The organism is Dietzia sp. CH92 (genome assembly GCF_032248695.1).
GTDB lineage: Bacteria > Actinomycetota > Actinomycetes > Mycobacteriales > Mycobacteriaceae > Dietzia.
Genome location: NZ_JAVHXC010000002.1, coordinates 454,707 through 509,749 on the forward strand (window position 1 = coordinate 454,707; position 55,043 = coordinate 509,749).

The 55,043-nt window shown below is 72.0% G+C and carries 57 protein-coding genes and 1 tRNA gene (1 of these 58 only partly in view); 29 read left to right on the forward strand and 29 right to left on the reverse strand.

Annotated features, from left to right (window positions below):
* From RWK90_RS05520 to RWK90_RS05555, 8 genes are all read right to left on the reverse strand, one after another.
* Positions 1 to 77: the start of a transcriptional regulator gene (locus RWK90_RS05520; RefSeq protein ID WP_314035577.1), read on the reverse strand. The gene continues 277 nt to the left of window position 1, outside the view; the window shows 77 of its 354 coding nt (coding positions 1–77); it begins with the start codon at positions 75 to 77; its stop codon lies beyond the left edge, outside the window.
* Complete coding sequence (locus RWK90_RS05525) at positions 67 to 591, reverse strand: hypothetical protein (RefSeq protein ID WP_314035579.1); 525 nt, start codon at positions 589 to 591, stop codon at positions 67 to 69. The genes RWK90_RS05520 and RWK90_RS05525 overlap by 11 nt, the downstream gene beginning before the upstream one ends.
* Positions 582 to 1,154: an RNA polymerase sigma factor gene (locus tag RWK90_RS05530; RefSeq protein ID WP_314035581.1), complete on the reverse strand. Its 573-nt coding sequence runs from the start codon at positions 1,152 to 1,154 to the stop codon at positions 582 to 584. Before RWK90_RS05530 ends, RWK90_RS05525 begins: the two co-directional genes overlap by 10 nt.
* Positions 1,151 to 1,846 carry a hypothetical protein gene (locus RWK90_RS05535; RefSeq protein WP_314035583.1) on the reverse strand — a complete coding sequence of 232 codons (696 nt, stop codon included), beginning with the start codon at positions 1,844 to 1,846 and terminating at the stop codon, positions 1,151 to 1,153. Before RWK90_RS05535 ends, RWK90_RS05530 begins: the two co-directional genes overlap by 4 nt.
* A gap of 12 nt (positions 1,847 to 1,858) precedes the next feature.
* Positions 1,859 to 2,413, reverse strand: a complete 555-nt coding sequence (locus RWK90_RS05540; protein WP_314035585.1) for a DUF6286 domain-containing protein — start codon at positions 2,411 to 2,413, stop codon at positions 1,859 to 1,861.
* A complete protein-coding gene (locus RWK90_RS05545; protein ID WP_314035587.1) occupies positions 2,410 to 2,856 on the reverse strand; it encodes an Asp23/Gls24 family envelope stress response protein in 447 nt (148 codons plus the stop codon). The genes RWK90_RS05540 and RWK90_RS05545 overlap by 4 nt, the downstream gene beginning before the upstream one ends.
* 2 nt (positions 2,857 to 2,858) lie before the next feature.
* The gene (locus RWK90_RS05550; protein WP_314035589.1) at positions 2,859 to 3,035 is read right to left on the reverse strand and encodes a hypothetical protein; all 177 of its coding nucleotides are present in this window, start codon (positions 3,033 to 3,035) and stop codon (positions 2,859 to 2,861) included.
* 80 nt (positions 3,036 to 3,115) lie between these two features.
* Positions 3,116 to 3,631, reverse strand: a complete 516-nt coding sequence (locus RWK90_RS05555) for an Asp23/Gls24 family envelope stress response protein (protein ID WP_314035591.1) — start codon at positions 3,629 to 3,631, stop codon at positions 3,116 to 3,118.
* A gap of 213 nt (positions 3,632 to 3,844) precedes the next feature.
* Between RWK90_RS05555 and RWK90_RS05560 the strand changes: the two genes are divergently transcribed.
* The 5 genes from RWK90_RS05560 (at position 3,845) to RWK90_RS05580 (ending at position 9,219) form a co-directional block, all read left to right on the forward strand.
* Entirely contained in the window at positions 3,845 to 4,960 is a 1,116-nt protein-coding gene (locus RWK90_RS05560) for a hypothetical protein (protein WP_314035593.1), read from the forward strand.
* A gap of 31 nt (positions 4,961 to 4,991) precedes the next feature.
* Complete coding sequence (locus RWK90_RS05565) at positions 4,992 to 6,014, forward strand: TIGR03617 family F420-dependent LLM class oxidoreductase (RefSeq protein ID WP_314035594.1); 1,023 nt, start codon at positions 4,992 to 4,994, stop codon at positions 6,012 to 6,014.
* Positions 6,011 to 8,524, forward strand: coding sequence for a PEP/pyruvate-binding domain-containing protein (locus RWK90_RS05570; protein WP_314035596.1), 2,514 nt, complete (start codon positions 6,011 to 6,013; stop codon positions 8,522 to 8,524). Before RWK90_RS05565 ends, RWK90_RS05570 begins: the two co-directional genes overlap by 4 nt.
* Before the next feature lie 117 nt (positions 8,525 to 8,641).
* Positions 8,642 to 8,932 (forward strand): DUF4287 domain-containing protein, encoded by a 291-nt coding sequence (locus RWK90_RS05575; RefSeq protein ID WP_314035598.1) that lies wholly within the window; start codon positions 8,642 to 8,644, stop codon positions 8,930 to 8,932.
* Between the two features lie 86 nt (positions 8,933 to 9,018).
* Positions 9,019 to 9,219: a hypothetical protein gene (locus RWK90_RS05580; RefSeq protein WP_314035600.1), complete on the forward strand. Its 201-nt coding sequence runs from the start codon at positions 9,019 to 9,021 to the stop codon at positions 9,217 to 9,219.
* A gap of 67 nt (positions 9,220 to 9,286) precedes the next feature.
* On the opposite strand, the gene RWK90_RS05585 is transcribed toward RWK90_RS05580, so the two are convergent.
* Positions 9,287 to 9,730, reverse strand: a complete 444-nt coding sequence (locus RWK90_RS05585; protein WP_314035602.1) for an excalibur calcium-binding domain-containing protein — start codon at positions 9,728 to 9,730, stop codon at positions 9,287 to 9,289.
* Between the two features lie 282 nt (positions 9,731 to 10,012).
* Between RWK90_RS05585 and RWK90_RS05590 the strand changes: the two genes are divergently transcribed.
* The 4 genes from RWK90_RS05590 (at position 10,013) to RWK90_RS05605 (ending at position 15,892) form a co-directional block, all read left to right on the forward strand.
* Positions 10,013 to 11,065, forward strand: coding sequence for a TerC family protein (locus tag RWK90_RS05590; protein WP_314035604.1), 1,053 nt, complete (start codon positions 10,013 to 10,015; stop codon positions 11,063 to 11,065).
* A gap of 178 nt (positions 11,066 to 11,243) precedes the next feature.
* Positions 11,244 to 14,051 carry an aconitate hydratase gene (locus RWK90_RS05595; protein WP_314035606.1) on the forward strand — a complete coding sequence of 936 codons (2,808 nt, stop codon included), beginning with the start codon at positions 11,244 to 11,246 and terminating at the stop codon, positions 14,049 to 14,051.
* Between the two features lie 145 nt (positions 14,052 to 14,196).
* Positions 14,197 to 15,066 carry an enoyl-CoA hydratase-related protein gene (locus RWK90_RS05600; RefSeq protein WP_314035608.1) on the forward strand — a complete coding sequence of 290 codons (870 nt, stop codon included), beginning with the start codon at positions 14,197 to 14,199 and terminating at the stop codon, positions 15,064 to 15,066.
* 70 nt (positions 15,067 to 15,136) lie between these two features.
* Positions 15,137 to 15,892, forward strand: coding sequence for an SDR family NAD(P)-dependent oxidoreductase (locus RWK90_RS05605; protein ID WP_314035610.1), 756 nt, complete (start codon positions 15,137 to 15,139; stop codon positions 15,890 to 15,892).
* A gap of 55 nt (positions 15,893 to 15,947) precedes the next feature.
* Here the strand turns inward: RWK90_RS05605 and RWK90_RS05610 are convergent, their stop codons facing one another.
* The 6 genes from RWK90_RS05610 to RWK90_RS05635 all read right to left on the reverse strand — a co-directional run bounded on the left by RWK90_RS05610 (position 15,948) and on the right by RWK90_RS05635 (position 20,533).
* Complete coding sequence (locus RWK90_RS05610) at positions 15,948 to 16,355, reverse strand: cupin domain-containing protein (protein ID WP_314035613.1); 408 nt, start codon at positions 16,353 to 16,355, stop codon at positions 15,948 to 15,950.
* 300 nt (positions 16,356 to 16,655) lie between these two features.
* Positions 16,656 to 17,081, reverse strand: a complete 426-nt coding sequence (locus RWK90_RS05615; protein WP_314035615.1) for an organic hydroperoxide resistance protein — start codon at positions 17,079 to 17,081, stop codon at positions 16,656 to 16,658.
* Between the two features lie 185 nt (positions 17,082 to 17,266).
* A complete protein-coding gene (locus RWK90_RS05620) occupies positions 17,267 to 17,983 on the reverse strand; it encodes a DedA family protein (RefSeq protein WP_314035617.1) in 717 nt (238 codons plus the stop codon).
* A gap of 111 nt (positions 17,984 to 18,094) precedes the next feature.
* Positions 18,095 to 18,796 (reverse strand): hypothetical protein, encoded by a 702-nt coding sequence (locus tag RWK90_RS05625; protein WP_314035619.1) that lies wholly within the window; start codon positions 18,794 to 18,796, stop codon positions 18,095 to 18,097.
* A 260-nt stretch (positions 18,797 to 19,056) separates the two neighbouring features.
* A complete protein-coding gene (locus tag RWK90_RS05630; RefSeq protein ID WP_314035621.1) occupies positions 19,057 to 20,247 on the reverse strand; it encodes a DUF6596 domain-containing protein in 1,191 nt (396 codons plus the stop codon).
* Positions 20,248 to 20,263: 16 nt separating this feature from the next.
* Entirely contained in the window at positions 20,264 to 20,533 is a 270-nt protein-coding gene (locus RWK90_RS05635; protein WP_314035623.1) for a DUF3072 domain-containing protein, read from the reverse strand.
* A gap of 348 nt (positions 20,534 to 20,881) precedes the next feature.
* Between RWK90_RS05635 and RWK90_RS05640 the strand changes: the two genes are divergently transcribed.
* Positions 20,882 to 21,754, forward strand: a complete 873-nt coding sequence (locus RWK90_RS05640) for a DUF559 domain-containing protein (RefSeq protein WP_314035625.1) — start codon at positions 20,882 to 20,884, stop codon at positions 21,752 to 21,754.
* A gap of 225 nt (positions 21,755 to 21,979) precedes the next feature.
* On the opposite strand, the gene RWK90_RS05645 is transcribed toward RWK90_RS05640, so the two are convergent.
* Positions 21,980 to 22,390, reverse strand: coding sequence for a YciI family protein (locus tag RWK90_RS05645; RefSeq protein ID WP_314035627.1), 411 nt, complete (start codon positions 22,388 to 22,390; stop codon positions 21,980 to 21,982).
* Between the two features lie 172 nt (positions 22,391 to 22,562).
* On the opposite strand from RWK90_RS05645, the gene RWK90_RS05650 reads away from it, so the two are divergent.
* A tRNA-Gly gene (locus RWK90_RS05650) sits at positions 22,563 to 22,635 on the forward strand.
* 211 nt (positions 22,636 to 22,846) lie between these two features.
* Here RWK90_RS05650 and RWK90_RS05655 read toward each other — a convergent pair.
* Complete coding sequence (locus RWK90_RS05655) at positions 22,847 to 23,470, reverse strand: TetR/AcrR family transcriptional regulator (RefSeq protein ID WP_314035629.1); 624 nt, start codon at positions 23,468 to 23,470, stop codon at positions 22,847 to 22,849.
* Positions 23,471 to 23,879: 409 nt separating this feature from the next.
* On the opposite strand from RWK90_RS05655, the gene RWK90_RS05660 reads away from it, so the two are divergent.
* From RWK90_RS05660 to RWK90_RS05675, 4 genes are all read left to right on the forward strand, one after another.
* Positions 23,880 to 25,535 carry an AMP-binding protein gene (locus RWK90_RS05660; protein WP_396230277.1) on the forward strand — a complete coding sequence of 552 codons (1,656 nt, stop codon included), beginning with the start codon at positions 23,880 to 23,882 and terminating at the stop codon, positions 25,533 to 25,535.
* A gap of 222 nt (positions 25,536 to 25,757) precedes the next feature.
* A complete protein-coding gene (locus RWK90_RS05665; RefSeq protein WP_314035632.1) occupies positions 25,758 to 26,642 on the forward strand; it encodes a DUF1295 domain-containing protein in 885 nt (294 codons plus the stop codon).
* Entirely contained in the window at positions 26,639 to 27,757 is a 1,119-nt protein-coding gene (locus RWK90_RS05670; RefSeq protein WP_314035634.1) for an FAD-dependent oxidoreductase, read from the forward strand. Before RWK90_RS05665 ends, RWK90_RS05670 begins: the two co-directional genes overlap by 4 nt.
* 164 nt (positions 27,758 to 27,921) lie before the next feature.
* On the forward strand, positions 27,922 to 29,832 hold the full coding sequence (locus RWK90_RS05675; protein ID WP_314035637.1) for a hypothetical protein: 1,911 nt from the start codon (positions 27,922 to 27,924) through the stop codon (positions 29,830 to 29,832).
* Positions 29,833 to 29,925: 93 nt separating this feature from the next.
* Here RWK90_RS05675 and RWK90_RS05680 read toward each other — a convergent pair whose 3' ends face one another.
* Both RWK90_RS05680 and RWK90_RS05685 read right to left on the reverse strand, forming a co-directional pair.
* Positions 29,926 to 30,600 carry a hypothetical protein gene (locus RWK90_RS05680; protein WP_314035639.1) on the reverse strand — a complete coding sequence of 225 codons (675 nt, stop codon included), beginning with the start codon at positions 30,598 to 30,600 and terminating at the stop codon, positions 29,926 to 29,928.
* 64 nt (positions 30,601 to 30,664) lie between these two features.
* Entirely contained in the window at positions 30,665 to 33,160 is a 2,496-nt protein-coding gene (locus RWK90_RS05685) for a helix-turn-helix transcriptional regulator (protein WP_314035641.1), read from the reverse strand.
* 171 nt (positions 33,161 to 33,331) lie between these two features.
* On the opposite strand from RWK90_RS05685, the gene RWK90_RS05690 reads away from it, so the two are divergent.
* Together RWK90_RS05690 and RWK90_RS05695 are read left to right on the forward strand one after the other, a co-directional pair.
* Positions 33,332 to 33,778: a hypothetical protein gene (locus RWK90_RS05690; RefSeq protein WP_314035643.1), complete on the forward strand. Its 447-nt coding sequence runs from the start codon at positions 33,332 to 33,334 to the stop codon at positions 33,776 to 33,778.
* Positions 33,775 to 35,241: an alpha-L-fucosidase gene (locus RWK90_RS05695; protein ID WP_314035645.1), complete on the forward strand. Its 1,467-nt coding sequence runs from the start codon at positions 33,775 to 33,777 to the stop codon at positions 35,239 to 35,241. The genes RWK90_RS05690 and RWK90_RS05695 overlap by 4 nt, the downstream gene beginning before the upstream one ends.
* Before the next feature lie 57 nt (positions 35,242 to 35,298).
* Here the strand turns inward: RWK90_RS05695 and RWK90_RS05700 are convergent, their stop codons facing one another.
* Positions 35,299 to 35,577: a WhiB family transcriptional regulator gene (locus RWK90_RS05700; protein ID WP_314035647.1), complete on the reverse strand. Its 279-nt coding sequence runs from the start codon at positions 35,575 to 35,577 to the stop codon at positions 35,299 to 35,301.
* 198 nt (positions 35,578 to 35,775) lie between these two features.
* Here RWK90_RS05700 and RWK90_RS05705 point away from each other — a divergent pair, with 198 nt between their 5' ends.
* Complete coding sequence (locus tag RWK90_RS05705) at positions 35,776 to 36,390, forward strand: response regulator transcription factor (RefSeq protein WP_314035649.1); 615 nt, start codon at positions 35,776 to 35,778, stop codon at positions 36,388 to 36,390.
* Between the two features lie 12 nt (positions 36,391 to 36,402).
* Here the strand turns inward: RWK90_RS05705 and RWK90_RS05710 are convergent, their stop codons facing one another.
* The 3 genes from RWK90_RS05710 to RWK90_RS05720 all read right to left on the reverse strand — a co-directional run bounded on the left by RWK90_RS05710 (position 36,403) and on the right by RWK90_RS05720 (position 38,234).
* Complete coding sequence (locus RWK90_RS05710; protein ID WP_314035651.1) at positions 36,403 to 36,927, reverse strand: cupin domain-containing protein; 525 nt, start codon at positions 36,925 to 36,927, stop codon at positions 36,403 to 36,405.
* A 254-nt stretch (positions 36,928 to 37,181) separates the two neighbouring features.
* On the reverse strand, positions 37,182 to 37,700 hold the full coding sequence (locus tag RWK90_RS05715; protein ID WP_314035654.1) for a cupin domain-containing protein: 519 nt from the start codon (positions 37,698 to 37,700) through the stop codon (positions 37,182 to 37,184).
* A 93-nt stretch (positions 37,701 to 37,793) separates the two neighbouring features.
* Entirely contained in the window at positions 37,794 to 38,234 is a 441-nt protein-coding gene (locus tag RWK90_RS05720) for a hypothetical protein (protein WP_314035656.1), read from the reverse strand.
* Between the two features lie 140 nt (positions 38,235 to 38,374).
* Between RWK90_RS05720 and RWK90_RS05725 the strand changes: the two genes are divergently transcribed.
* Complete coding sequence (locus tag RWK90_RS05725; RefSeq protein ID WP_314035657.1) at positions 38,375 to 38,614, forward strand: zinc-ribbon domain-containing protein; 240 nt, start codon at positions 38,375 to 38,377, stop codon at positions 38,612 to 38,614.
* A 9-nt stretch (positions 38,615 to 38,623) separates the two neighbouring features.
* On the opposite strand, the gene RWK90_RS05730 is transcribed toward RWK90_RS05725, so the two are convergent.
* From RWK90_RS05730 to RWK90_RS05740, 3 genes are all read right to left on the reverse strand, one after another.
* A complete protein-coding gene (locus RWK90_RS05730) occupies positions 38,624 to 39,739 on the reverse strand; it encodes an NDMA-dependent alcohol dehydrogenase (RefSeq protein ID WP_314035659.1) in 1,116 nt (371 codons plus the stop codon).
* A gap of 98 nt (positions 39,740 to 39,837) precedes the next feature.
* Positions 39,838 to 41,268 (reverse strand): aldehyde dehydrogenase family protein, encoded by a 1,431-nt coding sequence (locus tag RWK90_RS05735; RefSeq protein ID WP_314035661.1) that lies wholly within the window; start codon positions 41,266 to 41,268, stop codon positions 39,838 to 39,840.
* Positions 41,269 to 41,934: 666 nt separating this feature from the next.
* On the reverse strand, positions 41,935 to 42,342 hold the full coding sequence (locus tag RWK90_RS05740) for a RidA family protein (protein ID WP_314035663.1): 408 nt from the start codon (positions 42,340 to 42,342) through the stop codon (positions 41,935 to 41,937).
* 78 nt (positions 42,343 to 42,420) lie between these two features.
* Between RWK90_RS05740 and RWK90_RS05745 the strand changes: the two genes are divergently transcribed.
* Complete coding sequence (locus RWK90_RS05745; protein ID WP_314035665.1) at positions 42,421 to 42,804, forward strand: helix-turn-helix domain-containing protein; 384 nt, start codon at positions 42,421 to 42,423, stop codon at positions 42,802 to 42,804.
* A gap of 115 nt (positions 42,805 to 42,919) precedes the next feature.
* Here RWK90_RS05745 and RWK90_RS05750 read toward each other — a convergent pair whose 3' ends face one another.
* A complete protein-coding gene (locus RWK90_RS05750) occupies positions 42,920 to 44,206 on the reverse strand; it encodes a cytochrome P450 (RefSeq protein WP_314035667.1) in 1,287 nt (428 codons plus the stop codon).
* 53 nt (positions 44,207 to 44,259) lie between these two features.
* Between RWK90_RS05750 and RWK90_RS05755 the strand changes: the two genes are divergently transcribed.
* From RWK90_RS05755 to RWK90_RS05790, 8 genes are all read left to right on the forward strand, one after another.
* Positions 44,260 to 44,934 carry a hypothetical protein gene (locus tag RWK90_RS05755; protein WP_314035669.1) on the forward strand — a complete coding sequence of 225 codons (675 nt, stop codon included), beginning with the start codon at positions 44,260 to 44,262 and terminating at the stop codon, positions 44,932 to 44,934.
* A 227-nt stretch (positions 44,935 to 45,161) separates the two neighbouring features.
* Positions 45,162 to 46,796, forward strand: coding sequence for a GMC oxidoreductase (locus RWK90_RS05760; protein ID WP_314035671.1), 1,635 nt, complete (start codon positions 45,162 to 45,164; stop codon positions 46,794 to 46,796).
* A 220-nt stretch (positions 46,797 to 47,016) separates the two neighbouring features.
* Positions 47,017 to 47,586 (forward strand): hypothetical protein, encoded by a 570-nt coding sequence (locus RWK90_RS05765; RefSeq protein WP_314035673.1) that lies wholly within the window; start codon positions 47,017 to 47,019, stop codon positions 47,584 to 47,586.
* A gap of 103 nt (positions 47,587 to 47,689) precedes the next feature.
* Entirely contained in the window at positions 47,690 to 48,706 is a 1,017-nt protein-coding gene (locus tag RWK90_RS05770) for a hypothetical protein (RefSeq protein ID WP_314035674.1), read from the forward strand.
* Entirely contained in the window at positions 48,706 to 49,248 is a 543-nt protein-coding gene (locus tag RWK90_RS05775) for a hypothetical protein (RefSeq protein ID WP_314035676.1), read from the forward strand. Before RWK90_RS05770 ends, RWK90_RS05775 begins: the two co-directional genes overlap by 1 nt.
* Before the next feature lies 1 nt (position 49,249).
* Positions 49,250 to 50,323: a hypothetical protein gene (locus RWK90_RS05780; protein ID WP_314035678.1), complete on the forward strand. Its 1,074-nt coding sequence runs from the start codon at positions 49,250 to 49,252 to the stop codon at positions 50,321 to 50,323.
* A gap of 56 nt (positions 50,324 to 50,379) precedes the next feature.
* On the forward strand, positions 50,380 to 51,135 hold the full coding sequence (locus tag RWK90_RS05785; RefSeq protein WP_314035680.1) for a hypothetical protein: 756 nt from the start codon (positions 50,380 to 50,382) through the stop codon (positions 51,133 to 51,135).
* 818 nt (positions 51,136 to 51,953) lie between these two features.
* Entirely contained in the window at positions 51,954 to 52,385 is a 432-nt protein-coding gene (locus tag RWK90_RS05790) for a DUF732 domain-containing protein (RefSeq protein ID WP_314035682.1), read from the forward strand.
* 40 nt (positions 52,386 to 52,425) lie between these two features.
* Here the strand turns inward: RWK90_RS05790 and RWK90_RS05795 are convergent, their stop codons facing one another.
* Positions 52,426 to 53,427 (reverse strand): hypothetical protein, encoded by a 1,002-nt coding sequence (locus tag RWK90_RS05795; RefSeq protein WP_314035684.1) that lies wholly within the window; start codon positions 53,425 to 53,427, stop codon positions 52,426 to 52,428.
* A 162-nt stretch (positions 53,428 to 53,589) separates the two neighbouring features.
* Positions 53,590 to 54,006, reverse strand: coding sequence for a VOC family protein (locus RWK90_RS05800; RefSeq protein WP_314035686.1), 417 nt, complete (start codon positions 54,004 to 54,006; stop codon positions 53,590 to 53,592).
* A gap of 300 nt (positions 54,007 to 54,306) precedes the next feature.
* Between RWK90_RS05800 and RWK90_RS05805 the strand changes: the two genes are divergently transcribed.
* Positions 54,307 to 54,942 (forward strand): hypothetical protein, encoded by a 636-nt coding sequence (locus RWK90_RS05805; RefSeq protein WP_314035688.1) that lies wholly within the window; start codon positions 54,307 to 54,309, stop codon positions 54,940 to 54,942.
* Positions 54,943 to 55,043: the final 101 nt, after the last annotated feature.

Below are 55,043 nucleotides of genomic sequence, written 5' to 3' on the forward strand. Positions count from 1 at the left end.
CCCGGCTCGAGGCCGCAGACCCCGGGGATGGACGTGACCAACTCGACCAGGTCACGGGCTGTCGGTTCACTGCTCATGGAGGTCCTCGATGTGGATGTCGACACGGATGTCGGTCAGGTCGAGCTCCCGCTCGCACGCGTTGAGGACGGCCCGGCGGGTCGTCTCGGCGAGTGCGGGCAGATCGCGGGTGCGGGCGTCGAGCGAGACCCTGCAGGTGATCGCCTGCGGGACCCCGCGCTCGCCCCATCCGCGGCCGGGCGCGTGGTCCACGACGGTCCGCAGGCTCATCACCCCCGGCACGGCGTCGACGGTCTCGCGGATCATGGTCCGCAGCGCCAGTTCGCTCAGGGTGTACGGGCCCAGATCGGTGGGGGGCATCTGCACCCGGGCGCCGTGCCGGGCGTCGGCCCGCACGACCTCGGACAGGGTTGACCGCACCCGCGAGGACAGCTGAACGGACTCGTCACCGCGGTCCTCGAGCTCGTCCCACTCGCGATGCAGGTCACGAATCCTGTCGAGGTACCGTCGGGTGGCCTCGGGATCGTCGGGCACGCCGGACCCTGGGGCGTCGTCCATCGTGCTCACCGCCATTCCTTCATTCGGTCGATCACGTGCGTCCGGGCGCGGGAGATACGACCCCGCGCCGTGGACTCGGTGATGTCGAGGGCGTGGGCCACCTCGCGGTACGACATGCCGTCGATCTCCCGCAGGGTCCAGCAGGACCGGAGGTCGGGCTCCATGGTGGACAGGATCTGCGCCAACGCGCGCATCTGCTCGTTGACCTCCGTTCGGCGGGCCGGGTCCGACCCCGGTCCGTCATCGGGGTGGTGGTGCAGCGTCTCGGGCGAGTGTGCGTCGGTGGCCCGACGCGCCCTGCGGCGCGCGATGTCCGTGGCCCGCCGGGAGCAGATCTGGGACAGCCAGGCGCGCACGGCGTCCGGGTCGTCCAGCAGGTGCAGGCGCCTCCACGCGGTCAACAGACTCTCCTGCACCACGTCCTCGCTGTCCTGCCGGTCCCCCAGCACCAGGTACGCGATGCGGAACAACCGGCCCTGGTGGCGGTCGATCAGCTGGTCGAACGCCTGGGCGTCACCGTCCTGGGCCCGGAGGACCAGGGCGCGGTCGACCACCGCCGCCCGCGCGTGCACGGTCACGGAGCCCCGGCGGGGCGCTCCGCATGCCCGCCGCGCGCCGCCCCTGCCTGCCCGCCGCGCACCGCCGCCACGGCGTCCCCGCCGCGCAGCGCCACGGAGTCGGCCCGGCCTCCCGTGCGGGAGTTGCGCATCGTCACCAGGACGTCCACCGAGAGCGGGGCGGATCCGAGTGCGGTGGCGACGTCCCCGGAGAGCCGGCGGCGGGCCCGGTCGACCGTCCACGACACCTCCGCGTCCTCGGCGACCGTGAGCTCGGCGACGACCCGCAGGGCCGCGGCCGAGCCGACGACCCGCACGGAGACGTCCTCCGCACCCGGGACGGTCTCGGCCCGCTCGGCCAGTGCGCGCTCGAGCACCCGGGGGTCGACCGCGGCGAGCGGGGTGCCGTCCGCCTCGTCGTGGAGGCGGAGCACGGTGTGGGCGGGGGTGCGCGGGATCTGGGAGATCACCAGGGCGAGGCCGGCGAGGGCGACGAGCACCGCCACGGCCGTCGCCGCCGCGGGTAGCCACCCCGCGGGCTCGGCGAACGCCGAGGCGGCGGTGGTGTCGCCGGGGACCGCGAGGGCCCCCATCGGCCCGTCCGGGGTGAGCAGGCCGGAGGCCGCCCCGACGAGCCACACGCCGGCGGCGAGGACGAGCAGGCCGGTCAGGGCCAGCACGACGCGATTACGTGGTCCGGGCTGGACGCGCATGGTCTTCTCCTCTCATCGCCGTCGGCGGGTTCGGACGCGGGCACGGGTCGGGGTGGCGGGCCTCAGTTCGGCCACCGCGGCGTCGACGGCCGTGGTGGCCGCGCGGGCCACGGGGGCCGGATCGTCGACCACGGTCTCGATCAGCACGTCGACCCGGCCACGTCGCACGGTAGCGCGGGCACTGTGCACCCCGTCGACGTTCTCGGCCCGTCCGCGGAGGTGCCGCACGAGGTCCCGGCGGTGCATCGCGGTCTCGCCGGGGATGTCGTCGGCGAGGACCCTCACCCGCGCCGGCCGCCCGGGCCACAGCGCGGCCAGCAGAAGCAGCACGCCGATCACGCAGACCACCACCGCGGCGCCCTGCATTGCGACCGACTCCACGGGGGTGGAGGCCACGGTCTCGACCGCGCCGTCCACGCCGGCCGGCCAACGCCCCTCGACCGCGTAGGTGCCGAGCAGCCAGATCCCCGTCACCCCGAGGGCCAGGAGCGCGGCCCCCAGCGCGCAGGCGGGGACGGCGCGCGCGGGCCGGCGGACCAGCCGGGCTCCCCCCGTCACCGCGCTCATCGCAGGGGTCCTCTCGTGCCGGTCGCGGGGTTGAGCCACGAGATCGTCACGTCGAGCCGGCCCACCTCGAGGCCGGTCAACGCCCCGACCCGGTCGCGGACGTGAGCCCGCAGGTCGCGGCAGGTCTCGACCAGGTCCACGGGGAACGCGACCCCCACGTCGAGGCGCAGGACGGCGACGGCGCCGTAGAGGTCGCACTCGGCGGTGGGCCGTGCGTCGAAGTCGCGGCGGGCCCGCAGGCCCAGCACGCCGCCGGCGGAGCCGCCGACGCGCGGGTGCTCGGACGCCACCTGTTCGGCGATGCGGGCGACGACCCCGGCCGGGATCGTGGTGACCCCGCGCTCCTCGACCGGCGTCTGCGTCGCCGACCACCGCCCCGGCCCCGCGCCCGGCCCCGGGGGATCGAACGGCAGGCGGGTGAGTGTGTCACCGTGCTGCGCCACCGCTACCGCCCCCAGCGGTCGGTCAGGCCCCTGATCTCGATCCGCCCGTCCAGCGCCAGGCCCACCGCGAGCCCGATGAGGCCGAACAGCAGGACCACGAGGAACTGGCCGATCGACCCGAAGGCGGCCGCGGCGCCCAGGAACAGCCCCACCAGCAGGGTGAGATGTGTGGTCTTCATGAGAACTCCTCGCTCGGGGCCCGGGCGGCGGGACGTGCGTCCCGCCCCCGCCCCCGGCGGTGTCGATCCGGTCGGACAGGTCAGTTCAGCTCGGCGACGCGGCTGGTGTCGGGGCTGCGGCGCTTGTCGTCGTCGTCCCCCGGCAGGTGGACGTCCACCACGTTGACGTTGACCTCCACGACCTCCAGCCCGGTGGTCCCCTCCACCTGGTCGATGACGTTGCGGCGGATGGTGTTGCCCACGTCGACGATCGACACGCCGTACTCCACGACCACGGTCACGTCGATCGCGGTCTGGGTCTCGCCCTTCTCCACGCTGATCCCGCCGGTGACGTTGGTCTGGGCGTTGGGGATGCGGTCGGTGACCGCCGAGAAGGCGCGGCGGGCGGCGTTGCCCATGTCGTAGACGCCCGGGACCTCGCGCGCGGCCATGCCGGCGATCTTGGCGACCACGGACTCGTCGAGCGTCGTGACGCCGCGGGAGGTCTGGAGCGGACCGCGGGGGGCGGCCGGTTCGACCGCCTTCTCCTGGCTGGTCTCCTCGGCCTGCTCGGCGCGGGCCTTCTCGCGGCCGGTCTGGGGAACTGCATTCGACATACTGGCTCCTCCTGAGAGAGGACGGCCTCCGGGCCGCCCCTGGTTGAACACCTTCACCACTAAGACGTCACCGGGGGGCGGTTCGTCACGAACCGGTTCGAGAATTTTTTCCGCGCGCGGCGACGCAGTCTGCTGTCATGGTCACAGCCCAGTACCGATGTGCCGCGCCTCGCATCCCGCCCGCGCCGGCGCCCCGCACCGAGGGAGAGCGCAGTGCAGCTGAGCCCGCTCGACGAGTACCCCGTCCACCAGACGGCCGCGCCGCTGACGTGGCCCGCCACCTCCGACCGCAACTTCTACGACCGCTCGTACCTCAACGTGCTGGACCGGCAGGGCCGCTTCATGGTCCTCACCGGCATCGGTTACTACCCGCGCCTCGGCGTCAAGGACGCGTACTTCGTCCTCCGCCGGGGCGACACGCAGACCGCACTGCGCCTGTCCGACGCGATCGACGACGACCGCCTCAACCCCCACGTCGGCGGCTACCGGATCGAGGTGGTCGAACCACTGCGCGAGCTGCGACTGACGCTCGAGCGCACCGAGGGCATCGCCGCGGACCTGACGTGGCGTGGCCTGTTCCCCGCCGCGCTCGAGGAACCGCACGCGATGGTCACCGACAGGCGGGTGACGCTCCAGGCGAGCCGGTTCGCGCAGGTCGGCACGTGGGAGGGGTGGATCGAGGTCGACGACGACAAGGTGGAGCTGACGCACGGGAGCACGGTCGCCGCCCGGGACCGCTCGTGGGGCATCCGGCCGGTGGGTGAGGCCGAGGCGCCCGGGAGGCCCGACGACTCGTTCCGGGGCATGTGGTGGCTGTACCTGCCGCTGGCGTTCGACGACTTCCAGCTGTTCCTCATCCTGCAGGAGGACCGGGACGGGTACCGCAGCCTCTACGACTGCACGCGGCGGTGGCGCGACGGGCGGGTCGAGCAGCTCGACGGGGTGCGGGTGGCGATCGACTACCGGTCGGGCACCCGCATCCCGACGCGCGCACGGATCGAATTCCTCGACCGGGCCGGCGGGCGGATCCGGCTGGAGGTCGAGTCGCGGCTGTTCGCGCCCATCGCGTTCGGCTCGGGCTACGGCGGCGACCCGACATGGGCGCACGGCAGCTGGAAGGGCGAGGGCTTCGCCGAACGCGTGAGCTTCGACCTCACGGACCCGCAGGTCATGGCCGGTGCGGCGTTCAGCCTCGTCGACCACGTCGGCCACGCCGTGTGCACGGAGGCCGACGGCACCAGGCGCGAGGGCGCGGGCCTGTTCGAGCACGGGATCATCGGCCCGCACCTCCCGTCCGGGTTCGCCGACTGGACGGACGTGGCGCCGTGACCGGCGCCGCCGGGGCGGAGGGTGGGCACCGATGAAGGTCATGACCGCGCTGTTCGGGCCCACCGACGCCGTGCGCCGCGCGACCGAGCTCGCCGAGGCCGGGGCGTCCGGGGTGTTCACGTTCGAGGGACCGCACGACGTGTTCACCCCGCTCGTGCTGGCCTCGCAGGTCCGGGGGTTGGACGTGATGTCGAACGTGGCGATCGGGTTCCCGCGCAACCCGATCCAGCTCGCGCACCAGGCCCACGACCTGCAGCAGCTCAGCGAGGGCCGGTTCATCCTGGGCCTGGGCACCCAGGTGCGGGCGCAGATCGAGAAGCGCTACGGCGTGGGGTTCGACCGGCCCGTGGAGAGGATGCGCGAGCTCGTCGGCGCCCTGCGGGCGATCTTCTCCTCGTGGGACACCGGCGAGCGGCTGGACTTCCGCGGCGAGTACTACCGGCACACGCTCATGACGCCCACGTTCGTCCCGCCGCCCTCGCCGTACGGGCCGCCGCCGATCTACCTCGGCGCGCTCGGCCCGCGCCTGACCCGGGCGGCCGCCGAGGTCGCGGACGGACTGCTGGTCATGCCCTTCGGCACCACGACGTTCCTGCGGGAGCACACGATGCCCCACGTCCGGGCCGGGCTGGAGGCGGCGGGCCGGGGCAGGGACGCGTTCGAGGTGGTGCCCGAGGTGATCGTGTCGGTGGCCGACGGCTCCGGCGCGGCGGCCGGCGACGAGCACGCCTCCACCCGCCGGTTGCTCGCCTTCTACGGCTCCACCCCCGCCTACCGGCCGGTGCTGGACGCGCACGGCTGGGGCGACCTGCAGCCCGAGCTCAACGCCATGAGCAAGCAGGGCCGGTGGCAGGAGATGGCCTCGCTCGTCACCGACGAGATCCTGCACACGATCGCCGCGTGCGGCACCCCGGCCGAGATCGCCGCACACGTGCGGGAACGGGTCGCCGCCGTCGGTGGGGCCGGGGCCGGCCGCGTGTGCCTCTACCAGACCGGGCCCATCGCGACCGACGCGCTCGCGCAGATCGTCGACGAGCTGGCGGGGCCCCGATGACCACCGCCGCCGACGCCGCCCGCCCGCGCACCGTCGAGCTCGAGCAGGTCACCGACGACGGCTACGGAGGCAAAGCCGCAGGCCTGGCCGACCTGATCCGCCTGGGCCTGGACGTCCCACCGGGCTTCGTGATCGTGGACGCCGCGGCCGACCTCGTCGTCGTCGACCCCGACTCCCCCGCCACCCACAGCCCCGCGGTCCGGCGCTACCTACGGCTGGTCGAGGCCGGCGCGACCGCGGTCGCGGTGCGGTCCTCCGCGGTCGGCGAGGACGGCGCGGAGCAGTCCCACGCCGGCCAGTACGACACGGTCCTCGGCGTGGACTCGGTCGACGCGCTGGCCGACGCGGTGCGGACGTGCGTGGCGTCGGGGACGTCACGGCGCGCCGAGGCCTACCGCGGCGAGGCCGCCTCCCCCGCCCCGATGCACCTGGTGGTCCAGCAGATGGTCGACGCGCGGGCGGCCGGCGTCGTGTTCACCGCCGACCCCGCCACCGCGCGGCGCGACCTCATGGTGATCGACGCCGTCGCCGGGCTGGGCGAGAGCCTGGTCGACGGCACCGCCTCCCCCGACCACCTCGTCCTGGACGCCGACGGCCGGGTGGCGGTGCGCGAGACCGGCACACCGCCCGTCCTGACGGATGTAGAGGCCGCGGCGATCCGAGACGGCGCGGTCCGCGTGGCACGGCACCGGGGTCGGCCCATGGACCTGGAGTGGGCGATCGACCGCGCCGGGCGACTGTGGTGGCTGCAGGCGAGGCCCGTCACGAGCCTGCCCGCAGACCTCGGGGGGAAGGACTCCACGCTCGCCGGCGACGACCACGTCTACACCCGCTGCAACATCGGCGAGATGATGCCGGGCGCCTTCTGCCCGCTGACCGCCTCGGTGTCCGGGTACGCGATCGACCACGCGATGCAGATGATCCAGGTCGTCGCCCGCGCCCAGCCGGGCTACGAGCGGCCGTGGCTGCAGGTCGGCTACTTCTCCGGGCACATGTTCCTCGACCTCACCGAGGGCACGGCGTTGAGCTCGGGCCTGCTCGGCAACTCGCTCGAGCAGTTCTCCACCTCGATCTGCGGGCGCGTGGTGGACGAGCTCGTGCCCAAGCCCCCGCAGCCGTTCCTGCGCCGACTCGGCAACACCGTGCGGCTGTCGACGTTCGCGCTCACCGCCGGGCCCGCCGTGCGGCGGCTCGGTGCGCAGATCGCCGACTGGGAGGTCCCCGGCGGTGACGCGCGCGGCGGCCGGGGCGACGGGGGCGGCGGCCGGGGCGACGCCGATCCCCTGGCGGTGTGGCGGCAGCTCGAGGCGGGCGTCGAGCTGTACTGCGCGGTGACGCTGACGCACGTGCGGTCGTCGTCCAGGGCCGCCGTCGCCGCCAACGTGCTGGAGAGCGTGCTCATCCGCCGCGCGGTGGCTGCCGGACGCGGCGAGGATGACGGCCGCGCGGAGGCGTCCCGGCTCATGGCCGGTGCCGCGGACGTGGAGAGCGCGGTGATGCTGGCCGAGCTCGACTCGGTGGTGCGGGCGCTCGCCGCGGACGGGCCGGCCGCCGAGCGCTTCACGGCGGACCAGCCCGGCGACGCGGTCGCGGCGGTGCTCGCCTCGCCCGACGCGTGGGGCGTGGCACTGCGCCGGTTCCTGGCCCGGCACGGTCACCGCGGGTACCGCGAGCTGTGCATGCGCGACGCCTCCTGGGCCGACGACCCGGAGGGGTTGGGCGCGATGATGCAGGTCATGGTCCGATCCACGCTCGACCGGGGCGGGCGGGCCGCGGAGACCGCCGATGTGCCCGAGCCCGCGTCCCGCGCGATCCGGGTGCTCGCCCGGCTCGCGCGTGGCGGGGCGAGGGGCCGGGAGGAGACCAAGTCGAGGATGGCGCTGATGGCGCACGCGCTCAAGCGCGGGTACCGGCATCTCGGCGAGGTGCTCGCGGCGGACGGGCGGCTGCCCGACGCGGACCTGGTGTTCTTCCTCGACCGGCCCGAGCTCGCGCGCGTCGTCGGCGCCTCCGGCCCCGTGACCGGCGGGCTCGGCTCCGGCGGCGACCGCGCGGTGGCGGACCTGATCGCCCGCGCCGGACAGCGTCGTGAGGCGCTGGCCTACCAGGAGGCGCTGGAGTTCCCGGACGTCTCCGTCGGGCGGCCGGTGCCGCTGATCGCCCGGCCGCCGCGGGAGACGGCGGGCGGCGAGATCGTGGGCCGACCCGCGAGCCGCGGCACCGTCCAGGGCGTGGTGCGGGTCGCGCGCTCGATCGTCGACGCCCGCGAGGTCCGGCCCGGCGAGGTACTGGTCGCTCCGGTGACGGACGTGGGCTGGACGCCGTACTTCACGGTGATCTCCGCCCTGGTCACGGACATCGGCAGCTCCGTCTCGCACGGCGCGGTAGTCGCCCGCGAGTACGGCCTGCCGTGCGTGGTGAACACCATCGTCGCCACGCAGATCCTGCGCACCGGCGACCGGGTCCGGGTGGACGGTGATCGCGGTGTCGTGACGCGGCTGGACGAGTGAGCGGGGCGGTGCCGCCGGATCCCGCGCCGGGTCGCCGTGCACCACCCTCTTGCGCGGCCGCGTCCCCGGGCGAAGACTTCCCACCACCACGACCAGCTCTCCGACAGGAGCCCCCCCATGTCATTCCAGGCGTATCTCGACACGATCGAGACCAAGACCGGACTGACCCCGCGCCAGCTCGTCGAGAAGGCGACCGACCGCGGCTTCGGCCCGGGAACGAAGGCCGGCCCGATCCTGGCGTGGCTCAAGGAGGACTACGACCTCGGCCGCGGGCACGGGATGGCGCTGGTCCACGTCATCACCAAGGGCCCGAAGATCAGTGACAAGCACGTGGGATCGGGCGGCTCGCACGCAGACGCCTCGGACACCCTCTGGCTGGACGGGGCGGCCACCAATCCGAACCGCTGACGGGTCCGCGGTCGCCCAGTGGCGCGTCCCCCGGGACCCTGCTAGAGGTGGAGGTCCACGCGCCCCCACGCCACGAGGAGGACGAGATGAGTGCCCAGGACAGGATTGACCCGGACGAGTACACGCCGGGCCCGGACTCCGTCACCGCCCCCGAGGAGTACGAGCCGGAGGTCGACGTCGCCGATCCGTTCCGCGAGGCGAATCCCGCCGACGTCGCGGAGCAGACCGTGGAGGTCCCGGTCGACGACGGCGACCCGGAGGAGGGTGACGACGACGAGGTCGGCTGATGCCGTGACAGGACCACGAGGGGCCGGTTCCGCGGGAGCCGGCCCCTCGTGATGTCGCCGAGGTGCGTTACTCGCAGGCGATGCCGTCGTTGTCCCGATCGAGGGCGGGCCGGTACGCCGCGTCGCCACGGTAGATCGGGGCGATGCCCAGGCGACGCGCCTCGGTGCAGTTGGCCACGTGGTGGACCGGCGCCGGGGCGGCCTGGACGACGCGCGCCGGAGCGGGCGCAGGAGCCGGGGCCGGGGCGGGTGCAGGGGCCGGCGCGGGCGCGGGCAGTGCAGCCGGGGCGGCCGCCGGCGGCACGAACGGCGTGGCCCACACGAACGGGAACGGGAGCGCGGGCAGCGGCGCGGCCTCGGAGCCCATGGGCACGGGTACGACCACCGGCGCGATATCGGGCACCTGGACGGTCCACGGCCCCGCCTGGACATCGGCGGCCGACGCCACGGGCGCGGTAGCGAGAACAGCCGCGGCCACCAGGCCGAACGCAGCGAGTGGACGAGCAAGCATGGAGACTCCTCAGTGAATTCTGAGCGCCTGGACGGCACCGATAAGCAGTGACTTACTACTCGCCCAGAAAGTTATCACCAGTCCGATCGCCCCGTGTCACCGCCTTCTCATTCCCCGTCGTTGCGCCTACCCGGCGACCGCCGATATCCTTGCGCCACCAGAAGGGGAGTATCCCTCGCACGCATCGTCGTCACTACGGTCCACGGGCCCGGCGGAGCGGGCCGCGCACGAGCGATGGCCGGGAGAGACCTTCGATCACCCACTGATCGAAAGGTCCCCGTCATGGACACCCCGCTCTGGCTCTGGTCGGCCGTCATCGCCTTCATCGTCGCGATGCTCGCGATCGACCTCCTCGCACACCGCCGCGCCCACGTCATCCGCGTGACGGAAGCGGCCGCCTGGTCGGCGGTCTGGGTCGCGATCGGAGTGGGCTTCGGCGCGATCATCTGGGCCGTCTGGGGCGCTGATCTCGGCCAGCAGTACTTCGCCGGCTACCTCATCGAGAAGTCTCTGGCCGTGGACAACGTCTTCGTCTGGGCGATCATCTTCGCCCACTTCGCGGTGCCCCCGCAGTTCCAGCACCGGGTCCTGTTCCTCGGCGTGGTGGGGGCACTGGTGTTCCGTGGCATCTTCATCGCGGGCGGAGCGCTGCTCATCCAGAACTTCTCGTGGATCCTCTACGTCTTCGCCGCGTTCCTCCTGTACACGGGCGTGCGCATGATCCGTCAGCGCGACGAGCACCTCGACCCCGACCAGTCGCGGGTGCTGAGGGCCTTCCGCCGGGTCGTGCCCATGACGGACACCTTCCACGGCCAGCGGCTGCTGGTCCGCAAGGGCGGCGTGCTCATGGCCACCCCCTTGTTGGCCGTGCTCGTGCTGGTCGAGACGACCGATGTGGTCTTTGCCGTCGACTCCATCCCCGCCATCTTCGCCGTCACCGACGAGGTGTTCCTGGTATTCACGGCCAACGCGTTCGCGATCCTGGGTCTGCGAGCGATGTACTTCCTGCTCGCCGATCTGATCCACCGGTTCGCGTACCTCAAGGTCGGACTGGCGCTGGTGCTGATGTGGGTGGGCGTGAAGATGCTGCTGAAGATCGACGTCTACTACATCCCGACCCCCGTCTCGCTGGCCGTCATCGCCACGATCCTCACCGTGTCGGTGGTGGCGAGTCTGCGGGCGACGCGCGGACAGGACCGGCGGAGCCTGCCGACCCCGGCCGAACCGCCGTTCCGCATCGCGACCCCGGACGAGGACGCGCGGCTCGAACCGACGTTCGGCCGCGAGCGCTCCCGCGACCGCTCGGAACGGCCCGCCGCCGCACCGCCGCGCTGACCGACGAACCGGCCGCGAAGGCGCGGTGAGACCGCCTTCGCGGCGGGGATTGTCGGCCCGCCCGGCGGTCCGGGTGACGGGTTATAACTTCTCGTCGACAGGGGTAGGGTCGGCCTCAACGCCGGTGAGCCCCTCACTCGCACGGCTTCATCGGCGCCACTCTAGGAAAGGGCCGATCATGAGTGTCAACAGTTTCAACTCGCGAGACGCACTGTCGGTCGGAGGCGTCGACTACGAGATCCACCGTCTCGACCGCGTCTCCACCGAGGTACCACTCCCCTACAGCCTGAAGGTGCTCCTCGAGAACCTTCTCCGTAACGAGGACGGCCGCGTGGTGACGGCCGAGCAGGTCGACGCCCTCCGCGCGTGGAATCCCCGCGCTCCGTCGGAGCGGGAGATCCAGTACACGCCCGCCCGGGTCCTGATGCAGGACTTCACGGGCGTGCCGTGCGTCGTCGACCTGGTCGCGATGCGCGACGCGATCACAGAGCTCGGCGGGGACGCCAAGAAGATCAACCCGCTCATCCCCGGTGAGCTGGTGATCGACCACTCGATCATCGCCGACGTCTTCGGCCGCCCGGACGCCTTCCAGGTCAACGCGGATCTCGAGTTCGGGCGGAACCAGGAGCGCTACCAACTCCTGCGCTGGGCGCAGGAGTCGTTCGCCGATTTCCTCGTGGTCCCGCCGAACACCGGGATCTGTCACCAGGTCAACCTCGAGTACCTGTCCCGGGTCGTCTTCACGCGGGAGGGCGAGGACGGGATGCGGCAGGCGTACCCGGACACGCTGGTCGGCACCGACTCGCACACGCCGATGGTCAACGGCCTCGGTGTGCTCGGCTGGGGTGTCGGCGGCATCGAGGCCGAGGCGGCGCTGCTCGGGCAGCCGATGAGCATGCTCATCCCGGAGGTGATCGGCCTCAAGCTCAGCGGCGAACTACGGGAGGGCACTACCGCGACGGACCTGGTCCTGCACGTCGCGGAGCTACTGCGCCAGACCGGTGTCGTCGGCAAGTTCGTCGAGTTCTTCGGCCCCGGCGTCTCGAGCGTGCCGCTGGCCAACCGGGCCACGCTGGGCAACATGAGCCCGGAGTACGGGGCCACGTGCGCGATCTTCCCCGTCGACTCCGAGACGCTCGACTACCTGCGGCTGACCGGCCGGTCCGACGAGCAGATCGAGCTCGTCGAGGCCTACGCCAAGGAGCAGGGCCTCTGGCACGACCCGGACTCGCCGGCGGAGTACACGCAGGTCATCGAGCTCGATCTCGCGAGCGTGGAGCCCTCGATCGCCGGCCCCCGGCGGCCGCAGGACCGCATCGAGCTGGGCGAGGCCCCGGCCGTCGTCCTGAGCAACCTCGCGGAGGAGAAGGAGCGGTCCGGGCAGCGGCCGGGCAGCGTGGACGACGCCGCCGAGGACACCTTCCCCGCCAGCGACCCGATCGCGTTCAACCCGGATGCGGCCACGGACGACCCGCCGCGGCAGTACTCCGAGGAGCAGCTGACCGCCAATGCGAAGGCCGGGTGGCCCAGTGACCCCGCCGAGGTCCTGTTGGGCGACGACTCCCCCGTGATCGTCGACCACGCGGACGTGGTCATCGCGGCGATCACCTCGTGCACCAACACGTCCAACCCGTCGGTCATGATCGGCGCCGCGCTGCTGGCCAAGAAGGCGGTCGAGAAGGGCCTCGCCCCCAAGCCGTGGGTCAAGACGACCCTGGCCCCGGGCTCCCGCGTGGTGACCGACTACTACGAGCGGGCCGGCCTCACCCCGTACCTGGAGCGGCTGGGCTTCGACCTGGTCGGCTACGGCTGCACCACGTGTATCGGCAACTCCGGACCGCTCACCCCGGCCGTGAGCAAGGCCGTCAACGACAAGGACCTCAACGTCGCGGCGGTCCTGTCCGGAAACCGCAACTTCGAGGGGCGCATCCACCCCGAGGTCAAGATGAACTTTCTGGCGTCGCCGCCGCTGGTCATCGCCTACGCGCTCGCCGGGTCGATGCGGAAGGACCTGCTCGAGGATCCGCTGGGCACCGGCTCGGACGGTCAGCCGGTCTACCTCCGCGACATCTGGCCCAGCTCGGCGGAGATCAAGGAGGTCGTGGACGCCAACCTCGAGGCCGACATGTTCACCAAGGGATACGCCGACGTCTTCACCGGCGACGAGAACTGGCGCGGGATGAGCGTGCCGGCGGGTGACAAGTTCGACTGGAGCGAGGACTCCACGTACATCCGCCGGCCGCCGTACTTCGACGGCATGACGGTGGATCCGGAGCCCATCCGCGACATCACCGGTGCCCGCGCGCTCGCCCTGCTGGGGGATTCGGTGACGACCGACCACATCTCACCGGCGGGAGCCATCAAGGCCTCCTCCCCCGCGGGGAAGTACCTCCAGGAGCAGGGCGTCGAGCCGGCGGACTTCAACTCGTACGGGTCGCGGCGCGGCAACCACGAGGTGATGATCCGCGGCACCTTCGCCAACGTGCGTCTGCGCAACCAGCTGGCGCCCGGCACGGAGGGCGGCGTCACGACGCATTTCCCCAGTGGCGAGCAGACGAGCATCTACGACGCGTCGATCCGTTACGCCGAGGAGGGCGTGCCGCTGGTGGTGATCGCCGGCGCCGAGTACGGGTCCGGCTCGTCGCGGGACTGGGCGGCCAAGGGCACGAAGCTGCTCGGGGTGAGGGCGGTGATCGCGGAGTCGTACGAGCGGATCCACCGCTCGAACCTCATCGGGATGGGCGTGCTGCCGCTGCAGTTCCCCCAAGGCGAGTCCGCCTCCAGCCTGGGGCTGAAGGGCGAGGAGGTCTTTTCGATCACCGGTCTCGACGGGCAGGAGTCGGTGCCGGGCGAGGTCACTGTCCGCGCGGGCGAGGGTGACGAGGCGGTCGAGTTCACCGCCAAGGTCCGCATCGACACCCCTGCGGAGGAGGCGTACTACCAGCACGGCGGCATCCTGCCGTACATGCTGAGGCAAATGCTCTGATCGCCCTCGGCGGGGCTGCTTCTCATGAGCCGCACCGCCGAGCACGACAGCGTCCCGCGCACCGTGCCCGAGGGGCAGGCGCGCGGGACGCGTCTCTGGCCGAACCAACCCGTCACGCCCACCACCGCGGGTAGCGTCCGGATATATGCAGACCTCGCCTGACCCGGCCACTGACGTCACTTCATCCGGCCGGTCGCAGGTCGTCGTCGAGCGGCACGACGAGATCGCGGTGATCCGGCTCAACCGCCCGGACAAGCTCAACGCGGTCACGTCGCAGAACCTGACGGACCTCATCTCCGCCCTCGACACATGCGATGCCGACGATGATGTCCGCGCCGTAGTGCTCACCGGAACGGGTCGGGCGTTCTGCGCGGGCGCCGACCTCTCGGGGGGCGGGGACACCTTCGTCGCGGAGGCCGACGCGGACACGGGCGAGGCTCCGCCGGACACCGGCGGGCAGGTGGCGCTACGGATCTACCGGATGACCAAACCGGTCATCTCCGCGATCAACGGTTCCGCCGCCGGGGTGGGCGTGACCATGACCCTCCCGACGGACGTCCGCATCGCGGCCGACAACGCCCGGTTCGGATTCGTCTTCACCCGCCGCGGGCTGGTACCCGAGGCGTGTTCGTCCTGGTTCCTGCCCCGCGTCGTGGGCATCTCGGCGGCAGTGGAATGGACGGTGGGAGGCCGCACCATCCCCGCTACCGAGGCCCTGGAACGCGGCCTGGTCCGCGAACTGCTCCCCGCCGACGAGGTCCTCCCCCGCGCCCTCGCGCTCGCCCGCGAGATGACCCGCGGAACGGCCCCCGTGTCGGCCGCGCTGACCCGCCAGTTGATGTGGCGGATGCTCGGCGCGCCCGACCCGGAGGTCGCCCACCGCGCGGAGTCCATCGGGATCTACACCCGCGGGCGGTCCGCCGATATCCGCGCGGGTGTCACCGCGTTCCTCGCCAAGGAGGAACCGGACTTCCCCGACCGGGTGTCCGACGGACTGCCCGACCTCTTCACCTGACCCGGGGCCGGCCGCCGTCGCTCGTCCCCCACCCCTGACCCGCCGCCACCTGCACGTGAAGGAGTAACCCATGAGCACTGTCGACCTCACCGGACGCGTCGCAATAGTCACCGGATCGACGGCCGGACTGGGCGCGCGGTTCGCCCACGTGCTGGCCGGGGCCGGCGCCACGGTCATCGTCACCGGCCGCCGGACCGAGCGGCTCACCGAGGTCGTCGACTCGATCACCGGGCTCGGCGGAACAGCACACGGCGTGCGGCTCGACGTGGCCGACGCGGGCTCGATCGAGGAGTGTCTCACCGAGGTGACGGAGAGGATCGGCACGCCGCAGATCCTGGTCAACAACGCGGGAATCCCCGACGCCCGACGCGCGCACAAGATGCCGCTCGAACTGGTGGACGCGGTTCTCGACACCAATATCCGCGGCCCGTGGCTCATCGCGACCGGAGTGGCACGCCGGCTGATCGCGGCCGAACTCCCGGGCCGGATCGTCAACATCTCGTCGATGAACTCCTTCCACTACGCGGGTGAGGCGGCCGCGTTGTACGCCACCACCAAGGCGGCGGTGAACCGGATGACCGAGACGCTGGCCGTGGAGTGGGCGCGACACTTCATCAACGTCAACGCCATCGCGCCGGGCGCGTTCGAGTCGGAGATGATGGACGGGATGCTCGAGCGGATGGGTGACATCGCGCCGGGCTTCCCCCGTAAGCGGATCGGCCGACAGGATCAGTTGGATTCGACGTTGCTCTACCTGGTCTCCGACGCGTCGGACGCGGTCACGGGAACCGTGGTGAAGGTCGACGACGGGCAGATCCACCGCTGACACGGGCCGAGCCGCGGGACGCGCGACTCGGCCCACCCCGGCTCGCGGCGTCAGCTCACTGTGCCCCGCACCGCGCGAGGTCGGTCTCCACCAGCGGTTCGCCGACGGGGGTCACGTAGGTCACCATGAGCACCACGTCCTCGGTCCCTTCGTTGAACGCCTCGTGAGGGAGTTTGGCGTCCTCGACGATCGCCTCGCCCGCGTGGAAGGTGCGGGATCCTCCCGGGAAGGACTCGGAATAGTGGGTGATCTGTCCCTGCTTGACCACACCGATGAGCTGCCCGTGGTGGCAGTGCATGGTGGTTCCGGTGCCGGCGCTGATCGTGATCTCCCGGAACGTCACGGCCACGCCGTCCTCACCGGCGACGGCCACCTCGACCGGATCCTCCTGCAGACCCTGCACGATGTCCACGGCGAGGACCGGCTGCGATCCCCTGATCGGCGAGGCGGGAGGGGGCGTCACCGACGCATCGGGGCTGAGGCCTCCGGACTCGTCGGAACCACATGCCGAGGCTGCGAGGACGCAGGCCCCTGCGAGAAGGGCTGTGCCGCGTCGGAGCGCTCTGTGCCGCATAGGTGGAACCTCGAGTCTGGCTCGGATCGGCACCAGGGGCGTGTCGACCGTGGGGTCACGCTAGCGCAGCCCGCAACCTGAGAACAGCGAAATGTTGACATAGCCCCCGAGACGAAGTGTGTTCCGCGCGCCCCCATCTCGGAGAGGACGCGCGGAACACCGCCCGGCTCACACGGGTGCGGGTTGGGCTCAGTCCTCGGCGACGGAGACACTGACCTCGATGTTGCCCTCCACGGCGCGGGAGTAGGGGTACATCGCGTGGGCGAGCTTCGCCAGCTCGTCGGCCTGGCCGGATTCGAGCCCGGGGATGATCACCTCGAGTTGGACGGCGAGGTCGATGCTCTCCTCGCCCGAGCGCACCAGGGAGACGCGGGCGCCCACGGACGAACCGTCGATCGTGACCTTCTTCTGCCGCGCCGCGCTCTGCAGGGCGGAGTGGAAGCAGGCGGCGTAGCCGGCGGCGAACAGCTGCTCGGGGTTGTTGCCCTCCCCCGACCCGCCGAGTTCCTCGGGCGGGGCCAGCTCCAGGTCCACGGCCTTGTCGGCGGTGGCCACGTGGCCGTCGCGGCCTCCCCCGGTGGACAGGGCTTCAACGGTGTAGAGAGCATCGGACATCGCGTTCTCCTCCAGGTGTGGGGTGCAGGTGTGGCCCAACGTACGCCGCCGGAGCGGGCGTTGTCGGGGGCCGCCGAGCCCCTTCCGGCGACCGCGAGTGATTCGGAGCCGCTCGGTGCCCGGATGCGAGCCGACCGCCCGATGCCGTCCACCAGCGTGGACAGAGCTCGGCGTGCCTCCGCTGCTCAGCGGCGGGCCATCTCCTCTTGACGCTCTCCGGGCTCACCCCGGCCCTGGTCGTCGCGCTTGAGCTTCAGGAGCCGCCGCACGCGCTTGATGACGAACCACAGCAGCAGCACGGCGATGATCGCCAGTACCAGGTTGGACAGCACGCCGCTCCACTGCTCGAGGACGGGCTTGATGGCGGGTCCGAAGGCGTAGCCGGAGCCGATCCAGATGGCGTTCCACACGCCGGACCCGAGCAGGGTGTAGGCGGTGAAATTCACCAGCGGCATGCGTTCGATGCCGGCGGGGATGGAGATGAACGAGCGCACGAGCGGCACGCAGCGGCCCAGCAGGACGGCGACGCCACCCCACTTCGCGAAGAACGCCTCGGCCTTGTCGAAGTCCTCGTACTCGAGCAGGGGGATGCGTCCGACGAGTCGTCTCGTGCGGTTGCGGCCGAGCGCGGCGCCGATGGCGTACCAGATCCAGGCGCCGAGGAGCGCTCCCAGGGTCGCCGCCGCCCAGGCGAGCCAGAAGTTCATCCGCCCCTCGTAGGCGAGGAATCCGGCGCCGGGCAGGACGGCCTCGGAGGGGATGGGCGGCAGGAACGTCTCGAGCAGGATCGCGATTCCCACGCCGAGCTCCCCGAGGGTCTCCATGAGCTGGAGGATCCACCCGATGAACCCCTCGTATCCGGCGGAGGGGTCGGTGGGCGATGTGGCGGCGAGTGTCAGCACAGGGGAAAGTGTAGGGGTTTTCCGCGCCCGGCCCGGTTCCCCGCGTAGCGGCGGGGGCGGGCGATGCGGGGGTCGATAGCGGTCACGACGGTGGCGGCGGTGGCGACGACCTCACTCCGGGGAGCCCGCCGCGTACGCGGCGGCGAGGTCCCGCAGAGCGGCGTGGTCCTCCCCCAACAGGTTCATGGGCGAGCGACGGCCGACGAGACCGTGACTCGGTGTGGCCCACCATGCCGCCGCGAGGTCAGGGTGGTGGCCCGCGTCGAGGAGGCGATTGACCACGGCCACGATGTTGTCGGGCCGTCGGGGGTCGAAGTGGGCCAGTTGGAACACCGGGTAGACCCATCGGCGGTCCCCGCGCAGGGCGATGAGCCGACCCTCGCGTGCGAACGTCCGCAGCGAGTCGGCGGGGGCGGAGGCCGGGAGGACGCCGCGTCGGGTGAGTATGTCGCCCGCCTCTGTCGAGCACACGTGGGGCAGCTGGAGCACCACGCTTCGGGTCGCGCGGGAGATCGTGGCGCGTCGGCTCATCGCGGCAGCACTCGCCGGGCCCCGCAGCGGGTCACGGGTTCGATCCCCTGTCGCCGCGCGTCCGGGGACCCGCACCGGATCACTGATGGGATCACCGAGCGCGATGCGTCCGGCCCGCAGGGCGCGGTCGATCTGGGCGGCGACTCCGCTGTAGGCGCCGCGTCGGCGTAGTTCCTTGACGACGGCGTCGGCGAACTGGTGGTCATCGAGCTCTCTGAGGGCGCGATCCACCCTGGCCGCGGACCCTGTCCCCGGCGTGATCACCCGATTCTGAACTGCCATCGCGACCACCCACCTTCTGGGCGGAATTTTAGTGCCGTCGACGTCAGCGCGGAATACGGAATCCGTGCCGCCGCGTAAAGATCGCGTTAACGGCACTTTCGGGCGGCCGCGAGCTCCGGGGACGCCTCCGGTCCGACCTCGCCGTCCGACCCGCCTGGCACTGCGGTGAAGTAGACGCCGCCAAGGAACACACACCTGACGGCCGAATCCCATAGTACGGGCGTTTTGCATTCCGCACTCATGTTTCCGCGGTTCTCGTCTCACTGAGCACGCCTCAACTCGGCCGCCCGCCGCGCGAGGAACCGCCGCTCGGGCATCGACGTCGCCTCCGCCGCGGCACGCGCGTAGAGCTCCGCGGCCACGCCGACCTCCCCGGCCTCGGCGTGGAGATGGGCCCGCGCCGCGGTACGCCGGGGCACCGTGTCCGGTACCCCGGCCAGGGCGGCGAGCCCGGCGTGCGGGCCGTCGGCGTGCCCCACCGCGACCGCCCTGCCCAACCGGGCGACCGGGCTGTCGCGAATCGCGAGCAATTCGTCGTACCACTCGACGATCTGCACCCAGTCCGTCTCGGCGGCAGACCGCGCATCGGCGTGCAGCGCGGCGATCGCCGCCTGCGCCTGATACTCCCCCAGCTGATCGCTCGAGAGCGCTGCCCGCAGGATCGCGATCCCCTCCGCGATCGCGTCCGCGTCCCATCTGGTGCGGTCCTGCTCGGCGAGGGGGATGAGCTCGTCGTCGTCGCCCCCCTGCCCCGCGCCGGGCCCGCGCCCGCCAGCCCCACCTCGCGCCGCGCCCCCGAACCGCGCCGGACGGCGCGCGTGGTGCAGCACCATCAGCGCGAGCAACCCACGCACCTCGGGGTGGTCGACGATCGCGGCGAGCTGCCGCGTCAGGCGCAGCGCTTCGGCGGCCAGGTCGACCTCGCCTGTGTACCCCTCGTTGAAGACCAGGTAGAGGACGCGCAGGACCGTCGCGACGTCGCCGGGTCGGTCCAGGCGGTGACCGGCGAGGGTGCGTTTGGCGCGGCTGATGCGCTGCGCCATGGTCGCCTCGGGGACGAGGAACGCCCACGCGATCTGACGTGTCGTCAGGCCGCCCACGGCGCGGAGGGTCAGCGCGATCGCCGACGGCATCGGCAGCGCCGGGTGCGCGCACAGGAAGTAGAGCCAGAGGGAGTCGTCGACGACGAGCGGCGCGGACTCCGGCTCCCCCACCGCCCGTTGCTCGCGGCGCCGGCGGGCCGTGTCCGAACGGGCGGAGTCGAGGAACTTGCGCCACGCCACCGCGATCAGCCAGGCGCGCGGGTCGCGCGGCGGGTCGGTACACCAGACCCGCAGGGCGTCCACCAGGGCGTCCTGGACGGCGTCCTCGGCCGCGGCGAAGTCGGCTCCGCGGCGGACGAGGGCGTTGATCACCTGCGGCGTCAGTGCCCGCAGGTCGGGAGCGGTCATGGCCGCCCTCCTCAGGTCACGACGTGCGCGGGTTGCCCTTCTGCAGGCGGTCAATGTGCTCGGACGCCTCGGCCTTGGTCAGCGTCGCCGGGAGCTCTTCGCCGGCCTCGCGGGCGAGGGTGTCGAGGTAGCTCTTCTGCGCCTCGGTCATGGGCTCGTCGCCGGTGACCCAGTCATCGGGGTCGCGTCGGATCGAGCCCCCGCCGGCGCTGCTGCCCTCGGGATAAGGCGCGCCGAGGGTCTCTTCCCGGGGGTTCTGGCTGGCGTCGGGTGTCGGGGAGGTCATGCCCGCACGCTACGCCCGCGCCGGGGGCCGGACCACCGCCTGCGGGCCCGCCAGGTGGCCCGGCGGCCCTGGCAGGTGGCCCTGGCAGGTGGCCCCGGCAGGCGGCCCGTCGGGCCCTGGCCTCGTCGAGTGGTCAGAAACGCGCGGAATCCACGCTCGCCTTCTGGCGAAACGTGCGCGAAATCGACCCCACGATGCCGGGGCGCGACTCACCGTCCGAGCCCCGGGCGTTCGATGCCGGCCCTCGCCCGCCCGCAGTTGTCCACAGGCCCGAGTTATCCACAATCCACCCCGAGATCAGGCGCCGATCCTCCGGGCGCCGCCGGTGGCTGCGTCAGAGTCACAGCCATGACCGAACCACGACGCGGGCCCGGCCGCCTCTCCCCCGGACCGCGGCGCACGACCGAACTGCATGCGGTGTTCGGGACCCATCGCGCCCCGAAGAACTACCGCCGGGTCCACCAGGGGGTCTGGGAGCCCGTCGACGCGCGCACCACGCCGATCACCCGTCTGGCCGCGGCGACACTGGCGTGCCCGCACGCAGTGGCCACCGGCTGGCTCGCCGCGGAGATCCACGGCCATCCGTGGGTTCCCCGCGACTACCCGGTCGAAGTCGCTGTCGGACGGAGGCGGGTGCGTCGACCGGGGATCACCGCGCGGCGCTACGAGATCCCGGACGCGCACGTCGACACCATCCTCGCTGCGGACGGCAGTCCACTCCGCCTCGCAAGCCCGGAGTGGGCGATGTTCGACCTGGCCAGGCACCTCGACCGGACGGAAGCGATGGTCGCGCTCGACGGCGGTTGCCGCATGGGGGCAGGCCTCGATGTGCGGTCCGCGATTCCCGACCTCCTCGCCCGGTACCCACAGCGGCGGGGCTGCCGCATCGCGCTCGAACGTTGCGCCCTGGTCGAGCCGCGAACGGAGTCCCCGATGGAAACCAGACTCAGGTTGTTCCTGATCGACCTGGGGTTGACCGACTTCCGCATCCAGTTCGCACCGCCGGGACTGCCGTATCGGGTGGACTTCGTGTTCGTGGAGCGCAAGGTCGCGGTGGAGTACGACGGGGCCGGCCATCGAACCGCCGCCCAGCACGGTCGCGACGTCGAGCGTCTGAACCGCCTCCGCGCGGCCGGGTGGCGGGTCATCCAGGTGACGGCGTCCATCTTCTACCGGCGCCGCGAGGAGCTGGCCGCGCAACTCCTCGCGGCGCTGGCCTGAGAAGGGCCGAGACGCACCCCTCTGGGGCGCGTCGACTCGGCCGGATCTCGTCGAGTGGTCACAAACGCGCGCCTGCTCGAAGTGCCACCTGGGACGACGTGATCGAAATCGACCCCGCGATGATCGGCATGCGCCGGTGGGCCGGCGGCGGGCTCACGCCGACGGGCCGGTAGCGGCACGCGGCGGTGGGTAGCGGGCGCACACCGACGGCCCGGACGCGGGCGCTCAGTCCTCGATCTCGGTCGGCGCGGTGAGCAGCGGCCGCAACTCGAGCCACTCGCGGATCGGCTCACCACCCGGGCCCGGAGCCGCGGACAGCTCACCCGCCAACTCGACGGCCCTGTCGTAGTCCGCGACATCGATGATCATCCAGCCGGCGATGAGATCCTTGGTCTCCGCGAAGGGGCCATCGGTCAGCGGGGGCCTACCCTCGCCGTCGTACCGCACCCACGTCCCCGACTCCGACAGCGCGTGGGAGTCCACGTACTCCCCGCTCTCCCGCAGCCGGTTGGCGAAATCCTCCATGTACTGGAAGTGCGCGGACGCCTCCTCGGAGGTCCACTCCCCCAGCGGCGGATAGGTGGGTTCCTCGGGCGCGGAGCCGCGATAGTGCTTGAGTAACAGGTACTTGGCCATGACGATCCTCCTCGTACTGTGCGACCCAGTGTGGTCGCTTCACTAGAGGGACGGAACCGCTCGGTGGATCTCGACATCGCGAAAAGGGGGACCCCCTGCAGAGCCGTCAGAAGCGTCCGCTATTGTTCTTTCTCGCAGCGCCAGCGAGCCAAAAGCGAGCCGGCGAAGCGATGCGGATGTGGCGCAGCTGGTAGCGCATCACCTTGCCAAGGTGAGGGTCGCGAGTTCGAATCTCGTCATCCGCTCGCACACGAGATGCCCCGGATCATCGGTCACCGACGATCCGGGGCATCACTCGTTTCGGGGCACCCCGCCCCGCGTCACCGCGCCGCCCGACCGCCCGCCCCGCGTCACCGCGCCGCCCGACCGCCCGCCCCGCGTCACCGCGCCGCCCGACCGCCCGCGCCGCGTCACCGCGCGCCCCCGCGCGCCCGCCTCACGCCCCCGCCGCCCTCCCTACGCACCCGCGCGCCGCCGGAGGAACTCGGCGATCAGCCCCTCGACCCCGGACCGCACGAGGGCGCGCACCTGATCGGCGGAGAGCACCCCGGGCGTGGTGACGGTGGTGGTGCCGAGCCCGGCGGTGAAGGCGAACAGCGCCCTCGCGAGTCCGTCGAGCTCCTCCTGCGTCGGCTCGACGTCCGAGGTGCGGGCGAAGTGATCAGCGAGGTGCGCGGAGAGATTGTCGAGGGTCGAGCGGGCGTAGTTGTTGAGCACCTCCGAGAGCGGGGCGCTGCTCAGGCTGGCGGCCTGGAACACGGTGAGCACCCGCCAGAACCGCGGGGATCCACCGGTGTTGGGCAGGATGCTCACGGCCGCCTCCGTCCACTCCTCGAGGTTGGTGGACCAGCCGCCGCCCGGTGGGGCGAGTTCGGCGAGTGCGGTGAGCAGCGCGGCTTCGAGCAGGTCATTCTTGCCGCTGTAGTAGTGGGTGATGTAGCCCGTGGTCACACCCAGGCGGCTGGCCACACGGCGCATCGACAGGTGGTCCATGCCCGCGTCGGCGACGAGGTCGCACGCCGCCTCGGCGATGAGTCGGCGCGCTTCGTCGCTCTTCGGTCCACCCGCACTACGCACCATCGTCCGTCCGTTCTCCTTCTCAGGGGGCCGCTGCCGGCCCCGCTCATGCCCCTGTCGGGCGTCGCCCACTCTCGGGCGTCGCCCACTCCCGAGCGCACGCCGCATCGGCACGCCGCATCGGCCCACGGCCGGGGTCTCCGGCCCGAACCGATCCGATCCGGTAGTTGTGACGCGCGACACCGTCGGCTACCGTATCCTTCGCACCGACTCATAACGGTCGTTATGAAGATTCTGCGCTCTGAACGCCGCGCCCCTCGACCCGGGGCCGGATCCGGTCGCGGCCCCGGGGTCCCGGGGGTCGGGCGCGTGTCCCACTACATCGAGAGGTCCCACTGTGAACGCAGGCCCCGCCAGCCAGCAGGCCACCATCCCGTCGGCTGATCAGATCGAGCGGCTGCTCCCCCACGAGGTGGCGGAGCAGCGGCTGACCTTCGGTGACGTCCTCGAGCGCCGCCGGGGCGATCAGCACCCGGGGCTCCTGTTCGAGGACGAGCAGTACTCCTGGGCCGAGGTGGTCGACCAGTGCGAGCTGCGCGCCAAGGCCATGTACCGGCTCCGCCGCGAGGACCGCGCGTTCCACGTGGGCGTGCTGCTGGAGAACGTGCCGGACTACATCTTCCTGCTCGGTGGCGCGGCGATGGCCGGCGCCACGATCGTGGGCATCAACCCCACGCGCCGGGGCGCGGAGCTCGCCGCGGACATCCGCAGCGTCGACTGCGACCTCATCATCACCGACGACTCGCAGCTGCACCTGCTCTCCGGCCTTGACACCGGCGTCGAGGAGGGCCGGATCTTCTCGATCGACAGCGCGGCCTGGCAGCAGGAGCTGGAGGCGGCCGCGGCCACGGAGCTGCCGTACATCGAGGCAGCGCACGAGCCGAGCACCCAGGTGCTGCTCACGTTCACCTCGGGCTCGACGGGCGCGCCGAAGGCCGTCATCTGCAGCACAGGCCGCCTGGCCTCGCTCTCGGCGATCAACCACCTGTCGTTCACGCGCAGCGACGTGACCTACAACTCGATGCCGCTGTTCCACGGCAACGCGATCTTCTCCTGCTGGGGTCCGTCGGTGTTCACCGGCGCGACCTTCAGCATGCGCCGCAAGTTCTCGGCCTCGGGCTTCCTGCCGGACGTGCTGAAGTTCGGCGCGACGTTCTTCAACTACGTCGGCCGTTCGCTGGCGTACATCCTGGCGGTGCCGGAGTCGCCGGAGGAGAAGCAGACGCGCCTGCGCCTGGTGTTCGGCACCGAGGCCTCCCCGCACGACCGGGACGAGTTCGAGCGTCGCTTCGGTACGCGGCCGATCGAGAGCTACGGCTCCTCCGAGGGCGCCGTGGTGATCAGCCTGACGCCGGATTCCCCGCGCAACGCGCTGGGGGTGCCGCCGGAGTTCATGGACGTGTGCATCCTGGACGCGAGCGGGCAGGAGTGCCCGCGCGCCGAGTTCGACGGCAACGGGCGTCTGCTCAACCCGGAGGTGGCGATCGGGGAGATCGCCAACCGCACGGGCGCCGCGATGTTCGAGGGCTACTACAAGAACCCGGACGCCACGGCCGAGCGCATCGAGGGCGCGACGTACCGTTCGGGCGACCTGGGGTACCGCGACGCCGACGGGTTCTTCTACTTCGCCGGCCGGGGCGGCGACTGGCTGCGCGTGGACAGCGAGAACTTCGCGGCCGCGCCGGTGGAGCGCATCCTCGCGCGCTACCCCGGCGTGGCGCTGGTGGCGGTGTACCCGGTGCCGGATCCGCGGACGGGCGACCAGGTCATGGCATCCATCCAGATGGTGCCGGGCACCGAGTTCGACCCGGAGTCGTTCGGCACGTTCCTGTCGGAGCAGGCGGACCTGGGCACCAAGTGGGCGCCCCGGTTCGTGCGGATCGTCAACACCATCCCCGTGACCGCGACGCGCAAGATCGACAAGAAGGTGCTGCGCCGCGAGTCTTGGCCGGTCGAGGACACGGTGTACGTGGGTGACACCAAGACGCACCGCTACCACGAGCTCGACGAGGCGGAGCGGACCGCGCTGCTCGCCGAGTACAAGACGTACGGCCGCTCCCCCGCCTGATCCTCGCCGCGCCGGCTGGTCGTCACCGCGCCGTCGCCGTCCCCGGATCCCGGGGGTGGTGGCGGCGCGGTCGTCGTTCCGCGCGCGGCGGCGCGATGACGCGCGAGGTCAGACCGACAACGACGACGACGACGACGAGATTCTCCGTCGACGAGGCGGGCCGCAGCTGGGGGTTTAGCTGTTCGACCCGTCGCGGCCGGTGGGGCGCACTACCCTCCTCCCATGAGCCGAGGCGCGTCCCTGCTGCGAGTGGCACTCGCGTACGTCGTCGCGATCACCGTGGGTCTGGCCTGGCTGGTGTGGGGCCCGGACACCGCACACCTGTGGCTGGACGGGCTGATCGCCGACCTCATCGCCACACTCGTGATCTTCGGATTCAGCCGCGCCTACGGGAATTCGAGCGTCTACGACGCCTACTGGTCGGTCATCCCTCCGCTGCTCGCGTTCTACTGGTGGGTGGCCGCCGACGCCGGCGTGAACGACGTCCGCTGGTGGCTCATGATGACCGTGCTGGTGGCCTGGGCCGTACGACTCACCGCGAACTGGGTCCGCACCTTCCCCGGCATGCACCACGAGGACTGGCGGTACCCCATGGTCCGCGGCCGGGCCGGCCGGTTCGGCATCGCGGCCGATCTGCTGGGCATCCACGTCTTCCCCACCCTGCAGGTCTTCGCCGGCCTCATCCCCGTCTACGTGGTGGCCACCCGCGCCGGCGAACCACTCGGCCCGCTCGACATCGTCGCGTTCGTCGTGGGCATCGCCGCACTCGCCCTGGAGACGGTCGCCGACCTGCAGATGCACCGCTTCCTCGCCACCGCCGCGCCCGGCCAGGTCATGCAGTCCGGGGTGTGGTCGTGGTCCCGCCACCCGAACTACGTCGGCGAGTGCGGCATCTGGCTCTCGATGGGCCTGTTCGGCCTGGCCGCCCGGCCCGCCGCGTGGTGGGTGCTGGCCGGGTTCGCCACCATGCTCGCGATGTTCCTGACCGTGTCCATCCCGATGATGGAGCGCCGCAGCCTCGAACGCCGCCCCCAGTACGGCGAGGTCATCCGGCGCGTGTCGCTCTTCCTGCCGCGCCCGCCCCGGAAGGCCGCCGCCCACACATGACCCGGCCCCGCGTCGTGGTGGTGGGCCTCGGCGACACCGGCGTCCTCACCGCGATCGCCCTGCGCGGGCACGCCGACGTGGTGGGCATCTCCCCCACGCCTGAGTTCATCAGCGGCCAGGAACTGGGACTGCGCCTGGCCCGGCCGCGGGCCTGGGAGCGGGACTACCGGATCGACTACTCCCGATTCCGCGGCCTCGACCGTGCCCGACTCGTCCACGGCAGCGCGACGCGACTGCACACCGATACCCGGACCGTGCGCGTCACGCTCGCGGACGGCTCACGGGTCGAGGAACCGTACGACCTCGTCGTCGTCGCCACCGGGGTTTCCAACGGGTTCTGGCGCCACCCCACGCTGCGCGACGCGGCGACCGTCGACGTCGAACTCGCCGGCCCCCACTCGCGCCTGGCCGCGGCGCGCACGGTCGCGGTGATCGGCGGCGGCGCGGCGGCCGTCAGCTCGGCGGCCCAGGTCGCGCAGCGGTGGCCACGCACCCGCGTCGACCTCTACTTCCCCGGCGACCGCGCCCTGCCCCACCACCACCCGCGCGTGTGGCACCGGGTGCGCGCCCGCCTCGACGGACTCGGTGTGGGCCTGCACCCCGGGCACCGCGCGGCGCTCCCGCCCGACGGCGACGACCGCGCGCTCACCGCGGGGCCCGTCGCGTGGAGCACCGGTCAGGCGCCGACCGACGCCGACGTGGTGGTGTGGGCGATCGGGCGCGTCTCGCCCCACACCGCGTGGCTGCCGCGCCACATGCTCGACGACCGCGGATTCGTCCGCGTCCTGCCGACGCTGCAGGTCCCCGGTCACCCGGACGTGTTCGCGGTGGGCGATGTGGCCGCCACCGACCCGCTGCGCACCTCCGCGCGCAACCGCGGGCACCGCCTGGTGGCCCACAACATCCGCGCGCACCTCGCCGGCGCCCCGCTTCGCGCGTACCGGCCCCCGTCACGACGATGGGGATCGGTGCTGGGGCCTATGGGCGACGGCCTCGTCGTGTTCACGCCCGCCGGGCACGGCGTCCGCGTCCCGCGGCGCGCGGCCGACCTCGTGCTCCAGCGGCTCATCACCCATCAGGGGATCTACGGCGGCGTCCGCGGCCCGCGACGGTGACGGCAAGGGGCTGGCGGCGGTCCGGAGTCGTTTAGGTGTCGATTCAGCAACTCATGGGAAATCGTAACGACACACTTATCTCCCCCGATCTAGAGTGCAGCTCTACCGCTCTCGGTGCCATCCGGACACCGGCGAGTTCCAGACAGCAAAGGGGTCCACCCATGATGTCGCAGCACCCACTCCACCTCCGACTCGCCGCCGTCAGCGGCGCCATCGCCCTCGCCGCCGCCGGTTCGACGGGCGTCGCCAACGCCCAGACCGGCTCGCTGGGGGTAGACCTCGGCCTCAACCTCGAACTGCTCCTCGGATCGGCGGGCCCGGGATCCGCCGACCTCGGGTCGCTCGAGCCCGGCTCGCTCTCCGCCGGTTCCCTCGACCCCGGCTCGGTGGGCCCCGGTTCCGTCGCGCCTGGGTCGCTCGAGCCCGGTTCGCTCGATCCCGGCTCACTGGAGCCAGGTTCGCTCACCGGCTCGGTGGACCCCGGCTCGCTCGAGCCCGGCTCGCTCACCGACTCGCTCGGTCCCGGCTCACTCACCGACTTGCTCGGCCCCGGTTCACTCGAGCCCGGCTCGCTCACCGACTCACTCGGTCCCGGTTCCCTGGACGCCGGGTCGCTCGAGCCTGGATCACTCGATCCGGGTTCTCTCGAGCCTGGTTCTGTCGGCCCGGGGTCTGTGGAGTCCGGGTCGCTGACGGGTTCGCTCGAGCCGGGATCGGTGGGGGCGGGTTCGCTCGTCAGCCTGCTCGTCATGCTGTCGCTCGGCTCCTCCGGTGAGGGCTCACTCGGTGACGGGTCCCTGCCCACCGGATCACTGACGGGATCGCTCGACGAGCTCACGGGTTCCCTGGAGTCCGGCAGCGACGGATCACTCGAACCGGGCTCCGGCGAGGGGTCGCTGGGATCCGGCTCGGGCGAGGGGTCGCTCCCATCAGGGTCGCTCGACGTGGGCTCCGGCGAAGGGTCGCTCGAGGTCGGCTCCGGTGAGGGATCGCTGGACCTCGGCTCGGGCGAGGGGTCGCTCGAGCCCGGATCAGTACAGGCCGGCTCACTCGTCAGCGTGATTCTGGCCCTGTCACTCGGCTCCTCCGGATCCGGCTCGGGCGGCGACTCCAGCGCGCCCGGGTCAGGCGAGAGCTCACTGGGGTCCGACGGCGAGGGCTCCCTCGACACCGGGTCCCTGACCTCCGGATCGCTCTCCGGGTCGGTCGACGAGGTCACCGGCTCGCTCGGTTCCGACGGCAACGGCTCGCTTCCGACGGGATCGGGCGAGGGCTCGCTTCCGTCCGGTTCAGGCGAGGGATCGCTCCCATCCGGCTCGGGCGAAGGATCCCTTCCGTCGGGCTCCGGCGAAGGATCGCTTCCGTCGGGTTCAGGCGAGGGATCGCACCCGTCCGGCTCGGGCGAAGGATCCCTTCCGTCGGGCTCGGGCGAAGGATCGCTTCCGTCCGGGTCGGGCGACGGATCGATCCCGTCCGGCTCGGGCGAAGGATCCCTTCCGTCGGGCTCCGGCGAAGGATCGCTTCCGTCAGGATCGATCGATGCCGGATCGGGGTCGGGATCGGGCGAGGGATCCCTTCCGGCAGGCTCGGGCGAAGGATCGCTCCCGTCCGGCTCGGGCGAAGGATCGATTCCGTCGGGGTCGATCGACGTCGGCTCGGCGGCGGGGTCGCTGGCCCCGGCCGGTTCGTTGGCTGCGTCGCTCGCGCCTCTCGGCTCCGCCCCTGCATCGGCGGCCGGATCGCTGCCGCTGCTGCTCCCCGTGGCCGCGATCGGTGGGTCCATCGCCGCCGCGCCGATGATCACGCAGGTCGGTGCCGTCACGGGCCAGGCCCTCCCGCCGCTTCCGGCCATGCCGATGCCCAGCGTTCCCGTGCAGGTGGCCCCGGAGGTCCCCCTGGCCCCGGGACCGGTCGAACCCAACGGCCGCGGTGGCGAACCGGGATCGCGAGACGCAGCCCCACCTGCGGGCCCGGCGGCTCCGCAGGTCGTCACGGTCGTCACCGGCTCCCTCGGCGACTACCAGGTGGCACTCCCGGAAGGCGTGGTGCTGCCGCCGTTGCCGTTCATCCGCTGACCAACTGCGCCACACCAGCGCCGTCGCCGCCTTCGAAGCCGGAGGTGGCGGCGGCGCTGCCATAGTGCGGCACCCGCAGCCGCCCGACCGGGCCTAGACGACCTTGGTCTGCCGGTGGGTGCGGGAGAGCTCGACCGTCTTCACCAGCCAGAAGGCGGCAAACGCGAAGAGCGCCACCGCCTCCACCGCGAACAGCGCCGCGCTCGACGCCGCCAACCAGGCGAGCAGGAGCGCGAGCGCGGGGAAGACCAGCAGGAGCACCATGATGAACCGATAGGTCACCCGGTAGCCCTGGCGGGTGCGCGGATCCGTGATCGAGCAGACCGTCCGCTCCCCGTAGAAGAAGATCGACAGCGCCGCCAGAACGAAGAACGACACCGCGGCCACTGCGTGGACGACGCTCGTCAGCGTGACGCCCGGAACCGCCGGGTCGACTGTGGGGAACAGCGCTGTGACCACCGCGAGGACGCCGGCCGCGTTGAGCAGCAGGTTCTCGCCCCGCGTGTACCCGCGGTACGCCACCAGGGCCACGCCGATCGCCACCAGCGTGCCGACGAACAGGCTCCGCGCCGGGGTGTAGTAGGAGGCGCTGAGCGAGTCCATCATCGTCAGGTCCGGATCGACGATCACCCACGCCACGAGCGCGACGGGCAGGAGGATGGCACCGCCCGCGATCACCATCCGCAGCACGAAGTAGGTTTCGATGATGAACGTGGCCGGGGCGTCGCAGAACGTCGCGGGAGCGCTCCGGGTCTGTGGCGCGGTCATGGCTACCCCTTCCGGTGGGCCGTTCTCCACCATTGTGGGCCCGGGGTCCGACACCCGGCCGGGATCAGGTGGAGCGGCCCGCCAGGCGGGTGCCGGTCTTGGTGTAGATCCGGTTGAGATGCCCCTCGACCGTCCGCTTGGACAGGTGCAGCTCGGCCGCGATCTCCGCGTTGGTCAGCCCCCGGGCCACGAGGTCCGCGATCTGGGCCTCCCGGCGCGTGAGCGTGACACCCGGCGGCGTGGCGCCGCTGAGGTGGGCGAACCCGGCCCGCGCGGTGCTGATCTCCGTCGTGGCCAGCAGCCGCTCGGCGAGCGTGTGGTGCTTCGACCCCGGGGAGGCCACCGCGCGGGCCCGGTCGGCGGCCGCCGCGGCCATCGCCAGCAGCCCGGACTCGTGGGCACGGCGCGCCACCTCCAGCAGGCGACGCGGGCTCTCCGCGAGGGTCGCCGCGGCCAGCTCCTGCAGCATCTCGGGCAGGTCCCCGGTGACCTCCAGCTCCCCCACCAGGCGGCAGGTCTCGAGGTCGGCGGTGAAGATGCCGGGCATCGCGCCACGGATCGCGGCGCCGTGCAGCCCGTCCTCGGCGAGATCCCACACCACCCGCCTCGCCTCGTCCCGCTCCCCCAGCCCGAACAGCGCACCCGCCTCCGCGGCACGGGTCTCCGCCCCGACCGGGGAACTCGTGTACGCGGGCACGGCCCGCAGTCGTCGCAGCTGCTCGCGCGCGGTCGCGCCCTGCCCGGACAGCGCCAGCGCGAGCGCGTGAAGGGAGAGCACCCGCGGCAGGAACTCCTCCGGCCCGTCGACCTCGATGGTGTCGATCGCGTCCGCCGCGGCGATCGTCGCCGAGGGCAGGTCGCCCGCGAACAACGCGATCTCCGCGTCGGCGGCGCGGCGGAGCCCGTGGTCGATGCGGACGGACTCCACGTGGTCGGCCGCGCTGAACGAGGACAGCTCGCCGCCCAGCGCGGTGATCCCGTAGCCGTGCAGCACCACCGACAGCAGTGCAGAGAGGTACTCCTCCGACGCCCACGCGACGTGCCCCATCGAGCGGGCCCGGCGGGCCAGTCGTCGCAGGATGGCCAGCGCCTCGTCGGACTGCCCGAGCCCGTCCAGGGCGAGTGCGTGGATCGCCTCCAGCCGGCGCTCCCACTCCACCGGGAGCGGGGCCTCGAGCTGCGCGTACGTGCGTGAGGCCTCCCGGAACCGGCCGGAGTAGACCAGGTGCACCACGGTCAGCGCGTCGAGCACGGTGTGGGCCGGATGCCCCTCCGGGAGGAGTCGGTGCGCGTCGGCGATCATCGGCAGGGCGGCGTCCGGACCGTGGTCGCGGTAGTGCGCGAGGTCCGCGCGGGCGGTGACGATCTCCACGAGCACGCGGATGAACTCGCCCTCCGCCGGGTCGCCGCTCCCCTGCTGGAGCAGCACCATCGCCTGATCGAAGAGGATCGCCGCCTCGGGCAGCCGCTCGAGCAGGCGCAGGCACGAGCCCGCGACCAACGCGAGCTCGGCCTGCTGGACCGCCGTCAGCTCGAGTCCGGCGCGCTGCGCGGTGTCGTGGAGGCTGACGCCGGTGCGGTAGTCGTGGGCGGCGAGCGCCGCGTGCGCGGCGGCCAGCACCATGGCGGAGTCCACCGCGGGAGGGGCCGCGGCGCCGGAGTCGGCGAGCCGGGCGCGGCCGAGCCCCCACAGCACGATGCGCGGGTCCGGGAGCGCGGCGGCTGTGTCGGCGCGGGCGAGGACCGCCGCGTAGACCTCCCGGCGCCGGCGAGGGTCCGCGCCGCCGCGCAGCGCGGCGGCGAGCGCAGGCGGCTGGACGGTGAGGATCTCCACGCCGTCCTCGAGCCGCTCCACGAGCAGGCCGCGGGCGACGAGGTCGCAGACGAGGTCGTCGCCGTGCAGGTCGGCGAGGTCGGGCAGGCTGACGCGGCGGGCGAGTGCCGCCGTGGTGAGCGCCTCGGTGGCGGCGGCCGCGTCGAACGCCGAGCAGTCCGCACCCACCCACAGTCGCGGGTCCACGGTGGCCTCCGCGACGGCCGTGCCGGGGTCCACCGTCAGTTCCATGCGTTCCCGGGTGCGGCGGATGTACCCGCGGGCGGCGAGGTCGTCGAAGGTGGCGCGCAGCGCGGCCATGTTCCCGTGGGAGCAGGACCAGAGTGCCTCGACGAGCCGCGCCGACAGGGGGATGCCCACGACCGAGGACACGATCTCCTCGGACTCGCTGCGCGTCAGGTTGCGCAGGGGCAGGCGGGTGGTGCGGGCGGCCACCTCGTCGTCGTACCCAGGGGGTAACGGTGCCCCGAGCCGCGCGGACGCCACCAGGACGGCGCCGGCCGGCACGGCGGGTGGGGCCGATGTGGCGCGGTCGAGGTCGTCCCACACCACCACGGTGACGCCCGCGGCGCGCAGACCGGCGGCGATGTCCGCCGCGCACTGACTGGCGCCCGCGCCCGGCGGCCCCACGACCAGCACGCCGCGCCGCGTGTCCACGGCCAGGGCGACCGCGCGCGTGACGGTGTCAGACCTCAGTACCGCACGGCTCTTCCTCCACGCGGTCACGCGATCCCACTCCACTCCGGCCGACCCGCCGACACGCGCACCCACGGCCGGCCACGGTCGCAAAATCAGGTGTGTCGCACTCTATCGCCCGCGTGAGCGTGCCCGTGAAGATTAAGCGAAACCTGATTACGGCCGTTCCACCGGGTGCGGCCCCCACAGTAAGGCGCCATCATGCACCGTCCGCCCACCCTCACCGCCGCCTCCTGGATCTGGCTGTCCTGTGCGCTGGCCGCGATGCTCCCCGTGTCCAACATCCTCGCCGCGACCGGCTTCATCGCCGTGTTCGTGGGAGTCGACGGCACCGAGGAGGAGGTGGCCGTGGGCCAGGCGATCGGACTGTTCGGCGTCGCCATGGCCACGGTGATGGTCCTCGCGGCGGTGATCCAGCTCGTCGCGGCCGTGAAGCTGCGCGACGGCGCCCGCTGGGCCCGCGTCCTGCTCACGATCTCCGCCGTGATCGCCCTGGTCGTGGCGCTGGCCGACATCACCGTCGCCTCCTCCTGGGTCCTGCTGGTCGCGAACATCGTCGCGATGGTCCTGGCCTACAGCGACTCCGCCTCCGACTACCTCGACAGCGGGCGCGACCTCACGGTGCCGGCGGCGCGGGTGAGCGCGTGAACCACCCCGCCGACTGGGAGCAGTTCGCCGACCGCGCCCTGCCCACCTGGTACGACGACGTCAAGCTGGGGATCTTCGTCCACTGGGGGCCGTACTCGGTCCCCCGGTGGGCGCCCCGCGTCCCCGACATCCAGCGGCTCATCCACGACGGCGGACCACGCCGCATGCTGCGCGAGAACCCGTACTCCGAGTGGTACCTCAACTCCATGCGCATCCCCGGCAGCCCCACCGCCGAGCACCACGCGCGCACCTACGGCCCGGACCACGGCTACCACCGGTTCTCCGCCGAGTTCACCGAGGCCGCGCGCGAGGCGGACGTGGACCAGATCGCCGAACTCGCCGCCGCCGCGGGCGCCGGCTACGTGGTGCTCACGACCAAACACCACGACGGCTACACGCTGTGGCCCTCGGACCACCCGCACCCCCGGCTCGGCCGGTACGGCAGCGAGCGCGACCTGGTGGCCGACCTCGACGCCGCGGTCCGCGCGCGGGGGATGCGCACGGGCCTGTACTACTCGGGCGGCTACGACTGGCCGTACAACGACGCGACCCTCACCGGGCCCGCGGACATGGTGCTGGCCATGCCCGACGACCCCACCTACGTGGCGTACGTCGAGGGGCACGTGCGCGAGCTCATCGAGAGGTATGCGCCGTCGGTGCTGTGGAACGACGTCGGCTGGCCGGCGTCCTCGGACCTGCCGGCGCTGTTCGCCGAGTACTACGCCGCGGTGCCCGACGGGGTGGTCAACGACCGCTGGGCGCAGGCCGCCGTCAAGCGCGGAGGGGCGTCGGAGGCGGTGCTGCGCGGCCTGGGCGGGCTGGCGCAGTGGGCGTGGCGCCTGCTGCCCGAGGCGAGCCGCCACCTGGCCTTCCCCGCCTCGCCGCACCACGACGTCACCACGCCCGAGTACGCGCAGCTCGAGGAGATCGCGGAGCACAAGTGGGAGACCGTCCGCGGTGTGGGCCACTCGTTCGCCGCCAACCGCAACGAGGACCCGGCCGACATCGTCACCGCCCGCGAGCTGGTCCACATGCTGATCGACGTGGTGAGCAAGAACGGCAACCTGCTCATCGGCGTGGGCCCGCTGCCCGACGGGTCGGTCCCGCCCGAGCAGCAGGCGCCCCTGCGCGCCCTGGGCCAGTGGCTGCACGCCAACGGGTCGGCGGTGCGGGGCAGCCGGCCGTGGCACCGGCCGGCCGCGACCGCCGCCGACGGCACCGACCTGCGCTTCACCCGCACCGGCGCCGACCTCAACATCTGCACCCTCGGCACCCCGGACAGCCCCGACCTCGTGGTCCCGGGCGTGCGGGCCGAGCCGGGCGTGCGGGCGCTGCTGGTGTCGACGGGGCAGACGCTCGAGGTCAGCGACCGCGGCGGCGCGTTGTGCGTGCGCCTGCCCGGCCGGTTGCCGGTCTCGCCCGCGCACGTGGTGCGACTCAGCGGGGAGGTCGGGGCCGGGTAGCCGCCACGCCCGGGGCGGGCGGCTACGGCAGGCCGACCGCGCCCCGGTCCGGCGCGGCTACCCCGTCCGGTGGCGCCCCGCCAGCTTGTGACGGTCGCCCTCGGTCATGCCACCCCACACGCCGTACAGCTCCCCGGCCTCGATGGCGAACTTTCTACAGGTGCCGAGCACCGCGCACCCGGCGCAGATCGCGACCGCCTTCTCCTCCTTGCGCCGGCGGACGCCCTTGGGCTCGTCCTCCGCGCTGTAGAAGAGGTCGTTGTGTCCGACGCAGGCCCCGTCGTCCCTCCAACCCCAGAATTCCGACGTCGGCTGCAGATTACGAAACCGTGGCACTAGATCTCCCTGTTGCTCGCGGACTCATCCTGGGTTGACGCTCCCCGCCTGAGCCGCAACGCATTTCGCGCCGCGGCCGGCCTGCGGCGCGAAAGGTCAACAGCGCATTGTCTCAGCCGGCCCCGCGGCGGCTCTACACCCCTAGGGGTGTGTTCGGGTCGGCGCCGGAACCCGGCGCGCCCTTGCTACTGTCAGCCGATGCTGAGAGTCGCGGTGATTAACGACTACGCCGTCATCATCGCGGGCGTGCATGCGTTCCTGGCTCCGCATTCCGACCGGATCCGACTGGTCGAGCGCACCCGCCTGGACAGCGGGCCCAACCCGGTGGACGTGGCCCTGTTCGACTCCTTCGCCTCGCCGTTGGGCCGGGGGACGCACCTGGAGTCGCTGGTGCAGGATCCGACCATCGGCTCGGTCGCGGTCTTCTCCGACACCTCGGATCCGGCGGCGATCCGCGACGCCTTCGACGCGGGCGCGCACGGTTTCCTCTCCAAGTCGCTGACCGCGGACGAGTTGGTGGGCGGCATCGAGGAGATCGCCGCCGGGCGCCGGGTGACGCTCCACGGGACGTCCACCCCCACGACGGGCCCGGACCGGTGGCCGGCGGCGGAGGCGGGCCTGTCGATGCGGGAGTCCCAGATGATCGGCCTGATCGTGCGGGGGCTGTCGAACGAGGAGATCGCCGCGTGGTGCTACCTCTCCCCCAATACCGTCAAGACGTATGTGCGCTCGGCGTACCGGAAGATGGGCGTGACGACCCGGGCGCAGGCCGTGGCGTGGGGCATCGAGAACGGCCTGAGCCCGGACCGGTAGACCGCGCCCGGGTCAGCGCTCGCACTCCGCCAGGTTCATCTCGGTGGGCGGTTTGCCGCTGGGCATCATGTACGTCACCGTGAGCACCACGTCCTCGGTTCCGGTGTTACGGACCTCGTGCACGTAGCCGGCGCCGTCGATGATCGACTCCCCGGCGCGGTAGACGCGTTCGCCGCCGGGGTGGAGGTCGGCGTAGTGGGTGAGCTCGCCGCGGCGGATGACGCTGATGAGCTGTCCGTGGTGGCAGTGCCGGCCGGTGCTGACGCCGGGTTGGATGATGATCTCGCGGACGGACACGGCGACGCCGTCGGTTCCGCTGGCCACCTTCACCTCGACGGACTCGTCGTGGGTGCCCATGGCGATGAGGCTCGCGCGGATGGGCTCGGGCGCGGCCTGCGAGACCGAGAGCACCGGCGGCAGCGTGACGATGTCCGGCGGCGCGGCGCTATCGGACGTGTCGGGGCTGCATGCCGCCAGCACCAGCGCGAGGCTGGCGAGTGCGGCGGGTGTCCGCGCGCGGCACGGTGCGTGGGACATGGGGGATCTCCGACCGTCTGGACCGAACGAGGGGGATGTCGGTCACGTGAGAGCGATGTTAGCGCGGTTGCCCCGTCGCATAAGGGTCTTCATATTCACGATCGGGTCACGACGCACCCCCACGCCGACCTGTCAGCTGTCAACCGCGGCTGGGAAAGTGAGGCGGTCGAGAGGGGGACGTGCGGAAAGGGGCGACGACGACGAGGCCGACCTCTACCCCCCGGCCCGCGTCGGCCGGTGGTGGCGGAACCGGCTCAGGGTTGGCACTGCGTCAGGTCGGTCTCGATGAGGGGTGCGCCGCGCGTGGTCAGGTAGGTGACGGTGAGCACCACATCGGTGGGGCCGTCGTTCCGAGCTTCGTGCACGAGGCCCGCCGGTTCGACGATCGAGTCCCCGGCCCGGTAGACGCGCACGCCGCCGGGGTGGAAGTCGGCGTGATGGGTGAGTTCGCCGCGGTCGACGACGCCGATCACCTGCCCGTGATGGCAGTGTCGGCCGGTGCTGACCCCGGGCTGGAGGATGATCTGGCGGTAGGTGACGGAGATGCCCTCCGCCCCGCCGTCGACGGAGACGTGGACGGGTTCCTCTTGAACGCCCCTGGCGATCACGACACCGCGGCCCGGGTCGGCGACGGGCGTCGTGACGGTGAGGACGGGCGGCGCGGTGGGCAGCGGCGCGGGGGGCGGCGGCTGTGTCCCGGCGGTCGAGCATCCTGCGAACACGGTGGCGAGGACGGCGAGGGCGGATATGCTGCGAACTGGCGTGCACGCCATAGCGAAAGTCCCCGTCCGTTCGGACTGAACGAGAAGTTTCGGCCAGTGACTCGAGGCTACGCTGCCCGGCGCGTTTAGTGAAGAGTCTTCACATCACTGTCGCCTCGCCTGCAGCTCCTCGAGGACCCGTCGGTTCACCTCCCCGGTCGATCCGTCGCCCCACCGCGGGTAGTCGAACCACACGCGGATGCCCGGCCCGCTGAACGTGGGCACGTCGACGAACCCCAGCTCGCGCTGAGCCGGCACACCACTCCTCTTGATCCGGGAGCACGAGATCACGGGGTCGAACCCCGTCGCGCACGCCACTTCCACGCCGGGCTCGATCGGGGTGAGCACGCGCGTCCCGGCCACCGCGGGATTCCAGAAGCCGGGGTCCCGGGGGCCGAGCACGTCGGAGACGATCTGCGGCATACCGCGCGGGATGGGCGGGGCGGCGGGCTGAGCGCCGGCGGGCGCCGCGCCGAGAACACCACCTGCCACGCCCGCCGCGATGATGGCGCCGAGAACGGAGAGGGACGTGCGCGGTGCGGTCATGAATCTCCCGGTGAGAGCGATCAGGGCCCGGCCAGCGTATGCCTTGGGCGCACGGCTGCGGGCGGTCTTCCCATTACCCGCGCCGCCCGTGCGATCCCGCACCGCGTGCGGACCGGCCACTCGCCTGCCACCCTTGACGGATGCTCGTCATCTTCGGCTTCAAGAACTCGGCGCGGAACCTCGGCCTGGCGCAGGCCACGTGCCCCCGGTGCGGCCATCGCGCGGCGCAGCGGGTGGACCGCCGCTCGCGCGCGTTCTCGGTGTTCTTCATCCCGATCATCCCGCTGGGATCGTCGTACGAGGCCACGTGCACGGCGTGCGGGTCGACCACCAAGATCAGCCGCGACCAGGCCGAGGGGATCCTCGCCGGGGCGTTCTGACGCCGCCCGCTAGAACCGGATCACGCCGCGCAGGTTCCTGCCCTCGCGCATGTCGACGAACCCCTGGTTGACCTCGTCGAGCGTGTAGGTGCGGGTGATGAGCTCGTCGAGCTTGAGCTTCCCGGCGCGGTAGAGCTCGATCATCCAGGGGATGTCGGCGGTCGGCGCGCACGATCCGTACAGGGAACCCTGGAGCCGCTTCTGGTAGAGCGTCAGCTCCATGGGGCTGATGGGGATGCCGACGTCGGTCATCGAACCCAGGCCGGTGACCACGCAGGTCCCGGCCTTGCGGATGGCGGAGAACGCCTGCGCGATGTGCTCGCCGGTGGTCACGCCCACCGTGACGATCGCGGAGTCGGCGCCCTGCCCGTTGGTGAACGACCGGGCCAACTCCGTCGCTTCGTCCATCCCGGCCACGGCGTGGGTGGCGCCGAACGCCAGCGCCGAGTCGCGCTTGAACTCGACCGGGTCCACCGCGATGATCCGCGCCGCCCCGGCGTGCGCGGCGCCCTGTACGGCGTTGATCCCGATGCCGCCGATCCCCTGGATGATCACCGTGTGCCCCGGGTAGACCTCGGCGGAGTTCACGGCGGCGCCCCAGCCGGTGCCGACGCCGCAGCCGAGCAGGCACAGCACCTCGAGCGGCAGCTCGGGGTCCACCTTCACCGCGGAGTCGGTGCTCACGGTGGTGTACTCGCTGAACGTGGACAGTCCGCAGGTCTGGGCCACGTCGACGCCGTCCAGGCTGAGCCGGAAGCTGGTGGGGTCGTCGGGCCGGGTGCCGCCCATGATCGCGGCGCCGCGGTCGCAGAGGTTCTGCAGGCCCTGCGCGCACCAGCGGCAGCGGCCGCAGGCGGCGAGGAACGAGAACACCACGTGGTCGCCCTCGGCCCAGCCGTGCGTCTCGGGGCCCACGGCCACCACGACGCCGGCGCCCTCGTGCCCGCCGCAGATCGGGTAGGACCCCACGGCGTGGTCGCCGCTGGCGATGTGGTCGTCGGAGTGGCACAGGCCGGCCGCGACCATGCGGACGGTGATCTCCCCGCGCCGGGGCTCGTCGAGGTCGAGGTCGGCGACCTCGTAGGTGCCGGGGGCCTGGCGGATGATCGCGCCGCGGGTCTTCATGGGTGAGAGGTGTCCTTTCGAGGGGGTGACGCGCGCCGGGGCGCGGCGCGCGGGGGCCCGGCCGGCCGCGACCGGCCGGGCGTGCGCTCATGCCGAGGTCAGGGCGCGATCTGGGCCTTCATCGCGGCGGTGAAGTGCTCGCCGTAGGGCGGCAGCATGCCCCACTCGCCGCGGGGGTCGGCGTCGGGCGCGAAGAACACCGTCCGCGCGTGCGAGAACTGAAGGAATCCCTCGCGACCGTTGTAGTGGCCCATGCCGGACGCGCCGAGGCCGCCGAACGGGGCGTCGTTCATCCCCGGGTGCATCATGACGTTGTTGACCGTCACGCCGCCGGAGCGGGTGCGGGCCAGGACGTGGTCGCGCTCCTCGTCGTCGTCGCCGAAGTAGTACAGCGCGAGCGGGGTGGGGCCGCCGGCGACCTCGGCCACCACCTCGTCGACCGTGTCGTAGGGCTGCACGATCATGGCGGCGCCGAAGATCTCCTCGGCGCGGATCGCGGCGTCGGCGGGCGGGTCCACCACGATGCGCAGGGCGCGACGCCGGTCCTCGGCGGCCGGCTCCTCGGCCGGGGCGGTGACCACGCGCGCGCCGCGCTCGGCGGCGTCGCGGACGTAGGCGTCGACGCGCTCGGCGTGGCGGTCGTTGACCGCGGACACCACGTCGGCGTTGGCGGCGGCGGTGGGGTGCAGGGTGGCGAACGCGTCGGCGACCGCCTCGACCAGCGCGTCCACGTTCCGGCGGGGGACATACACGGTGTCGGGGCTGACGCAGATCTGGCCGCCGTTGGTCGCCTTGGCCACGGCGATCTTCATGGCGGTGGAGGCCAGGTCGGCGGAGCGGCCCACGATCACGGGCGACTTGCCGCCCAGCTCGAGCGTGACGGGCACCAGGTTGCGCGCGGCGTTCGCCATGACCGCCTTGCCGACGGCGGCGCTGCCGGTGACGACGATGTGGTCGAACGGCTGGCTGGTCAGATCCTGGGCGACGTCGGCGCCGCCGGTCACCACGGCCACGACGTCGGGGTCCAGCGCGTCGGCGGCCACGCGCGCCAGGAGCTCGGCGGTGCGGGAGGTGATCTCCGACGGCTTGATGACCGCGGTGTTGCCGGCCGCGAGGACGCCGGCCAGCGGGCTGAGCAGCGTGAACAGCGGCGCGTTCCAGGTGCCCAGGATGAGGACGGAGCCCTTGGGCTGGTACTGGACCTCGCAGCGCGCGCCCATCTGGTCGTAGGGCGCGAAGGGGGTCCGCTCGTCGGGCTGCATCCACTGCTCGAGGTTGTCGCGGGCGTGCTTGAGGGCGCCGAGGGAGCCCACGACGTCGTTCATCAGGGTGTAGCCGGGGTGGCGGCCGCCGAAGTCGGCGTCGATGGCGGCGGCGAACTCGTCGTGGTGGCGCACCAGCAGGTCGATGACGGCCTGGATGCGGGCGCGGCGCTCGTCGGCGGTGGCGGGTGCAGCGGCGCGCAGGGCGTCCTGCTGGCGCTCGCGGGGCTCGGCCAGGTCGGAGGCGGTGGTGGTGGTGAGAGGCATGGGCGGAGCGTAGACCGCGAGTTGACAGGTGTCTGGACTTCCGTCATTGCCAGGGTGGGCGAACGACTTTCGCCGGCCGGTGGGCGGTCTCGCGCAGTGGCGGGGACGGTGACGACGACGACGAGGCCCTCCCCCGCCCCAGGCCCCGCGGTGGGCGCGGTGGGCGGAACCGGCGGGGCGCGCCTCGTGCGGGGCAGCGGCACGCCGCCGGGCGCACCGCTCGGCCCATCGCAGGCGGCGCCCCACCCATCGTGGGGTCGATTTCGTTCACGTTTCCCCAGGTCAGCTTTCGCCCGAGCGCGCGTTTGTGACCACTCGGCGAGCGACCGTCGCGGCGCACGGCCAGGGTCAGTCGCCAGCCGGCGGCGATGCCCACGACATCGGTCCAGCCGTCCACGTCGCATTGGCCGTCCTTGTTCCAGCCGGCGGCGCGCACGGACCCGTCGTGAAGGAGACCGACCACGTGCCCCCTGCCGGTGTTGGGCGCGGCGTGAACGTTTCCCGCCGCCACGGCCACCATCTCGCGCCAGTCACGGACGTTCACCCCGTCCGCACCCACGGCCCCGGCGGTGATGCCCGACCCGTCGGCCAGGACCCCCACCGAGTACCGGCGACCGGCGGCGATCCGCGGCCGGAGCGTGGGTGCGACCATGCGGCCAGTATCGATCAGTCCAGAACCGCCGTGGCCTCGATCTCCACCAGCACCTCCGGTTCGAAGAGCATCTGGACGCCGATGAGCGACGCGGGCGGCATCGGCAGTGCCAGGCCGATATCGTCGGCGACCGCCTCGATCCCGGCCATGAACTCGCCGATCTTCTCCGGCTGCCAGTCGGTCACGTACACGGTCAACCGGACGACGTCGGCAAACGTGGCGCCGGCGCCGTCGAGGGCGCGGGCCACGTTGCGCAGCGCCTGCGCGACCTGGCCGGCGAGATCGGTGGGGATCGGTGAGCCGTCGGGCATGTGCGCGACCTGCCCGGCGATGTACACGTGCCGGGTCCCGCTGGCCGTGGCCACGTGGTGGTAGGGGGCGTCGGGCAGTAGGCCGGCCGGGTTGGTCAGGGTGACGGTCATGGTTCTCCTGGTGTCGATCCGAGTAGGTATCGAATGTCTACGTGGTGTCCCCAGGTCACTTCAACGAAACTAGGTCGCATGCCCGTTACCCCGCCGCCGCGCGAGCACGACGTTCTGGTCACCGAGGCCCACCGCGAACTGCTCGGCCAGGTGCTGGACAAGTGGTCGCTGGCCGTGATGAACGAGCTGTGCGCGGCGCCGAACCGATTCAACGAGCTGCGGCGGGCGATCCCGGCCGCCTCGCAGAAATCCCTCTCGGCGACACTGCGTCGGCTCGAGCGAAACGGCCTGGTAGAGCGGCGGCTGCTGAGTAGTCGGCCCATCGCGGTGGAGTACCGGCTCACGCCGTTGGGCAAGACGGCGCGCGAGCCGATCGACGCCCTGCTCGCGTGGTCCTCGGCGCACCTGCCGGAGATCGACCGGGCGCGTCAGGCGTTCGACGCCGGGCTCGCCGACGACTGAGCGGCGCGTGACCCGAGCGCGCACCGCCGGGCCTCCGGGCCTCCGGGCCTCCGGGCCGCCGGGCCGCCGGGCCGCCGGGCGGTAGCCGCCGGTCGGTGGCTATCGGGCGCCCACCTCAGCCCCGCCCGCGCTCCAGGCCCGTCGCCGGCAGCGAGACGAATCCGCGGGTGAACGGGGAGAGCGCCCGCACGGCCGCGTCGGCGTCCACCCCGGCGTATGGATGTGCCGCGTAGAGCTCCTCCACCGCGACCCGCGCCTGCAGCCGGGCGAAGTGCGATCCGATGCAGAAGTGTGGCCCGCGCGCGAAGCCCAGGTGCCCGGCGCTCTCGCGGCGGATGTCGAGCTGCCCGGCGGTGGGCCCGAACTCGCGCTCGTCCCGGTTGGCCGAGCCGTAGAGCAGCATCACCTTCTCCCCCGCCGGGATGGTCACGCCGCCCACCGTGACCTCGCGCGTGGTGGTCCGCGCGAGCGCCTGCACGCTGGACTCGTAGCGCAGGCACTCGGCGAGGGCGCCGGGGATCAGCGCGGGGTCGGCCACGATCATCTCCCGCTGCCGCGGGTGTTGGTCGAGCAGCGCGACGGTGTGGGAGATGAGGTTGCCGGTGGTGTCGTTGCCGCCGGCCACGATCACAAAGCAGAAGCCGAGGATGTCCCAGTCGTCGAGGCGCTCGCCGTCGATCTCGGCGGTCGCCAGCGCGGAGATGAGGTCGTCGCCCGGGGCCGCCCGACGCTCGGTGATGAGCTCGCCGAAGTAGGCGAACATCTCCGCGACCGCGGCCACGGCCCCGCCCTCGAGGCCCGCCGGGCGGAACCCCTCCTCCTGCAGGGTGGTGAGCGCGCTGACCCAGGGGCCGAACCGGGGCGTGTCCGCGGCGGGCAGGTCGAACAGCCGCGCCAGCACGAACGTGGGGATCTGCGCACTGAAGTCGCGGTGCAGGTCGACCACCTCGCCGTCGTCGTACCTCCGCGCCATCTCGGCCAGGCGCTCCCGGACGAAGTCGCGGATGGCCGGCTCGGTCCGGGCCACCCGCCGGGGCGAGAACGCCGAGGCGAGCAGTCGCCGCTTGGTGGTGTGTTCGGGCGGGTCCATCATGACGATGGTCGGCGCCAGGCCGAGTGTGTCGATCTCGTCGCGGTAGAACGTCAGGCCGCTGGCGGAGGAAAAGGTGGACGGGTCGCACACGGCGGCGTCGACGTCGGCGTAGCGCGACAGGGCCCAGAAGTCCGGGTGGGCGGCGGTGCCGTCGCCGCGGTGGTGGTGCACGGGGTCGGTGTCGCGCAGCAGTCGGTACCCGGGATAGGGGTCGGCGAGGTGGGCGCGGCCGAAGGGGTCGAACGCGGGCGCGGCGGTGGCGGTGGCGGACGGGGCCGTGGCGGGCCGGGCGGTGGCGCGGGGGCTCATGCGCACATTTAACACCCGCTGTTAACAATGCGGAAGGGTTCTACACTCGGCCCGTGCCCCACACGCCCGGCCCCCGCGAACCCAGCCCCCGCACACCCAGCCCCCGCACACGCAGCCCCCGCTCGGCCGGCACCCGCGACGCGCTCTACGCCGCGGGGCTGCGCCGATTCGCGCTCGACGGGTGGCGCACGGCGCGGGTCCGCGACATCGTGTCCGACGCGGGCCAGGGCAACGACTCGGCGATCAACTACCACTTCGGCGGGCGCACCGGACTACTGACGGAGATCCTGCGCCGCGGGGTGGCGCGCATGGAGGACGAGCGCCGCGCGGACCTGCGGCGATGGGCGGAGACGCCGCCCGACCTGGTGGAGATCGTGCGGGGGGTGGTCGCACCGTTGGCGGCACTGGCCGACGACGACGAGGGCCGCTGGACGCTCCGCGTGATCGGGCAGCTCGCCGCGTCCGCGGAAGTGGATCGGACGGTCACCGCCGGGCCGGTGGCGGACACCGCGTTGCAGGACCAGCTGACGATGCTGGTCACAGCTGCGGCGCAGCGGGGTGGCGCGGACCTCGCGCGGCACCGGGTGCGGCAGCTGATCGTGATGCTCACCGCCGAGCTCGCAACCCGCGCCGGTGACCCGCCGGACTCCCCGCCGGCGCACGCCGTCTACGTGGCCGACTTCGTCGGGTGGCTCGCCGCGGGACTGGACCGGCCACGTCCAGCGTGATGATGTTCTTATGTGAACCCCGATAGATCAGGTCGACCGTCCAACCCGAACCGCGTGCCGACCAGCGTCAACGCCGGTCGTTAGCTGGACCAACTACTCCGCCGCCGGTTCGCGGGCCTGCGGACCACTCTTCCGATACCGATCGGTAATCGAGTTCTCAGGGGCTATACATCTGCTCAGCCCGTTCCCACCGGGCACCCGAGCACGCCCGAGCCCCAGGAGCCCCCATGTCCTCGCAGATGCCCCTGTCCCGCCGCCGGTTCCTCGCGACCACCGGGCTGGCGACCGGTGTGGCCGCGGCTGCCACGTTGTCGTCGTCGTCCTCGGCCTCGGCGGCGCCGCTCCCCCAGCGCGCCCTGACCACCGACGACCGCCTGCCCGCCCTGGTGATCGGCAGCGGCTACGGCGGCGCCGTGGCGGCGCTGCGCCTGACGCGCGCGGGGATCCCCACCCACATCGTGGAGATGGGTCGCGCCTGGGACACGCCGGGGCCGGACGGCACGACCTTCTCCGACATGCTCAACCCGGACAAGCGCTCCACCTGGCTCGCGGACACCACCAGCCAGCCGGTGAGCAACTTCATGGGCTTCGGCATCAACCGCAAGGTCGAGCGCTACGTGGGGATCCTCGACGCCGAGAAGTTCGCGGGCATCAAGGTCTACCAGGGCCGCGGCGTGGGCGGCGGCTCGCTGGTCAACGGCGGTATGGCGGTCACGCCCAAGCGCAGCCACTTCGAGCACATCCTGCCGGGCGTCGACGCGGACCAGATGTACTCCACCTACTTCCCGCGCGCCAACGCCACCCTGGGCGTCAACCACGTGGACCAGGCGTGGTTCGAGTCGAGCCCCTGGTACCAATACGCCCGCGTGGGGCGGAAGACCGCGCACCGCTCCGGCTTCGCCACGACGTTCGTGCCCAACGTCTACGACTTCGAGTACATGAAGCGCGAGGCCGCGGGCACCGCGACGCCCTCCGCGCTGGGCGGCGAGGTCATCTACGGCAACCACGCCGGCAAGAAGTCCCTGGACAAGACCTACCTCGCCCAGGCCGCCGCCACCGGGCGCCTCACCATCTCGCCCCTGCACCGGGTCACGGCCGTCGCGCCGGCCACGAGCGGCGGCTACCGGGTGACGATCGAGCAGATCGACGAGCAGGGCGCGGTGATCGCCACCAAGACCGTCACCGCCGACAAGGTCTTCTTTGCCGCCGGCAGCGTCGGCACCAGCAAGCTGCTCGTGTCGATGAAGGCGCAGGGGCTGCTTCCCAACCTGTCCTCGCAGGTCGGCGAGGGCTGGGGCAACAACGGCAACATCATGGTGGGCCGCGCCAACCACATGTGGGACGCCACCGGCTCCAAGCAGTCGACCATCCCCACCCTCGGGATCGACAACTGGAACGACCCCACCGCCTCGATCTTCGCCGAGATCGCGCCCCTGCCGGCCGGCCTCGAGACCTACGTGAGCCTCTACCTGGCGATCGCCCACAACCCAGAGCGGGCCCGCTTCCAGTTCAACTCCGCCACCGGCAAGGTGGACCTCACGTGGAGCACGGCGCAGAACCAGCCGGGGATCGCCATGGCCAAGCGGGTCTTCGACAAGATCAACAAGAAGGAGGGCACGGTCTACCGCACCGACCTGTTCGGCGTGTACAAGACCTGGGGCGACGACTTCACCTACCACCCCCTCGGCGGCTGCATCCTCGGCCGCGCGACCGACTCCCACGGCCGCCTCCACGAGTACCCCGGCCTCTACGTGATGGACGGCTCCCTGGTGCCGGGCAACGTGGGCGTCAACCCCTTCGTCACCATCACCGCGCTGGCCGAGCGGAACATGGACGCGATCATTGCCGGCGACCTGGGGTGACGGTCGCCCGTCTGAACAGCCGTCTACCGCCATAGGCAGGGGACCTGAGCGCACGTCCAGCGTGGATCCGGGCCCGTACGCGCAGGCAGGTTGGCCAACCATGCCGAATCGCATTAAAACCTGGACACCTCCGGGACTAAACGTTAACTTAGGGAGGTCACCCCACTGTAACGGCGGTCACACTTCCCCTTTCGGCCGCCGTCGTCCCTCGGAGGATTCCATGCGCACTCCCCTGCTCGCCGTGCTCGGCGCCGCCGCCGCCCTCTCGCTCGTCGCGCCCGGCACGGCCGCTGCTCAACAGCCCCTGGATTCGGACACCCAGGAGGTCAGCTTCCGGGTCGTCGCCAACGAGCTGGGCGGACTGTCGGTCAACACCGGCGGCTCGAACAGCACCCTGGGCCTGGCGGCGGACGGCGGGACCGCGTCGGGAACGCTGACCGCATTCAGCATCACGGACACGCGCGGCACCACCACGGGGTGGAACGCCTACCTCGCCCTCACGGACTTCGTCCACACCTCGGACGCGCGCGCGATCATTCCCGCGACCAAGGCCACCTACCGTCCGCCGGCATCGGCCAACGGCCTGGTCCTCGGCGGGACGGCCAACCGAGTGGCAGAGACGATTCCCCTCAAGAACTCCGACACCCTGTTCATGACCCGCACCACGCGTGACCTGCCCACGACACTGGAGATCGCGACCATCCCCAACGTCAACGCCATGACGGTCGACCTGTCCGACGGAGCGGCGCTCGGCCAGTACAAGGCCACGCTGACCCTGTCCGCGCTGTAGACGCCCGCCACTCCAGATCACGCGCCGCGGGCGCCGGGGACGGGACCGCTCCTCCCCGGCGCTCTGCTGCGCGCCGCCGTTCACCTCGCGAGAAATGGGTCCCATGCGCCTCCTGGCACAGCTGTTGCTGGCCCTCCTGACCGTCCTGCCCGCCGGTGCCGCGGCGGGCTCCGCCCCCACCGCTCAGGCCCAGCCCGCCGGCGCCGCCGCCCCCGGTTCCATCCGGATCGCGCTGCTCGACATCCCCGCCGATCGCGCGGACGACCCGCGGGCCCAGACCTACATCGTGGACAACATCCCGCCGGGAGTCTCTATCACCCGCCGCGTGGAGGTCTCCAACAACACCGGGGCGCCCGCCGTCCTCGATATCTATGCCGGGCCCGCCGCGATCGAGGACGGGGCCTTTGTCCCCCGGCCCCGCGGTGAGTCCAACCCGCTGTCCACGTGGGTGAGCCTGAGCGCCTCCGAGGTCGCCCTCGAGGACGGGCAGTCCGCCGAGGTGGAGGTGACCATCGCGGTTCCCGCGGACGCTCCCGAGGTCGAGCAGTACGGCGCGGTGTGGGCCTCAACCAGACCGGCCGACCTCGGCGACGGTCAGCAGATCTCCCAGGTCTCGCGCGTGGGGGTGCGGCTGTACGTGTCCGTGGGCGAGGGGAACGGCCCGCCCTCGGACTTCTCGATCCGCGAGCTCTCCGCTCGCCGCGCGGCGGACGGCACCGCCTCCGTGGTGACGCGGGTCGAGAACGTCGGCGGCCGGGCCGTGGACGTGTCCGGCTCATTGGCGTTGACCGACGGTCCCGGCGGGCTGACCGCGCAGGCGGTCACGGCCTCCATGGTGACCATCGCCCCGGGCGGGGAGGCCGAGGTGGAGTTCGTGATCCCGTCGAGCGCGGCCCTGCCCGCCGGCCCCTGGCGGGCCACGGTGGACCTCGCCAGCGGTTGGACCGAGCACTCCATCAGCGAGAGCGTGACCTTCCCCGACGCGGGGGCGGAACCCGAGGCCGGCGGCTTCCCCGTCGCGGCGGGGGCGGGCATCGCCGCCGTCGCGCTGGGCCTGCTCATCCTGACCGCGCTCCTGTCGCGCCGCCGCGGGTCCCGCGGCACCGGTGAGGAACTGTGATGCGAGGGCAGTCGGCCCCGGGGCGGGTGCGACTGCGGGTCGGCCACGCAGGCCTGGTCGCCGCTCTCACCGCCACCCTAATTTCCGCGGCCGCGGTGGTCGGCGCCTCCGCCTGGGCGTCCCCGTCGGCGAGCACCTCGCTGAGCTTCGACGTGGTGGACCCGCCCGGTGGCGGCCTTCACCTCGCTGTGGCTCCCGACGGTGGCCTGGCGTTACCGCCCGGGGGATCCGCGGAGGAGCTGCCTCTGCCCCGTGCGGTGGTCCACGACAACCGGGGCGGCGGAACGCGTGACTGGTCGGCGTCTGTGGCCGCAGTCGGAGGCGCGGAGACGTGGGAGGCGTCGTACCGCGTCACCGCGCTCACCTCTCCCGGCACCGGGGCGACTCTCAATCGCATGCCCGGCTGGACGCGGATCCGCACTACTCAGGAGGCAGTGGTCTCGACCGGCATCACCGGGCTCGCAGAGAGCAGCTCCTGGGCTCCCTCCCTGCGGGTCACGCCATCCGGCGCTCGCGGCGCACTCGTCACCTCGGTGCTGTGACGTGACCCCCACGACCGCCGGTCCGGGCACCCGCCTCGCGACGTTCACACTCACTGCCGCAACGCTCGCGGTGGCCACTATCGCCACGCCCCTCACCACGCCGCTCGTCTCACCGGTCGTGGGCACGGCCCACGCCGCACCGGTCGACGCTGCGGACCACGGCACCGTGGGGATCGCCCTCGCGGACACCCCACCCGCGCACAGCGACGATCCCCGGTCGGGCCGGTACATCGTGGGGCACCTGGACCCGGGCCGGACCCTCACGCGGCGAGTGCGGGTCACCAACGACACGGCTGCCACGCAGCAGCTCCAGCTCTACGCCGGCCCGGCCACGGTCGAGGGCGGTCGCTTCCTGCCCGGCGAGCCCGGGGCCGCCAACACGCTGACCCGGTGGATCACCGTGGACCCGCCCGTGGCCCGGGTGCCACCCGGGGGGTCGACGCTGGTCACGGTCACCATCACCGCGCCGGCGAACGCGCCTACCCGGGAGCACTACGGCGTGATCTGGGCGTCGCACACCTCGGCGGCATCGCGCGACGCCGGCGGGCAGCCGACGGGAGTAGACCTGGTCTCCCGGGTAGGGGTGCGCGTGTACCTCTCGACCGGCGAGGGCCGCCCCGCCGACCCGGACTTCGAGATCATCGATCTCCGGCCGATCCGTGACGTGCTCGGGGCTGCGGCCCTGGTGGCGACCGTGGTGAACATCGGCGGCCGCGCACTGGACCTGGGCGGGACGCTGGAACTGACCGAGGGCCCCGGCGGGCTGACCGCGCCGCCGCTGCCTGCGGAGCCGGTCACCCTGGCCCCCGGGGACTCCGCCGAGGTGCCGTTCCGCCTCCCGTCGGATGCGGTCCTGCCGCCCGGGGAGTGGCGGGCCACCCTCGACCTGGCCAGCGGCTCGGTGCGCCGGGAGGTCGATCGGGCAGTGGGCCTCGAGCCGGACCATGTCTCGCCGGTCTCGACCGCCGAGGGTCGCGACGCCCCTTCCGGACGGATCGCTGTCGCCGCGGCGGCCCTCGCTGTGCTGGCCGCGTCCCTCGGCGCGTGGTGGGCGGTGATACGCCGGCGCCCCTGAGCCGTATCACGACCGCTTCCGTCACCTGGATCCGCATCACCACAAGGAGAACGACCATGTCTCGCACCACCGCCCGCCGTACCGCCTCCACCCTGACCGCCGCACTGATGGCCGCCGCGCTGCTTCCCGCCACCGCCGCCACCGCGGTGGCCGAGCCCACCACCACCGCGGCCTGCGCCACCAGCCAGACCCGGACTTTCAGCTGGGCGGGCAGCGCCGGCTTCGAGTACCACCTGGCCAAGGAGGTGGTGGGCGACGGCACCGCGGCGCCGGGCGGGACCGTGACGTTCCGGACCACCGCGAGCGGGGCGGGGGCCCTGGTGACCCGCCTCGAGGACTTCCACCCGGAGGGCTTCGTCCTGGTGAGTGCTCGCGAGAGCGTGTGGAAGGTCGTCGGCGGGCAGACCTGGACCACCGTCACCGACGACGTGCGCACCAACGCGGCCACGTCGTCGGTGTACCGGGAGAGCGCTGGCTGGACCACGGCGGGCGGCGCGCACGCCACGCTGGAGACCACCTACCGTGTCCCGGCCGACGCCACCCCGGGGGACGTGCTGGACACCGGCGCGGGCATGACGCTCGTGCTGGCGGATGGCAAGAAGGTCGCCAACCCCATCGGCACGTGCGTGACCATCCGCGAGAAGAACGCGGCCGAGCAGGTCGCGGGCAGCCTCGACGGGCTGGGCCTGGGGTCGCTCAGCGCCGGCTCCGCGACCCTGGAGGGGATCGCGGGCAGCCCCGCGACGTTCTCCGCCGACCTCATCAACCAGATCGACGTGGGCCAGATCCTCGCTGGGGCGGCGGGGAGCTGACCGACGGCCCGTGCCAGGCGCGCCCGGGGAAGGGGACGACGACGAGCTCGTCCATTCCTCCCCGGGCCCGCCGTCCACGGAGACTCGGATCGGGCTCCGACCCGCGCGATGCCCCCGTGGGGCCCCGCATGCGCTGCCAGCGGACAAGCTCTGTCCGCAGCCACCCGTAGCGTCACACCACGAACGGAGGAAGCCGCACTACGGGAGCCACACCCGGGGAGAAGGGACCCTATGAAGATCGCCGTCACGACCCCTCAGGGCAACGTAGGCCGCCACCTAACGCGGATGCTCATCCGCGCCGGAGTGAGGCCTCCTGCTCACCCGCCACCCGGACCGGATCCCCGCCGACGTCGCCGGGCACGCCGAGCTCGCGCAGGCCGACTCGCGCGACCCCGACCAGGTCATCGCCGCCACCGCCGACGTCAACGTCCTCTACTGGGTCGACCCACCCGTCGCCACGCCCGAATCGTCCGCCACCGGCCCGTCACCGGCCCCGGGACCTTGGGCACCGCGCCCTCCTTCGCTTGATCGCCTTTCTACCGTGTGGGTACGACATAATCGACGGGCCAAGGGCGAGAGCGGCTGCCAACCCGCGCCACCGGGCCAGACTGGCTGCAACTGATACAGGCATTAGTGCCAACCGCCAAGACTGCGGCGACATGGCGGCCTTGCTGCGCCAACGACTTGGCTGACGGCTAACCGTTGATTAATGTTGACGGCACCTGCGGCGGCTACTGGGATGCACCGGCCCGCCACGTCGATGCCCACGCTCGCAACGCCCCTCGAGGCGGCAGGAAGACCGCACTCAAGGACAAGTGATGATCAGGTCATTGACCGCTGCCGCCGTGGGAGCGCTCGCGCTCGCCGGGTGCGCGAGCGAAGCCCCGGCACCGGCGCCCTCACCTTCTCCCGCGACCAGCTTCGGCGCCGCGGGTGCGGAGAAGGCATCGAGGGAGCGCTTGGCCGGAAGCGCCTCCACCTCCCGCGCCGCTGCCTCGTCGTACACCAAGTCGGACCTCGACATGATGGTCGAGGCGTACCAGGACGGAGGTGTGTCGTTCCCGCGCAGCCACGCGGCGGAGTACGCGGAAATCACCTGCAAAGCCACGCGCGACGGATTGAGTCCGATGCGCGTTGCGGACATGTGGAGCGGAGAAGTGACCGACTACTCGGTGTCGGACCACTACATCCTGGTCGGGGCGGCGATCGGCGCCTACTGCCCGGAGCAGCTGGGGCTGGACGGCTACTGACGCGGTTGGGCTAGTTAGCTGGCTAAGACCGACGCAATCTCTATTCGAGCGGCGCGAAGGTCTCAGCAGCCAGTGACGACGCCGAGGTGTGAATTAACGCCAGATCGGCGCCTAGCAACTCCGCTGCGCCGCCAGCATGACCCTGCAAATCCTGTAAATGGTCAGTCGCGAATTCACTGTTAGCGACCGACTCTAGGAGATCCGCCAGAAGATGATCCGTCTCGCCGTCGACGAGACGCTCCATCTGGGCCACCTTGGTGGAAATCTCCTCCACTAACCGCGCCAGCACCACTAGCTGTTCAGCGCGCGAAACCAGCGACCTGACCCCGTATTCGTATACCTCGTACCGCTTCTCCCATAGCTGCTGCGCGGTAACGCCGAGGGCGTCTGGCCGTCCACCTATCTTCTCTCGCAATTCGTTCAGCAGTTGCGAAAACTCAACGACCTGCCGCACTTCAGAGCCGAGGTTCAATTGCACCCGCGTCGACTCCAACACGGGTGAGTTCCATGCTCGGCTATGCGCAATTCGGTGAATCGCGAAAAGTGCATGCCCGAGGTGCCGATCCACCGGCTGCCCGGCGTCGAGGGGCCGAGTGACGTAGCGCTGGTTGAAAAACCCGCTTAACCGCGCGGTGGAGAACATTCGGCGAGCGGAATGGGGCACCGTTAGACGTTGCGCTCGCACCTCGAAGCGGCTTCCCGGCTCGCCGCGAGCTCCCTGTTGTAGGGCTACCTCCATCGGCGGCGGGTCGTGGGGCGACACAACCTGACCAGTGTCGGTGACTGCGATAGGCAAGCCACTGTCGATGCGCTTGAGAAGAGGGCCGACGGCGCCTACGTAAAGAGCGAGGACGCTGTCGTCTCCAGGCTCAATGACAGTCACGTCCATCGGCGGAGGAATTTGCCGCGCAATGTACTCGCGAGCCTTCTGCCGGGCGTCCCCCTCCGCCCTGCGGATCCAGTCGGCAGTGAGGGACTCCTCGGAACGGGCCACCGCCTCGCGCCGAGCGTTCGCGCGCCCGTCTGAGTTGCTCTCTCCCACGCTCGTCCCCCTGTACGTGTGGCCTCTGCTCGCAGAACCTTCTTTCGATGAGTTTATCGAGTTCACAGCGATCTCAGACCGATGGCGGGTATTCCACCCGCCCCGCAGCCTCACACGGTCGCGGAACCGGCTGAGACAGCGCCGGAAAGCGTGGACCAGACGCTAGACAAACTGGCCGGTGGGCCAGACCTCACCCCTCGCAGAGACAGAACGGGGCCCGACCGGGTCGAGGTAGACCACAAATCGTCCGTCGAGGCTGGGCTTGTGACCGTGTCGCCGCGCTCCGGCGGCGAGGACTGCCGGCTCTGCCTCGCCGATCGACTCAACGTAGAAGTCGAGGTGCACCTGGGTGGGGATCGGGCCGTCCGGCCAGGTCGGCGCGCGGAAGTCGGGGACGCTCTGGCAGGCCAGCGCGAACGCACCTGGCTCGCCGTCTGGCGGCAGGACGTCGACCCAGACCAAATACTCGGCTTCGTCTCGTATTCGCCAGCCGAGCATGGACGCGTAGAACTCGGCGAGCTGGCGCGCGTCAGGGCAGTCGAGTGCGACGACCACACGCCGCGTCGTGATCCCGGCCATTCCGCAATGCTACGACCCCCGCGGTCAGGGGCCCGGACAATCTTGAGCTCTCCGCCCCCTAGCGCAAACCGCTCCTCTCAGGCACAATAAGAAGCCCCTTACCCCGGGCGTCCCGCCCCTCACCTATGCGGCCGCCCCTTCCGAGAGGGGGCTCCCGTGAGTCTTCCCATGCCTATCTCACCCGACGACCCCAGATGCCGCCGCGCCCCGGTCCGCCGCGATCCAGCCCCTCGCCGCAGCCGCAGCTCGCCGTTACCCGCCCGGACACGCGCTCCTGGGCGCCCGGCCCGGCCCTGGCAGATGTGGCTGATCCTGGCCCTGTCGGCGGTACTAGTCGCACTGATCGTCCTCCGCGGCGTCGTGCAGGCCACGGCGATCACTCGTTTCCTGGCCGAAGGGTGGCCGACGGTCGGCGAGGCGGCCGGTCTGGCGACGCCGTCGGCGGGCTGGATCATCGACACCTCGTTCGTCATCGCGACGGCGTGGGTGGCGATCGCGGCGTGCACCTTCAGCGGTTCGCGCGCGGGCCGGGCGGTCTTCACCGCTCTGCTCGCGGGCGTCAGCGTCATCGGGTTGGGGGGTGCGCTCGCTCCGCAGGCGGCGGCACTGGGCCGCGGGGAGCTCGTCCTGGCGGCGGCGCATCCCACGTTCGCCTCCCTCACCTCGGCAGCGGTGGTGCTGGTCGGCCTGGCGGTCCTCGTGCTGCTCTACCTGCCGGAGGTCAACGAGTACTTCCGCATCCCTTCCACCCAGCTCGCCGCCTACCTGCAGGCCCGCACCCCGACCCACGACGACGCTCCCCTCGCCATGAACGCCCCCGCCCCGCCCAGGGCACAGACCCAGTCCGGGCGACCTGCGACCAAGGTGACCATTCCGCGGCGCCAGCGCGCGGCCACTCCCCCGCTCCGCGCCGAACCGGTCGCCTTCACCATCTGACGAAAGCGCCGAGAAAGGTTGACGACGACGAGCTCCGCCGCCGCGGTCCGGCACGCCGGCCGCGGGCTGTGCGGAACCGGCGGAGGAGGCGCCCGAGGTCG

Excerpts from the sequence above, each read along its gene's own strand:
- RWK90_RS05680 (WP_314035639.1), bottom strand. The coding sequence starts at position 30,600 with ATGACCGCGCCACAGACCCGGAGCGCTCCCGCGACGTTCTGCGACGCC.
- RWK90_RS05770 (WP_314035674.1), top strand. The coding sequence starts at position 47,690 with ATGCGCCTCCTGGCACAGCTGTTGCTGGCCCTCCTGACCGTCCTGCCC.
- RWK90_RS05740 (WP_314035663.1), bottom strand. The coding sequence starts at position 42,342 with ATGACCGTCACCCTGACCAACCCGGCCGGCCTACTGCCCGACGCCCCC.
- RWK90_RS05800 (WP_314035686.1), bottom strand. The coding sequence starts at position 54,006 with ATGGCCGGGATCACGACGCGGCGTGTGGTCGTCGCACTCGACTGCCCT.
- RWK90_RS05775 (WP_314035676.1), top strand. The coding sequence starts at position 48,706 with ATGCGAGGGCAGTCGGCCCCGGGGCGGGTGCGACTGCGGGTCGGCCAC.
- RWK90_RS05730 (WP_314035659.1), bottom strand. The coding sequence starts at position 39,739 with ATGAAGACCCGCGGCGCGATCATCCGCCAGGCCCCCGGCACCTACGAG.
- RWK90_RS05625 (WP_314035619.1), bottom strand. The coding sequence starts at position 18,796 with ATGGCAGTTCAGAATCGGGTGATCACGCCGGGGACAGGGTCCGCGGCC.
- RWK90_RS05525 (WP_314035579.1), bottom strand. The coding sequence starts at position 591 with ATGGCGGTGAGCACGATGGACGACGCCCCAGGGTCCGGCGTGCCCGAC.
- RWK90_RS05705 (WP_314035649.1), top strand. The coding sequence starts at position 35,776 with ATGCTGAGAGTCGCGGTGATTAACGACTACGCCGTCATCATCGCGGGC.
- RWK90_RS05715 (WP_314035654.1), bottom strand. The coding sequence starts at position 37,700 with ATGGCGTGCACGCCAGTTCGCAGCATATCCGCCCTCGCCGTCCTCGCC.
- RWK90_RS05720 (WP_314035656.1), bottom strand. The coding sequence starts at position 38,234 with ATGACCGCACCGCGCACGTCCCTCTCCGTTCTCGGCGCCATCATCGCG.
- RWK90_RS05570 (WP_314035596.1), top strand. The coding sequence starts at position 6,011 with ATGACCACCGCCGCCGACGCCGCCCGCCCGCGCACCGTCGAGCTCGAG.
- RWK90_RS05575 (WP_314035598.1), top strand. The coding sequence starts at position 8,642 with ATGTCATTCCAGGCGTATCTCGACACGATCGAGACCAAGACCGGACTG.
- RWK90_RS05645 (WP_314035627.1), bottom strand. The coding sequence starts at position 22,390 with ATGGCCAAGTACCTGTTACTCAAGCACTATCGCGGCTCCGCGCCCGAG.
- RWK90_RS05595 (WP_314035606.1), top strand. The coding sequence starts at position 11,244 with ATGAGTGTCAACAGTTTCAACTCGCGAGACGCACTGTCGGTCGGAGGC.
- RWK90_RS05785 (WP_314035680.1), top strand. The coding sequence starts at position 50,380 with ATGTCTCGCACCACCGCCCGCCGTACCGCCTCCACCCTGACCGCCGCA.
- RWK90_RS05615 (WP_314035615.1), bottom strand. The coding sequence starts at position 17,081 with ATGTCCGATGCTCTCTACACCGTTGAAGCCCTGTCCACCGGGGGAGGC.
- RWK90_RS05665 (WP_314035632.1), top strand. The coding sequence starts at position 25,758 with ATGAGCCGAGGCGCGTCCCTGCTGCGAGTGGCACTCGCGTACGTCGTC.
- RWK90_RS05805 (WP_314035688.1), top strand. The coding sequence starts at position 54,307 with ATGTGGCTGATCCTGGCCCTGTCGGCGGTACTAGTCGCACTGATCGTC.
- RWK90_RS05750 (WP_314035667.1), bottom strand. The coding sequence starts at position 44,206 with ATGAGCCCCCGCGCCACCGCCCGGCCCGCCACGGCCCCGTCCGCCACC.
- RWK90_RS05670 (WP_314035634.1), top strand. The coding sequence starts at position 26,639 with ATGACCCGGCCCCGCGTCGTGGTGGTGGGCCTCGGCGACACCGGCGTC.
- RWK90_RS05535 (WP_314035583.1), bottom strand. The coding sequence starts at position 1,846 with ATGCGCGTCCAGCCCGGACCACGTAATCGCGTCGTGCTGGCCCTGACC.
- RWK90_RS05565 (WP_314035594.1), top strand. The coding sequence starts at position 4,992 with ATGAAGGTCATGACCGCGCTGTTCGGGCCCACCGACGCCGTGCGCCGC.
- RWK90_RS05635 (WP_314035623.1), bottom strand. The coding sequence starts at position 20,533 with ATGACCTCCCCGACACCCGACGCCAGCCAGAACCCCCGGGAAGAGACC.
- RWK90_RS05735 (WP_314035661.1), bottom strand. The coding sequence starts at position 41,268 with ATGCCTCTCACCACCACCACCGCCTCCGACCTGGCCGAGCCCCGCGAG.
- RWK90_RS05765 (WP_314035673.1), top strand. The coding sequence starts at position 47,017 with ATGCGCACTCCCCTGCTCGCCGTGCTCGGCGCCGCCGCCGCCCTCTCG.
- RWK90_RS05600 (WP_314035608.1), top strand. The coding sequence starts at position 14,197 with ATGCAGACCTCGCCTGACCCGGCCACTGACGTCACTTCATCCGGCCGG.
- RWK90_RS05590 (WP_314035604.1), top strand. The coding sequence starts at position 10,013 with ATGGACACCCCGCTCTGGCTCTGGTCGGCCGTCATCGCCTTCATCGTC.
- RWK90_RS05640 (WP_314035625.1), top strand. The coding sequence starts at position 20,882 with ATGACCGAACCACGACGCGGGCCCGGCCGCCTCTCCCCCGGACCGCGG.
- RWK90_RS05760 (WP_314035671.1), top strand. The coding sequence starts at position 45,162 with ATGTCCTCGCAGATGCCCCTGTCCCGCCGCCGGTTCCTCGCGACCACC.
- RWK90_RS05585 (WP_314035602.1), bottom strand. The coding sequence starts at position 9,730 with ATGCTTGCTCGTCCACTCGCTGCGTTCGGCCTGGTGGCCGCGGCTGTT.
- RWK90_RS05655 (WP_314035629.1), bottom strand. The coding sequence starts at position 23,470 with ATGGTGCGTAGTGCGGGTGGACCGAAGAGCGACGAAGCGCGCCGACTC.
- RWK90_RS05550 (WP_314035589.1), bottom strand. The coding sequence starts at position 3,035 with ATGAAGACCACACATCTCACCCTGCTGGTGGGGCTGTTCCTGGGCGCC.
- RWK90_RS05725 (WP_314035657.1), top strand. The coding sequence starts at position 38,375 with ATGCTCGTCATCTTCGGCTTCAAGAACTCGGCGCGGAACCTCGGCCTG.
- RWK90_RS05790 (WP_314035682.1), top strand. The coding sequence starts at position 51,954 with ATGATCAGGTCATTGACCGCTGCCGCCGTGGGAGCGCTCGCGCTCGCC.
- RWK90_RS05690 (WP_314035643.1), top strand. The coding sequence starts at position 33,332 with ATGCACCGTCCGCCCACCCTCACCGCCGCCTCCTGGATCTGGCTGTCC.
- RWK90_RS05630 (WP_314035621.1), bottom strand. The coding sequence starts at position 20,247 with ATGACCGCTCCCGACCTGCGGGCACTGACGCCGCAGGTGATCAACGCC.
- RWK90_RS05745 (WP_314035665.1), top strand. The coding sequence starts at position 42,421 with ATGCCCGTTACCCCGCCGCCGCGCGAGCACGACGTTCTGGTCACCGAG.
- RWK90_RS05580 (WP_314035600.1), top strand. The coding sequence starts at position 9,019 with ATGAGTGCCCAGGACAGGATTGACCCGGACGAGTACACGCCGGGCCCG.
- RWK90_RS05710 (WP_314035651.1), bottom strand. The coding sequence starts at position 36,927 with ATGTCCCACGCACCGTGCCGCGCGCGGACACCCGCCGCACTCGCCAGC.
- RWK90_RS05675 (WP_314035637.1), top strand. The coding sequence starts at position 27,922 with ATGTCGCAGCACCCACTCCACCTCCGACTCGCCGCCGTCAGCGGCGCC.
- RWK90_RS05605 (WP_314035610.1), top strand. The coding sequence starts at position 15,137 with ATGAGCACTGTCGACCTCACCGGACGCGTCGCAATAGTCACCGGATCG.
- RWK90_RS05540 (WP_314035585.1), bottom strand. The coding sequence starts at position 2,413 with ATGAGCGCGGTGACGGGGGGAGCCCGGCTGGTCCGCCGGCCCGCGCGC.
- RWK90_RS05555 (WP_314035591.1), bottom strand. The coding sequence starts at position 3,631 with ATGTCGAATGCAGTTCCCCAGACCGGCCGCGAGAAGGCCCGCGCCGAG.